General features: G+C 68.7%; 50 protein-coding genes and 6 pseudogenes (1 of these 56 only partly in view). 33 read left to right on the top strand and 23 right to left on the bottom strand.

All coding sequences use genetic code 11. From position 1 onward, the window contains the following. From ACFYWY_RS26980 to ACFYWY_RS26970, 3 genes are all read right to left on the bottom strand, one after another. Positions 1–280, bottom strand: the 5' end (the start) of a protein-coding gene (locus tag ACFYWY_RS26980; protein WP_389190609.1) for a hypothetical protein. The gene continues 1,145 nt to the left of window position 1, outside the view; 280 of the gene's 1,425 nt are visible here — the first part of the coding sequence; the start codon lies at positions 278–280; its stop codon lies beyond the left edge, outside the window. After that, a complete protein-coding gene (locus ACFYWY_RS26975) occupies positions 277–963 on the bottom strand; it encodes a FadR/GntR family transcriptional regulator (protein WP_389190608.1) in 687 nt (228 codons plus the stop codon). The genes ACFYWY_RS26980 and ACFYWY_RS26975 overlap by 4 nt, the downstream gene beginning before the upstream one ends. Before the next feature lie 448 nt (positions 964–1,411). After that, a complete protein-coding gene (locus tag ACFYWY_RS26970) occupies positions 1,412–3,817 on the bottom strand; it encodes a SpoIIE family protein phosphatase (RefSeq protein WP_389190607.1) in 2,406 nt (801 codons plus the stop codon). A gap of 312 nt (positions 3,818–4,129) precedes the next feature. On the opposite strand from ACFYWY_RS26970, the gene ACFYWY_RS26965 reads away from it, so the two are divergent. The 6 genes from ACFYWY_RS26965 (at position 4,130) to ACFYWY_RS26940 (ending at position 7,235) form a co-directional block, all read left to right on the top strand. Continuing rightward, positions 4,130–4,426, top strand: a complete 297-nt coding sequence (locus ACFYWY_RS26965) for a hypothetical protein (protein WP_389190606.1) — start codon at positions 4,130–4,132, stop codon at positions 4,424–4,426. A 376-nt stretch (positions 4,427–4,802) separates the two neighbouring features. Next, entirely contained in the window at positions 4,803–5,036 is a 234-nt protein-coding gene (locus tag ACFYWY_RS26960; RefSeq protein ID WP_389190605.1) for a DUF5133 domain-containing protein, read from the top strand. 59 nt (positions 5,037–5,095) lie between these two features. After that, on the top strand, positions 5,096–5,740 hold the full coding sequence (locus tag ACFYWY_RS26955) for a nucleotidyltransferase family protein (RefSeq protein ID WP_389190604.1): 645 nt from the start codon (positions 5,096–5,098) through the stop codon (positions 5,738–5,740). After that, positions 5,737–5,991, top strand: a complete 255-nt coding sequence (locus tag ACFYWY_RS26950; RefSeq protein ID WP_389190603.1) for a hypothetical protein — start codon at positions 5,737–5,739, stop codon at positions 5,989–5,991. Before ACFYWY_RS26955 ends, ACFYWY_RS26950 begins: the two co-directional genes overlap by 4 nt. Continuing rightward, complete coding sequence (locus tag ACFYWY_RS26945; RefSeq protein WP_389190602.1) at positions 5,988–6,767, top strand: metallophosphoesterase; 780 nt, start codon at positions 5,988–5,990, stop codon at positions 6,765–6,767. The genes ACFYWY_RS26950 and ACFYWY_RS26945 overlap by 4 nt, the downstream gene beginning before the upstream one ends. A gap of 144 nt (positions 6,768–6,911) precedes the next feature. Continuing rightward, complete coding sequence (locus tag ACFYWY_RS26940; protein ID WP_389190601.1) at positions 6,912–7,235, top strand: plasmid stabilization protein; 324 nt, start codon at positions 6,912–6,914, stop codon at positions 7,233–7,235. A gap of 66 nt (positions 7,236–7,301) precedes the next feature. On the opposite strand, the gene ACFYWY_RS26935 is transcribed toward ACFYWY_RS26940, so the two are convergent. Then, positions 7,302–8,948: a cytochrome bc complex cytochrome b subunit gene (locus tag ACFYWY_RS26935; protein ID WP_389190600.1), complete on the bottom strand. Its 1,647-nt coding sequence runs from the start codon at positions 8,946–8,948 to the stop codon at positions 7,302–7,304. A 345-nt stretch (positions 8,949–9,293) separates the two neighbouring features. Between ACFYWY_RS26935 and ctaD the strand changes: the two genes are divergently transcribed. Then, positions 9,294–11,003 (top strand): cytochrome c oxidase subunit I, encoded by a 1,710-nt coding sequence (gene ctaD / locus ACFYWY_RS26930; RefSeq protein ID WP_389190599.1) that lies wholly within the window; start codon positions 9,294–9,296, stop codon positions 11,001–11,003. Next, entirely contained in the window at positions 11,000–11,392 is a 393-nt protein-coding gene (locus ACFYWY_RS26925) for a cytochrome c oxidase subunit 4 (RefSeq protein WP_389190598.1), read from the top strand. Before ctaD ends, ACFYWY_RS26925 begins: the two co-directional genes overlap by 4 nt. A 31-nt stretch (positions 11,393–11,423) precedes the next feature. On the opposite strand, the gene ACFYWY_RS26920 is transcribed toward ACFYWY_RS26925, so the two are convergent. Further along, positions 11,424–11,909 carry a hypothetical protein gene (locus ACFYWY_RS26920; protein WP_389190597.1) on the bottom strand — a complete coding sequence of 162 codons (486 nt, stop codon included), beginning with the start codon at positions 11,907–11,909 and terminating at the stop codon, positions 11,424–11,426. 258 nt (positions 11,910–12,167) lie between these two features. Between ACFYWY_RS26920 and ACFYWY_RS26915 the strand changes: the two genes are divergently transcribed. The 4 genes from ACFYWY_RS26915 (at position 12,168) to ACFYWY_RS26900 (ending at position 16,191) form a co-directional block, all read left to right on the top strand. Then, the gene (locus ACFYWY_RS26915; protein ID WP_389190596.1) at positions 12,168–12,731 is read left to right on the top strand and encodes a hypothetical protein; all 564 of its coding nucleotides are present in this window, start codon (positions 12,168–12,170) and stop codon (positions 12,729–12,731) included. A 19-nt stretch (positions 12,732–12,750) separates the two neighbouring features. After that, positions 12,751–13,287 (top strand): hypothetical protein, encoded by a 537-nt coding sequence (locus ACFYWY_RS26910; RefSeq protein ID WP_389190595.1) that lies wholly within the window; start codon positions 12,751–12,753, stop codon positions 13,285–13,287. 211 nt (positions 13,288–13,498) lie between these two features. Next, complete coding sequence (locus tag ACFYWY_RS26905; RefSeq protein WP_389190594.1) at positions 13,499–13,834, top strand: hypothetical protein; 336 nt, start codon at positions 13,499–13,501, stop codon at positions 13,832–13,834. 149 nt (positions 13,835–13,983) lie between these two features. Beyond that, entirely contained in the window at positions 13,984–16,191 is a 2,208-nt protein-coding gene (locus tag ACFYWY_RS26900; RefSeq protein ID WP_389190593.1) for an endonuclease, read from the top strand. A gap of 63 nt (positions 16,192–16,254) precedes the next feature. Here ACFYWY_RS26900 and ACFYWY_RS26895 read toward each other — a convergent pair whose 3' ends face one another. Genes ACFYWY_RS26895 through ACFYWY_RS26885 form a run of 3 tightly spaced genes read right to left on the bottom strand, consistent with a single transcriptional unit; the run spans position 16,255 to position 19,860 of the window. Further along, positions 16,255–17,022 (bottom strand): hypothetical protein, encoded by a 768-nt coding sequence (locus ACFYWY_RS26895; RefSeq protein WP_389190592.1) that lies wholly within the window; start codon positions 17,020–17,022, stop codon positions 16,255–16,257. Beyond that, entirely contained in the window at positions 17,012–18,562 is a 1,551-nt protein-coding gene (locus ACFYWY_RS26890) for a substrate-binding domain-containing protein (RefSeq protein WP_389190591.1), read from the bottom strand. Before ACFYWY_RS26890 ends, ACFYWY_RS26895 begins: the two co-directional genes overlap by 11 nt. Before the next feature lie 38 nt (positions 18,563–18,600). Further along, a complete protein-coding gene (locus ACFYWY_RS26885) occupies positions 18,601–19,860 on the bottom strand; it encodes a hypothetical protein (protein ID WP_389190590.1) in 1,260 nt (419 codons plus the stop codon). Positions 19,861–20,109: 249 nt separating this feature from the next. On the opposite strand from ACFYWY_RS26885, the gene ACFYWY_RS26880 reads away from it, so the two are divergent. From ACFYWY_RS26880 to ACFYWY_RS26870, 3 genes are all read left to right on the top strand, one after another. Further along, complete coding sequence (locus ACFYWY_RS26880) at positions 20,110–20,409, top strand: hypothetical protein (RefSeq protein WP_389190589.1); 300 nt, start codon at positions 20,110–20,112, stop codon at positions 20,407–20,409. A gap of 791 nt (positions 20,410–21,200) precedes the next feature. Beyond that, positions 21,201–21,800, top strand: coding sequence for a sortase (locus ACFYWY_RS26875; RefSeq protein WP_389190588.1), 600 nt, complete (start codon positions 21,201–21,203; stop codon positions 21,798–21,800). Between the two features lie 97 nt (positions 21,801–21,897). Next, positions 21,898–22,569 (top strand): class F sortase, encoded by a 672-nt coding sequence (locus ACFYWY_RS26870; protein ID WP_389190587.1) that lies wholly within the window; start codon positions 21,898–21,900, stop codon positions 22,567–22,569. Positions 22,570–22,588: 19 nt separating this feature from the next. Here ACFYWY_RS26870 and ACFYWY_RS26865 read toward each other — a convergent pair whose 3' ends face one another. After that, a complete protein-coding gene (locus ACFYWY_RS26865; protein ID WP_389190586.1) occupies positions 22,589–24,181 on the bottom strand; it encodes an adenosine deaminase in 1,593 nt (530 codons plus the stop codon). A gap of 242 nt (positions 24,182–24,423) precedes the next feature. Here ACFYWY_RS26865 and ACFYWY_RS26860 point away from each other — a divergent pair, with 242 nt between their 5' ends. The 5 genes from ACFYWY_RS26860 (at position 24,424) to ACFYWY_RS26840 (ending at position 29,641) form a co-directional block, all read left to right on the top strand. Continuing rightward, positions 24,424–25,131 carry a hypothetical protein gene (locus ACFYWY_RS26860; RefSeq protein WP_389190585.1) on the top strand — a complete coding sequence of 236 codons (708 nt, stop codon included), beginning with the start codon at positions 24,424–24,426 and terminating at the stop codon, positions 25,129–25,131. After that, positions 25,128–25,844: a two-component system response regulator CseB gene (gene cseB, locus ACFYWY_RS26855; protein WP_389190584.1), complete on the top strand. Its 717-nt coding sequence runs from the start codon at positions 25,128–25,130 to the stop codon at positions 25,842–25,844. The genes ACFYWY_RS26860 and cseB overlap by 4 nt, the downstream gene beginning before the upstream one ends. 2 nt (positions 25,845–25,846) lie before the next feature. Beyond that, positions 25,847–27,100, top strand: a complete 1,254-nt coding sequence (locus ACFYWY_RS26850) for an ATP-binding protein (protein ID WP_389190583.1) — start codon at positions 25,847–25,849, stop codon at positions 27,098–27,100. A gap of 69 nt (positions 27,101–27,169) precedes the next feature. Then, complete coding sequence (locus ACFYWY_RS26845) at positions 27,170–29,125, top strand: transglycosylase domain-containing protein (protein WP_389190582.1); 1,956 nt, start codon at positions 27,170–27,172, stop codon at positions 29,123–29,125. Positions 29,126–29,206: 81 nt separating this feature from the next. After that, positions 29,207–29,641, top strand: a complete 435-nt coding sequence (locus ACFYWY_RS26840) for a VOC family protein (RefSeq protein ID WP_389190581.1) — start codon at positions 29,207–29,209, stop codon at positions 29,639–29,641. A gap of 107 nt (positions 29,642–29,748) precedes the next feature. On the opposite strand, the gene ACFYWY_RS26835 is transcribed toward ACFYWY_RS26840, so the two are convergent. The 5 genes from ACFYWY_RS26835 to ACFYWY_RS26815 form a co-directional block, all read right to left on the bottom strand. Continuing rightward, positions 29,749–30,516, bottom strand: a complete 768-nt coding sequence (locus ACFYWY_RS26835) for a uracil-DNA glycosylase (RefSeq protein ID WP_389190580.1) — start codon at positions 30,514–30,516, stop codon at positions 29,749–29,751. An 80-nt stretch (positions 30,517–30,596) separates the two neighbouring features. Continuing rightward, complete coding sequence (locus tag ACFYWY_RS26830) at positions 30,597–31,166, bottom strand: transcriptional regulator (RefSeq protein WP_389190579.1); 570 nt, start codon at positions 31,164–31,166, stop codon at positions 30,597–30,599. Continuing rightward, on the bottom strand, positions 31,167–32,705 hold the full coding sequence (locus tag ACFYWY_RS26825; RefSeq protein WP_389190578.1) for a helix-turn-helix domain-containing protein: 1,539 nt from the start codon (positions 32,703–32,705) through the stop codon (positions 31,167–31,169). Beyond that, a complete protein-coding gene (locus tag ACFYWY_RS26820; RefSeq protein WP_389190577.1) occupies positions 32,702–33,001 on the bottom strand; it encodes a helix-turn-helix domain-containing protein in 300 nt (99 codons plus the stop codon). The genes ACFYWY_RS26825 and ACFYWY_RS26820 overlap by 4 nt, the downstream gene beginning before the upstream one ends. Positions 33,002–33,100: 99 nt before the next feature. Beyond that, positions 33,101–34,315 carry an MFS transporter gene (locus ACFYWY_RS26815; RefSeq protein ID WP_389190576.1) on the bottom strand — a complete coding sequence of 405 codons (1,215 nt, stop codon included), beginning with the start codon at positions 34,313–34,315 and terminating at the stop codon, positions 33,101–33,103. 224 nt (positions 34,316–34,539) lie between these two features. Between ACFYWY_RS26815 and ACFYWY_RS26810 the strand changes: the two genes are divergently transcribed. The 7 genes and pseudogenes from ACFYWY_RS26810 to ACFYWY_RS26780 form a co-directional block, all read left to right on the top strand. Beyond that, positions 34,540–35,799 (top strand): ricin-type beta-trefoil lectin domain protein, encoded by a 1,260-nt coding sequence (locus ACFYWY_RS26810; RefSeq protein WP_389190575.1) that lies wholly within the window; start codon positions 34,540–34,542, stop codon positions 35,797–35,799. A 190-nt stretch (positions 35,800–35,989) separates the two neighbouring features. Continuing rightward, positions 35,990–38,236: an RICIN domain-containing protein gene (locus ACFYWY_RS26805; RefSeq protein ID WP_389190660.1), complete on the top strand. Its 2,247-nt coding sequence runs from the start codon at positions 35,990–35,992 to the stop codon at positions 38,234–38,236. 1,122 nt (positions 38,237–39,358) lie between these two features. Then, entirely contained in the window at positions 39,359–40,711 is a 1,353-nt protein-coding gene (locus tag ACFYWY_RS26800; RefSeq protein WP_389190574.1) for a glutamine synthetase, read from the top strand. Then, entirely contained in the window at positions 40,699–41,871 is a 1,173-nt protein-coding gene (locus ACFYWY_RS26795; protein ID WP_389190573.1) for an amidohydrolase family protein, read from the top strand. Before ACFYWY_RS26800 ends, ACFYWY_RS26795 begins: the two co-directional genes overlap by 13 nt. Positions 41,872–42,321: 450 nt before the next feature. Further along, the gene (locus tag ACFYWY_RS26790; RefSeq protein ID WP_389190572.1) at positions 42,322–42,723 is read left to right on the top strand and encodes a DUF485 domain-containing protein; all 402 of its coding nucleotides are present in this window, start codon (positions 42,322–42,324) and stop codon (positions 42,721–42,723) included. Then, positions 42,720–44,336: a cation acetate symporter gene (locus ACFYWY_RS26785; RefSeq protein WP_389190571.1), complete on the top strand. Its 1,617-nt coding sequence runs from the start codon at positions 42,720–42,722 to the stop codon at positions 44,334–44,336. The genes ACFYWY_RS26790 and ACFYWY_RS26785 overlap by 4 nt, the downstream gene beginning before the upstream one ends. Positions 44,337–44,380: 44 nt before the next feature. Next, positions 44,381–44,773: pseudogene (locus ACFYWY_RS26780) on the top strand (SRPBCC family protein); the annotation flags it as partial. 58 nt (positions 44,774–44,831) lie between these two features. Here ACFYWY_RS26780 and ACFYWY_RS26775 read toward each other — a convergent pair. Continuing rightward, on the bottom strand, positions 44,832–46,046 hold the full coding sequence (locus ACFYWY_RS26775; RefSeq protein WP_389190570.1) for an RNA-guided endonuclease InsQ/TnpB family protein: 1,215 nt from the start codon (positions 46,044–46,046) through the stop codon (positions 44,832–44,834). 50 nt (positions 46,047–46,096) lie between these two features. Between ACFYWY_RS26775 and tnpA the strand changes: the two genes are divergently transcribed. Continuing rightward, on the top strand, positions 46,097–46,525 hold the full coding sequence (gene tnpA, locus ACFYWY_RS26770) for an IS200/IS605 family transposase (protein ID WP_389190569.1): 429 nt from the start codon (positions 46,097–46,099) through the stop codon (positions 46,523–46,525). A gap of 74 nt (positions 46,526–46,599) precedes the next feature. After that, positions 46,600–46,704 (top strand): annotated as a pseudogene (locus ACFYWY_RS26765) (SRPBCC family protein); the annotation flags it as partial. Between the two features lie 14 nt (positions 46,705–46,718). On the opposite strand, the gene ACFYWY_RS26760 reads toward ACFYWY_RS26765, so the two are convergent. From ACFYWY_RS26760 to ACFYWY_RS26735, 6 genes are all read right to left on the bottom strand, one after another. Then, complete coding sequence (locus ACFYWY_RS26760; RefSeq protein WP_389190568.1) at positions 46,719–47,633, bottom strand: LysR substrate-binding domain-containing protein; 915 nt, start codon at positions 47,631–47,633, stop codon at positions 46,719–46,721. Then, positions 47,630–48,817: a glycine C-acetyltransferase gene (locus ACFYWY_RS26755; RefSeq protein WP_389190567.1), complete on the bottom strand. Its 1,188-nt coding sequence runs from the start codon at positions 48,815–48,817 to the stop codon at positions 47,630–47,632. Before ACFYWY_RS26755 ends, ACFYWY_RS26760 begins: the two co-directional genes overlap by 4 nt. A gap of 23 nt (positions 48,818–48,840) precedes the next feature. Further along, complete coding sequence (gene tdh / locus ACFYWY_RS26750; RefSeq protein ID WP_389190566.1) at positions 48,841–49,869, bottom strand: L-threonine 3-dehydrogenase; 1,029 nt, start codon at positions 49,867–49,869, stop codon at positions 48,841–48,843. A 313-nt stretch (positions 49,870–50,182) separates the two neighbouring features. Continuing rightward, positions 50,183–51,208 (bottom strand): dipeptidase, encoded by a 1,026-nt coding sequence (locus ACFYWY_RS26745; protein ID WP_389190565.1) that lies wholly within the window; start codon positions 51,206–51,208, stop codon positions 50,183–50,185. A 141-nt stretch (positions 51,209–51,349) separates the two neighbouring features. Beyond that, positions 51,350–51,853 carry a two-component system response regulator gene (locus ACFYWY_RS26740; protein ID WP_389190564.1) on the bottom strand — a complete coding sequence of 168 codons (504 nt, stop codon included), beginning with the start codon at positions 51,851–51,853 and terminating at the stop codon, positions 51,350–51,352. A gap of 296 nt (positions 51,854–52,149) precedes the next feature. Continuing rightward, the gene (locus tag ACFYWY_RS26735; protein WP_389190563.1) at positions 52,150–52,623 is read right to left on the bottom strand and encodes a DUF6397 family protein; all 474 of its coding nucleotides are present in this window, start codon (positions 52,621–52,623) and stop codon (positions 52,150–52,152) included. A 42-nt stretch (positions 52,624–52,665) separates the two neighbouring features. Here ACFYWY_RS26735 and ACFYWY_RS26730 point away from each other — a divergent pair, with 42 nt between their 5' ends. The 3 genes and pseudogenes from ACFYWY_RS26730 to ACFYWY_RS26720 form a co-directional block, all read left to right on the top strand. Further along, on the top strand, positions 52,666–52,971 hold the full coding sequence (locus ACFYWY_RS26730) for a hypothetical protein (protein WP_389190562.1): 306 nt from the start codon (positions 52,666–52,668) through the stop codon (positions 52,969–52,971). 26 nt (positions 52,972–52,997) lie between these two features. Next, positions 52,998–53,333 (top strand): annotated as a pseudogene (locus tag ACFYWY_RS26725) (peptide deformylase); the annotation flags it as partial. After that, positions 53,275–53,400 (top strand): annotated as a pseudogene (locus ACFYWY_RS26720) (hypothetical protein); the annotation flags it as partial. The pseudogenes ACFYWY_RS26725 and ACFYWY_RS26720, both read left to right, overlap by 59 nt. A gap of 147 nt (positions 53,401–53,547) precedes the next feature. Here ACFYWY_RS26720 and ACFYWY_RS26715 read toward each other — a convergent pair. Continuing rightward, positions 53,548–54,536, bottom strand: a pseudogene (locus tag ACFYWY_RS26715) (methyltransferase domain-containing protein); the annotation flags it as partial. Continuing rightward, positions 54,533–55,267 (bottom strand): annotated as a pseudogene (locus ACFYWY_RS26710) (transposase); the annotation flags it as partial. The pseudogenes ACFYWY_RS26715 and ACFYWY_RS26710, both read right to left, overlap by 4 nt. A gap of 139 nt (positions 55,268–55,406) precedes the next feature. Here ACFYWY_RS26710 and ACFYWY_RS26705 point away from each other — a divergent pair. Then, a partial coding sequence (locus tag ACFYWY_RS26705) for an IS701 family transposase (protein ID WP_389190561.1) occupies positions 55,407–56,310 on the top strand: 904 nt, incomplete at its 3' end.

The raw sequence follows: 56,310 nt of genomic DNA, 5'->3' as shown, positions 1-56,310 counted from the left end.
TGAACGAGAGCCGGTAGCGGATACGCCGCCTGGCCAGCGGTGATATCTCCAACTCGCCCTCGGCACAGGGGGCGTCGGCCCATCCGGCGATGCGTATCCGGCCGGTGATCCGCGCGTGGGTCGTGCCGCGCAGGCGCAGCACGCGATCCGCGACGGCGTTCAGGTCGAGGCGGATCGGGCGGGCCCGGTCCTCGCCCTCGAGCCGGACCGTGCCGAACATGGTCTCCCGAAAGGCGGTGCCCCGGCTTCCCGTGGATCCCCCAGGTGTACGTGTGCTCATGCGAGACCCTCCAGCATGATCCGCTCCGTCGCCGTCAGATACGCCTCGGCTGCTTTCCTCGCACCAGCCTGGTCGCCCGCCGCCACGGCTTCGACCACCGGTTCCAGCCTGGCGTGTGCGGCTTCGGGGCTGTTGAACGGGCCCACGAGTGCGGCACGCACGGGCAGGTAGGCGTTGAAGAGGGTGTTGGTCAGCAGTACGTAGACGCGATTCCCGGTGGCACGGGCCAGCGCCCGGTGCACCTCGATGTCGGCCAGCTGCACCGCGTCCCCGCCCTCGGCCACCCCTACCGCTGCCAGCAGTGCACGCAGCTCGGCACGCTGCTCCTCGGTGGCGCGGACCGCTGCCCGCTCGGCGATCAACGCGCCGACGCTGCGCCGCACTTCGAAGATCTCGCCCATCCAGTCCGGACTGTGCCTCACCAGCATGGGCAGCAGATCGGCCCCGCCGAGCCGCGCGTAATCGCGCACCCGGGTTCCCACTCCGTGCCGCGTCTCCAGCAGTCCGGCCTGGACAAGGCGGCCGAAAGCGTGCTTGAGGGTGGTGCGGGTGACGCCGTATCCGTCGGCGAGCCGACGCTCCGGCGGCAGATAGCTGCCGGCCGGATGCCGCCCGGCGAGGATGTCCTCGCGCAGCCGGGTTTCCAGGACATCGACGATGGTCTCGCGGGGCAGCGCCTCCATGCCGTCCCTCCTTCACGATTCGGTGGCTCAGTGGATGAGCCACTGAATCAGGGCCGAAGCGCGAAGTCAATGAGTCGGTCCTCGATCCGGGGGACAACACCGGGCCCCGTGACTGGCATTGGCGCCGTCAGCGTCGACGGGGGGGCAGCCCCGGAGGCACAACCCAGACCGCGGGGGAACGTTTTCCCTCCGGGGGCGCCCGACGGGCCGGCGCATCAGCCGAGCGCAGTTGCGCACACCACATACAGCTGTCGTCTTCGTGCTTCGGAGAGGCGAGCCAGTACGCGCCCGCCAGCCGGGCGTCCGGAAGCGGGATCGGGTCGTTGCCGGAGACGTTCATATCCGGCCCAACGCTGCAAACCAGCCGAGGGGAACGGAGTCCCGCAGCCATGAAACCGAACCGTCACCCAGGGGCCGCGCCACGGTCGCCGACCGGGTCACCATAGGATCATCCCGCCGACGGGAACGCCAGTTCCGTCCAGATGGTCTTCCCGGACTGTGTGTAGCGCGTTCCCCATCTGTGAACGAGTTGCGCGACGATGAACAGTCCGCGCCCGCCTTCGTCGTCGTCCGCGCTGTGCCGGAGGTGTGGTGAGGTGTGGCCCGTGTCCGCGACTTCGCACACGAGCGTGCGATCACGGATGAGGCGCAGGAGCAAGGGTCCGTCGGCGTGCCTGATCGCGTTGGTGACCAGCTCGCTGACGACGAGTTCGGTCGAGAACGACATCTCTTCCAGACCCCATTCGCGAAGCTTGCCAGTAGCCAGCTCTCGGGCATGGCCGACCGCGACCGGTTCGGCGGGCAGCTCCCAGGCCGCGACCTGCGCAGCATCGAGTTCGCGGGTACGCACGAGCAGCAATGCCGTGTCGTCGGCTGTCGTGCCGTCCGGCAGGAGTTCCGACACAGCCCGGTCGCAGATGTCCTCCAGGGACCCGCCGCGCTCGCTGAGCACCCGGCCCAGGATGTCCAGCCCCACGCCGATGTCGTGCTCACGGGCTTCGACCAGGCCGTCGGTGAAGAGGGCCACCAGGCTGCCCACCGGCAGCTCGAGCTCCATGGACTCGAACGGCAGGCCGCCGAGCCCCAGCGGCGGTCCGGCCGGAAGTTCCGGGAAGGACAGGCGGCCGTCGGGGTCCACGATCGCCGGCGGCAGATGCCCCGCCCGGGCCATGGTGCAGCCTCGCGAGACCGGATCGTAGACCGCGTAGAGACACGTGGCCCCGGTGGCGTCGTCCTCGTACGGGTCTGGAGGCGTGCCGGGGACATCCGGCCGATTCTCCGCCGACTGGCCCACCAGATCGTCGAGTCGTTTGAGCAACTCGTCGGGGGCCAAGTCCAGTTGGGCGAGCGCGCGTACGGTCGTGCGGAGCCGTCCCATGGTGGCCGCCGCCTGCAGGCCATGGCCGACCACGTCACCGACGACGAGTCCGACCCGGGTACTGGAGAGCGCGATGACGTCGAACCAGTCGCCGCCGACCCCTGTCACGTCGTCCGTGGGCAGGTAGCGATGGGCCACGTCGACCGCCGACGGCTGCGGCAGATGTCGCGGCATCAGTTGGCGCTGCAGGGCGAGTGAGGCTGTGCGTTCACGGGTGAAGCGTCGGGCGTTGTCGACGCACACAGCCGTACGAGTGGCCAGCTCGTCGGCGAGCGCGACCTCGCCGCTGTCGAAGGTGGCTGACGGGGCGTCGCGACGGAAGGTGATGAGTCCCAGCATGCTGCCCCCGGCCCGCAACGGCACGACCAGGGTGTCGTCCACGACCACGAGCCCGCCCGAGGAGAGACTGCGGTACTGGGGCGAACCCGGCGGGTAGTCGACAGGAGAAGGCTCACGCGACTCCCCCGGATCTCCCGCACCGCCGTTCGCCGTGGCCGACCGGGAGGCGACCCGCACGAGGTCCGTCACTCCCGGGACTCCGGTACCCAACACCTCGCCGCGCAGGACCTCCCTTGCGAGGTCGACCGTGGCGGTGCTCACGAAATCCGGCACCGCCACCTCCGCGGCCTCCTCGGCAGTGACGATCACGTCCAGGACGGTGCCGATACCGCGGCCTGCCTCGACGAGCAGGGCCAGCCGTTTCTGGGCCTCGTAGCGATCGGTGATGTCGAATGCGTCCTCGCACACTCCGAACACATGCCCGTCGGCGTCCTGGAGCCGGTAGTAGGAGCACGACCAGAGGTGGTCCGTTCCGGGATCGCTGGGCGGCTCGCCCCGGAAGTGCAGGTCGAGGATCGGCTCGCCGGTGTCGAGTACGTGGTGCATCACGGCGTCGAGAGTGTCCGGGTACCCCTCGGTCAAAAACCTGCCCTCGGAGTACAGCTCATCGGCCCGCATACCGCGGAACTCTTCGAACGGCTCTCCGATCTCCCGTTCGTACGCGGCGTTGCACCACGTCAGGCGCAGGTGAGTGTCGTAGATGGCCAGCCCGACGGGTGACTCGGTGGCCAGTCCCTGCAGTAGAGCCAGCCGGGATTCCCACATCCGCATACGCTCGAGCTCGGTCGCGACGAGGACGCGAGCCGCCGTGCCGCCGAGGGGCAGGGGGGACACCGCGGTTGCCAGCAGCAGCTCGTGGCCGTCCCGGTGCCGGGCGACGCGGATGTCGCTTCCGCTCAGGCGGGTGCCCAGGGCTGGGTCAGCCGGCCGAGCATCCGTGACGGAGCCCTCCCGGGGCGGCAGGAACGTATCCAGGTGCTTCCCGATGATCTCGTAGGGCGAATAACCGAGGAGCTCCTCGGCCGCAGGCCCCCAGCCGATAACCCTGTCCTGGGCGTCGAGAACCACCGTGGCAGCCCTGGTGACGTCGAGCGGACCACGGAAATCGGCGCTCTTGGCCGCGTTCCACGCGCTCATGGCGCCACACCAGCCCGGTTCATTACCTCCAGAATCGGACCTGACCGGGCGCGGCACAACCGCGATGACGTCTGCAGGGGGCCTCGCACGAGCACCATGACCCTGACAAGCCCTCCCGTTCCCGTCGGGCCGGTGGCAGGCGCCCCAAGGACGACTGGCCGGGCACGCCACGAGCGAAGCGCGCAACCCTCAATGCACCCCCACACGCCCACCGAGTGCGGGGGGACCCGCCGCGGAGGCGGAAGCCGCGCGGGCGACCTACCGTGGTCCCTGGAGCGCCATCTCCGAACCGACGCTCCGCAGGAGGCCGCAATGGAGGACTACTTCGTCTGGGTCACGACGCGCCGCATCAAGCCGGGCACTCTCGAGGAGTTCGAGGGGGCATGGCGACCGGCCTCGGCTCCGCACGGCCTGCGCCGCGCCTACGCGTACTGGTCCGAGGACGGGCAGGAGATCACCGGGGTGTCGTTCTGGGACTCCCGGGAAGCGTGCGACTCCTGGCGGACCTCCGACGGGGAGCGGCAACGGCGTGCTGCCATGGCCCCGTACGTCGTCGAGGAGCGCGAAGGCTTCTACCGCGGCGGCGAACTCACAGTCCCCGGCCGGTGATCAGCACCCGTAGCCGTGAGCGGTGCTGAGCTGCGGCTACTGCTGCTGAGGACGTAGCGGTTTCTGACCGGCAGGCTGTGGCCGGCCCCGGCCCGTAGATCCCAGGCGCGTCCACCGCGCATGCGAATGACCGCCGACGGCACCCGATGCCCACTGCCTGTGGCAGGACGGGCCGGAATGGCTCACTCCACGGGGCCGACCGGCCCCGGCCAACGGGAGCCGCCATCTGTTGCGACGCCGGGACACCCCGCGTCGACGTGTGCGAAGCCGCCTGTACCCCTGCCCTCTGCCCTCTGCCGCCACCTCACGGGACCACTCACGCGCGAGATTCAGAGATCGGTCCGCGCGCGGGCTCTTCACAGATGGAGGATTCGAGATGCTGCTACCGGACAAAGACCGCGTTCGCAGTCTCCTCATCCAGTTCAGGGAACTGGAGCGCCGAATGCTGGCCAACCCGATGCACCACGACACCCGCGCTCGATTCGAAGACGTGGCGTACACCCTGTGCATCCTCATGGGGCAACGAACGGCACGCGATGCCGTCGTTCATGCAGAGCGGTATCTCAAGGCTCCAGCAGCACGGCTTGCCCGTTTCACGCTGCGAAAATAGCCGGGCCTCGGTGCGAGTCGTTCCGCCTCGAGTCGGGTACCCGAAACGCCACCCGGCCCATGACGAGGACGGTACCCGTGAAGAAGTACGCACAAGACACCCCCGGTGGCCGGACAGCCGGGTCGCCGGGGCTGCCACCGGACCGCACCCAGAGCATCCTGGAGGCCACCAAGCAGGTGGCCGGAACGCTCAAGAGCGGCGGGTATCCATTCGCTCTGGCCGGCAGTGTTGCCGCCTACGCGCACGGCGTGCCGGCCAGCCTCCAGCACGACACCGACTTCTGCATTCTGCGCGAGGACGCCAAAGCCGTGACCGAGGCGCTGGAGGCGGACGGTATCGAGGTGCGCATCGCGCCCGAGGACTGGTTGATCAAGGCCCGGAGCCACGGTGAGGAGATCGACCTCATCTTCGAACTGGCGCAGCAGCCCGTGACCAGAGAGCTGCTCGACCGGGCGGTGACCCTGCCCGTGGACTCCGTACACATGCCGGTGCTGTCCCCGACCGACCTGGTGGGCAGCCTGCTGGACGCCTTCTCGGAACACCACTGCGACTTCGGGTCCGCACTGCCCATCGCCAGGATGCTCCGGGAGAAGATCGACTGGGACCGGATGCGCCGCGAACACCAGGCTGCGCCCATGCCCGACGCCTTCCTCTACCTACTCGAGCGGCTGGACGTCATCGATCGACGGGAGGCAATGCCATGACCGGCTCGGACACCGTGGAGTACCGCATTGCCCACCTGCGGGACCGTCTGGCAGGCGGGGCGATCGCCGAGCTGGGCGTGCGGATCGAGGCGCGGGGAAACAGCGTCCTGCTTTCCGGCGCCGTCGCCAGCGCCGCCTCCCGGGACGAGATCCTGCGTATCGCCAAGGAGGAGCTGGCCGGAATCCCGCTCCGTGAAGACCTGTTCGTGGTCTGTTCCGATGCCCCTGACCATCCCGAGGAGCTGTCGTGATCCGAGTAGCGGCGGTCGGAGACATCCACCTGGGGCGGGACAACGCGGGGGTGCTCCGGCCCGCATTCGAGACCCTGAGCGAGTGCGCGGACTTGCTGCTGCTCGCCGGAGACCTGACCCGGCACGGCACGGCGGACGAGGCCGGGGTGGTCGCCGGGGAGGTGGCCGCACTGGATGTGCCGGTCGTGGCGGTCCTGGGTAATCACGACTATCACAGTGACCAGCAAGCCGAGGTGACGGATGTGCTGGCCGGGGCTGGGGTGACCGTTCTCGAGGGCGAGGGAACGATCCTGGACATCGGCGGGGTACTGGTCGGGGTCGCCGGAACCAAGGGCTTCGGCGGCGGATTCGCCGGACGCAGCGGCGACGAGTTCGGCGAACCGGAGATGAAGGAATTCATCCGCTACACCCGGCGCTGCGCGGACGGCCTGCGCGATGCCCTGGACGGGCTGCGGGAGCGCGGCTGTGCCGTGCGGATCGCGTTGACGCACTTCGCACCCGTCCCGGACACCCTGGCGGGCGAGCCACTGGAGATCTTTCCCTTCCTCGGCAGCTACCTGCTGGCCGAGGCAGTGGATGAGGCCGGGGCCGACCTGGCTGTCCACGGCCACGCCCACATGGGCACCGAACACGGCATGACCAGCGGCGGGGTACGGGTGCGCAATGTCGCCCAGCCGGTCATCGGCCGTGCGTTCGCCATCTACCAGCTGCCGGTGGACGGCCAGGGCAACGGGAGTGGCCGGCCGCTCGACTCCGGCCGCGGCGCTTCGCCGTAGAAGTCGCGGCGCCCAGCCGCGGCCCCGGCGCCCCATTTGCGGCGGGAGAATCGGGGAAGCAGTGTGGATGGGGCGACCCGCCGTAAGCGAAGGTCGCACCCGATCCGATACACCTCCATGAGATCTGTGAGAGGAGCAAGAGCGATGCCCCGAGGCTCGAGTTCCAAGCGGGAACGGCAGTACGAACACATCAAGGAGAGCGCCGAGGAGCGAGGCGAGAGCGAGAAGCGGGCCAAGGAAATCGCCGCACGCACGGTGAACAAGGAACGCGCACGTTCCGGTGAGTCCCGTACGGCCAGCAAGAGTTCCACACAGGACATGTCGTCCTCCAAGCGTGGCGGGCAGCGTTCCCACAGCGGGTCCGAAGGTCCCACCTACGACCAGCTGTACGCGGAGGCTCAGCGCCGCAACATCCAGGGGCGCTCGTCCATGAACAAGTCCGAACTCAAGAAGTCCCTCGGCCGCTGACCTCCGGTGCGGCGGCCCGGCGCGGCGCAGAGGGGCCGTTCGCTGCGCGCCTGAGGCGAGGGCTGATCACGGGTGACCGGACTGATGGTCCGGGGGCTCGCCTCGCTCCTCGCCTCCCTTGCCGGTGTCGCGCCCCTCCGCTGCTGACCTGGTGCTGAACCAGTTGCCGAGCGACTCCCGCAACCGCCCGAGCCGCAAGTGGTCAGCACCGGAACCGGGTGGCGGCTCCTTGGCCGCGGGCAGGCTCCTGTGCGCCAGCAGATACCGCTTGTCCACATCGAGGGGCCGGTGCTCCTGCTCGAAGCCGCCCTCGAGCGACTGGCGCACGTTGCCGGTCTCCACGCCGGAGGCCAGCTGCTCGAACTCGGCCTCCTGGAACGCGAGACAGAGCCGCTTGGTCACGAGAAACGCGACGATCGGCAGCACGACCAGACCGGCACGCAATGCCCACGTCAGGCCGTTGAGTGAGATACGGAACGTGAAGGCCACCACGTCGTTGCCGCCGGCCAGCAGAAGCACGCCGTAGAAGGCGATACCCGCGACCCCGAGCCCGGTGCGCACCGGCCGGTCGCGCGGCCGGTCGCACAGGTGGTGCTCGCGCCGGTCGCCCGTCACCCACGCCTCGGCGAACGGATACGCGTACAGAACGGCGAACAGGACGCCGGGCAGGACCAGAGCGGGCAGCAGGACGTTCCACATCAGCGTGTGCCCGGCCACCTCCGTCTCCCATGGCGGCACCAGTCGCAGCGCACCTTCCAGGAAGCCGACGTACCAGTCCGGCTGCGAGCCCGTCGACACCAGGTCGGTCCGGTAAGGCCCGTACGCCCAGACCGGGTTGATCTGTGCCAGCCCGCCGAGGGCCGTGACCACCCCGAAGACGGTGAAGAAAAGTCCGCCCGAAGCGGCCGTGAAGTGGGGGAAGAACGGCTTGCCGACCGCGTTGCGATTGGTGCGGCCCCGGCCCGCCCACTGGGTGTGCTTCAGATAGAAGACCAGCATCAGATGGACCGTGACCAGGGCGAGCAGCAGCCCCGGCAGGAGCAGGATGTGCAGCCCGTACAGCCGGGTGATCATGTCCTCCCCCGGAAACTCCGCACCGAACGCGAACATGCTGATGTAGGTCCCGGCCACCGGAATCGACAGCATGATGCCCTGAGCGATCCGCATCCCGGTGCCGGAGAGCAGGTCGTCCGGGAGCGAGTAACCGGCGAACCCTTCGGCCAGTGCCACCACGAAGAGCGTGACACCGATCATCCAGTTCGCTTCACGGGGCTTACGGAACGCGCCGGTGAAGAACACCCGCAGCAGATGCACACCGATCGCGGCGACGAAGATGACCGACGCCCAGTGGTGCATCTGCCGGATCAACAACCCCCCGCGGACGTCGAAGCTGATGCTCAGCGTGGAATCGAACGCCTGCGACATCCGGACGCCGTCGAGCGGCGCGTACGACCCGTCGTACACCACCTCGCTCATCTCGGGCTTGAAGAACAGCGTGAGGTAGACACCGGTCAGCAGCAGCACGATCAGGCTGTACAGCGCCAACTCGCCCAGCAGAAAGGACCAGTGGTTGGGGAACGCCTTGCGCAGCAGACCGCCGCCCTCGCTGAACGGCAGCCGTGCGTCCAGCCCTTCGGCAGTCCGTCCCGCGGCCTGCCGTGTACGGCTTTTCACGGCGCTTGCCGCCAGTCTTGCCCGCCGGAAGAAGATCATGAGCTGCTCCTGCCCCCTGACGTGCTCCAGCGGATTCGGCGCGTTCGATGTGACGGGACGTCACAAGAGGCCGCGCAAGGAGCGTAAGGGCGTCGCCGTCAGGGGTGTCGGAGGCCGGTATCGGTGTGTTCAAGCAGTGGCCACCGGCGGGCAGGGCCGGACGGGATTCCGTGGACCGGCCTGCCCCCTCACCCATACGAGGGCAGTCTCCGACACGGGTCGGAACAGTGGGTGGCGGCGCTCCGTAATGCGGGAGAAACGGTCATAGCATGCAGCGCCCGTCGCGAACCCCTGGGACGGGTCGCCTGTCCCCCTTCTCACCGCCGGCGAACGGAGGACCCACGGATGGTCCACGGCCCCCTAGTGACGCCAACGGCTGTGGCCGGAAAAGAAAGGACCGTGGTCGGGAATCGGATCAGAGGCTGGTTGACGACCACGGACCACAAGGTCATCGGCAATCTCTACATGGTCACGGCGTTCGGGTTCTTCCTGCTGGCCGGTTTGATGGCCATGGTGATCCGGGCCGAACTGGCCCGCCCCGGGCTGCAGATCGTCAGCAGTGAGCAGTACAACCAGATGTTCACCATCCACGGCACGATCATGATGCTGCTCTTCGCGACTCCGATGTTCGCCGGATTGGCCAACGCGGTGATGCCCTTGCAGATCGGGGCACCCGACGTCGCCTTTCCCCGGCTCAATGCGCTCACTTACTGGCTGTACCTCTTCGGCGGACTGATCGTCCTCTCCGGTTTCCTCACCCCGGAGGGGGCAGCGGATTTCGGATGGTTCGCCTACGCCCCGCTGAACGGGCCGGTGTACTCCCCCGGCGAGGGAGGTGACCTGTGGGCGATGGGTCTGGTACTGGCCGGAGTCAGCACCACCCTCGGATCTGTCAATTTCGTCGCCACCATCGTGTGCCTGCGCGCTCCGGGAATGACTATGTTCCGCATGCCCATTTTCACATGGAATGTGCTGTTCACTTCCATTCTCGTGCTGGTGTCTTTTCCGGTACTGACGGCCGCATTGCTGGCGCTCGAGGCGGATCGCAAGTTCGGGGCCCATATCTTCGACGCAGCCAACGGCGGCGCACTCCTCTGGCAGCATCTGTTCTGGTTCTTCGGCCATCCCGAGGTCTACATCGTCGCATTGCCCTTCTTCGGCGTAGTGACCGAGATCATTCCTGTCTTCAGCCGTAAGCCGATCTTCGGATACGTTGGAATGGTCGGGGCCACCATCGCCATCACGATGCTTTCCGCGGTGGTCTGGGCACATCACATGTTTACGACGGGCGCCGTGCTACTGCCCTTCTTCTCGATGATGTCATTCATCATCGCGGTGCCGACAGGGGTCAAATTCTTCAACTGGATCGGCACGATGTGGCACGGGAGCATCTCATTCGAGACACCGATGCTGTGGGCGTTGGGCTTCCTCGTCACCTTCCTGCTCGGTGGCCTCAGCGGAGTGATGATCGCTTCTCCACCTCTGGACTTCCACGTCACGGACAGCTACTTCATCGTGGCCCACCTGCATTACGTACTCTTCGGCACCGTCGTCTTCGCCATGTTCGGCGGATTTTACTTCTGGTGGCCCAAATGGACGGGACGCCTGCTCGACGAGCGACTGGGCAGGATTCACTTCTGGACCCTGTTCATTGGATTTCAGACCACGTTCCTGGTCCACCACTGGCTCGGAGAAATGGGGATGCCCCGCCGTTACGCGGACTACCTCGCCACGGATGGCTTCACACTCCTGAACACGATTTCGACCATTGGCTCGTTCCTGCTCGGCCTTTCCACTCTGCCATTTCTCTACAACGTGTGGCGCACCACTCAGTACGGACCCAAAATCGAGGTCGCCGATCCATGGGGTTTCGGCCGGTCCCTCGAATGGGCGACATCCTGCCCAGCGCCCCGGCATAATTTCCATGCGATGCCCCGCGTGCGTTCCGACTCGCCGGCCTTCGACATGAACCATCCGGAGGCGATGGCGAGGCCCGATGCCCAACGCAGACGAGTCGAGCCGCCACCGGATCCGCACGGGGAGGGAAGCGTATGAAGATCGAGGCCTACCTCTTCGCCTGGGTCGCCCTGTTCTTCCTTGTGACTGACGTGATTTATGCCGTGTGGTCCAAGGAGCCTGCCGGCATCGCGGCGCTCACCGTGGCGTTCGCCATGGCGTCCCTGATCGCGTTCTTCTTCGGCACGACGTACCGCAGGAAGGGCATCCGCCCGGAGGACCGCAAGGAGGCCGAGATCCGCGACAGAGCGGGCCCCCTGGGGTTCTTCCCGCCCCAGAGCGCCTATCCGGTGCTGACAGCCGCCGGCAGCGCGGCACTGGCTGTCGGCGTCGTGTACGGCCTATGGCTGGTGCTGATCGGGCTCGGCGTACTGGTGGCGGGAGTCTTCGGACTTGTCTTCCAGTTCGCCGGGGGCAGCGAGGACTGAGCGGCTTTCGGCGTCACGCCGCCGCGGATCGCTATGAAGTCCATTCCTTCGTGATCTCGAAGGAATGGACTTCATGACCCAGCTCTTTTCCGTCGGCGTCAGTGAACGTCCCGGTCACTTGGTAGGTGTCGCGGGCCAGGCGACCGCTCGGCAGCCGCTCCGGCGGAAGCACCAGCTCGTACGGACCGCCCGGCCGGTAACTTCCGAGCATCACCTCGGCCGTCCCGATCACCGCTCCATGCCGTTTCCTCACCACAGTGAACTTGAGGCCTTCGACGGCCTGCCGGAGACGGAAGCCCAGTGTGATGCGGATTTCCGCGCCTTCTTTGAGCGCGAATGGAGCCTCCAGCAGTGTGGTCTCTGCCTTCCCGGGTTCGGGCAGTGCGACGTCGAGCCCTTCGCGCCCCTCAGCTTGCAGAGTGACGCTCAGCAACTCGAGCTGATCGGAACCGTGGATCGGTTCTTCAAGGGGCGCTTTCATCGGACAATCCAGCCTTCGCAGCCACGGTGTCAGCATACTGACACCACACCCCCGCCGGTTGATTCTCGACTGCCCGCAATAAAACGGGACAAACTGCCATGCCTGATTCTCCGCATCCTGGGCACCCGCGTGCCTGAAGGCGGAACGTTCGCAACAGCGCGCACTGTGACGGCGCGGAGGTGATCGACATGGTCCCGATCCTGTGTCCCGCTGGTACCGGTGGTAGGTGATGGGGGGCCGCAACCCGGCAAGGTCAGGTTCTGACCAACACTGACCACGCCCTTGGAGGAACAGATGTCTGCCAGCACTCTTGTCGCCATCATCGTCCCCATCGCGGTGGTGTTGATCATCATCGCCGTAGCGCTGTGGACTCTGTCGCGCCGACGGCGCCTGCGGGAGCGCTTCGGTCCGGAGTACGACCGCACTGTGGCGGAGCAGAACAGCCGACCGGCTGCAGAGCGCGAGCTGCGTGCCCGCGAAGAACGCCACGACAGGCTCGACATCAAGGAACTGCCGGCCGAGGTCCGACACCAGTACGCGGACGACTGGAGCAGCGTCCAGGAACGCTTCGTGGATCGCCCCGGCGAGGCGGTCGCCGATGCGGACCGGCTCGTGGCGCGGCTCATGACCGAGCGCGGATATCCGACCGACGATGGATACGAGCAGCGGCTGGCAGATCTCTCTGTGGAGCACGGCCGCACCCTGGAGCACTACCGCACCGCCCACGAGATCAATGTGCGCAGCGGTGGCGGGCAGGCCACCACCGAAGAGCTGAGAGGAGCGATGGTGCACTACCGCGCACTGTTCGAGGAACTGCTCAGCGACCGGGGCAATGCCCGGCGAAACGACGGCTCCTGAGCCGGATGAGGTGAAAGACATGCAACGAGACGGCATACGGGATGGGGACGATAGGACTCGCCCGCCCGGCGAGGAAGGCCTCACGACCGAGAGCATCGCCAATCCCCAGGGTCCCCGTGCGGAGTCTCAGGACCGGCTGCCCCCCGCCTTCCCAGGAGAGGCCACCGGTGCCACCGGGCAGCAGGAAGAGCCGGTGAACGGCCCGGATGCTGTCGGTGAGGAGCCTGCCGGCATCCCCGAGGAGGCACCGCTGGAATCCGGAAGGGCGCAGGAGGCAGATGAAGAGGACCGGGCACTGCTCGGACCCGAGGAGACGGATGAGTACCGCGGCAAGTGGCGGGACATCCAGAGCACCTTCGTCGACGACCCACGGGACGCTGTGCGCGCCGCCGATGCGCTGGTCGCTGACGTGATGCAGACGCTGGCCAGGTCGTTCTCCGCCCACAAGCAGGGCCTGGAGGCCCAGTGGGACCGGGGCGAGGAAGTTGCGACGGAGGAACTGCGCGTCGCGCTCCAGCACTACCGCTCGTTCTTCAACCGCCTGCTCAGTACCTAGCGGCGTCAACCAGAAGAGGCAGGCCTTCGTCCCGGCGAAAGCGAGGGCTGGGCCGGAGGATGGTGCCGTGCCATGCCATGCCGGAAGGTGGCGCCGTGCCGTTGTGAAGAGATGCTATAGGGGACGTTCGGGTGGTGTGTTGCAGCACCTGCAACTGAACGCGGCCCAGCGGGGCTCTTGTTGGTCAGTGACGACGACCCAGGAGGCCTTGATGAACGCCTGGCAGTTTTCCGAACCTCCGCTGACGACGCCGCAGTCGGCGATCGATTCGTACCGCTTCCCCGGTGTGCGGGACTTCGACCAACCCGAAATCGTGGGAGCTGTCGATGAGCTCGGCGACTACTTCCTGCCCGCGCCGGATCCACGGCAGCGACTGCCGTTCACACTGGCGGCCGAGGACAGCCACCGCCTGGAGCTGCACGCCGTGCTGACCACCGCGGGTATCGCCCCGCTCCCCGGTGACATGGACGCCATCAACGTCCTCAGCACACTGGACGACACAACGGTCGCGGCCGTCCTGCGCTGGGTGAGCAATGCGTCCAGGTAGCTAGCAATTATGCAGCGGTCGAGTATTGAACGGAGAACAACTGATCCATTCAGGTGAGCGGTGCCGGGCATTCCATGCACATACTGGAAGAGGGGCGAAAAGACAGCGAAATCCTGGCGTGGACGAGGGCCACGAGGAGGCGTGCCGACATGACAGTGGAGCAGTTGTCCCAGGCCGACGCGGACTACCTTTCGCAAGTTGAGGGAGCGCGCGACCGCTACGCGAAACGCGCCGGGGAGCGGACTCGCAACCTGCGGGTGCTGGACCGCAGCGGCATCCTCTACGCCGACGCTCCGGAACGGGTGAGCAAGAGACTGGCACGCCTGGGCGCCGACTGGGCGATGGCCACCGCGATCGAGCAGACGCCGGCGGCAGCCACCACGGGCAGCAGCCTGGATCTGGACCCGGACACCGTCGGTGCCGACGTACTGGGGCTGGAACGCCTCATGGGGCGCAATGACCTCATCGGAGTCGGTTTCCTCGAAGCAGGCTTTCTGGCGTCCCGCTCGATCGGGCGGTTGACCGTCCGGGGAGGAGCCGGGATCCACCACGGCACCGGATTCCTCGTGTCCCCCTCGCTCCTGATGACCAACAACCATGTGCTGCGCACCGCGGACGAGGCAGGCCGTGGCGTTGTCGAATTCAACTTCCAGGCAGGCCTGGACGGACAGATGCTCGCTCCGGTGGTGTTCGAGCTCGAGCCGCAGACCCTCTTCGTCACCGACCGCGCCCTCGACTTCAGCGTGGTCGCCGTGGCCCAGACCTCCCAGGACGGCCGGCCGCTCTCGCCCTTCGGCCGACTGCCCCTCAGGGAGACCGAGGGCAAGGTCATCCTCGGCGAGATCGTCAACATCATCCAGCACCCCAACGGCGAGCCCAAGCAGCTGGCACTGCGCGAGAACAAGGTCGTGGACCTGCTGGAAAAGTTTGTGCACTACGAGACCGACACGGCGCCCGGCTCATCGGGGTCTCCGGTCTTCAACGACCAGTGGGAGGTCGTGGCACTGCATCACGCGGGCGTTCCGCGCACCGACGAGAACGGCAAACCCCTTGCCCTCGACGGGTCCCTCTGGCACCCGGGCATGGGTGAGCACCGGCTGGACTGGAAGGCCAACGAGGGGGTGCGGATCAGCCGCGTCCTGGGCGCGCTGAGGCAGTTCCCGCTGTCCGGTGCAGCCGCCGCCCTCCGCGAGGAGCTCTTCGCAGCGGGCGCGGCCCTGCACCCGGTGGAGGCGTCACCGCCGCCGAGCGGGGCGAACCACGTCGGACTTCAGAGTCTCGCGCCGGACGGAGCCACGCATCAGCAGGCGGCGCCCGCAGGAGCCGTACGGTGGACCGTACCGCTGCACATCAGTGTCACCCTCGACCCGGCGACCCTCCTGGCCCAGGCCCAACCTCCGGCCACAGCTGGGGCTGCGGCGCCGACGCCCCTTCCCGTCACTGCCCTCCCCGGCCCCGCGCTTTCCGGGGTCGGACACATCGACGGCCAGTCGCCCGCCGAGAACGACCTGGCCGCCGCAATGGTCAACCTCGCCGCCGCCAGAGCCCGTCCGTACTACGACGCGGACGCGGACCGGATCGCGCGCGACTCCTACTACGCGGACATCCGCTCCGACAGTCCCGCCGGTCTGCGCCACGCGCTCGCCGAGCTGCTGGAGTCCACCCATGAGCGCCGACCCGCGTACAAGCCGATGCGCCTGCTCTACCCCTGGGTCGACCTCCACCCGGACGAGCAGTTGCGCAGCATCTACTCGGGCAAGGATTTCACTCCCGAGGAGCTCATACAGGCCGACGCCGCGGTGGAGGCCGCCCGGATCGGGCGCTGGCAGGAGTTTCTGCTCCACGAGAGCGCGCCCGGACCCGAGGCGCTCGAGGCCGAGTTCGAGGCCCTGGAGGCGGCACTGCCGTTCAACTGCGAGCACGTTGTGCCCCAGTCCTGGTTCGCCAAAAAGGAGCCCATGCGCGGGGATCTGCATCATCTCTTCGCCTGCGAGTCGGCGTGCAACAGCTTCCGCGGGAACATCCCGTACTTCGACTTCCTGGACAGTGAGGAAGTCGTCCGGCACTCCTGCGGACGCCGGGAGCCGCTGAAGTTCGAGCCGTCGGCCGGCAAGGGGCCGGTCGCCAGGGCGACGCTGTACTTCCTGCTGCGCTACCCCGGCTTCATCGGCGACGAGGCACGGGAGCTCCAGCGGGAGCGCCTGAACCTTCTGTTGTCCTGGCACGCCGACGATGCGGTGAGCGAGTACGAGCGGCACCGCAATGCGGCGATAGCCGAGATGCAGGGCAATCGCAATCCGCTCATAGACCACCCGGAGTGGGCAGAGGAAATCGACTTCGCGGGTGCCTGGTCCTGACAACACCGCAGCCCGGCGCACTCGTCCGACCGCCGTCCGGGACGCGGTAGGCGCTTGATCCGGCTACCGGAAGATCGCCATGGCCTGCACCTCCAGGACCGCGTCCTCGGCGTTCCAGTCCTGGACCTTGCCCAGACAGCGTGCCGAGAAGGTGCCTTGCGGGACCTCGTTGCGCAGGCCCTCCGTCGCACAGGTGACACGGACGCGAGGACCTCGTGCGGGATCGTCCGGGTCTCCGTACGGCGCCAGGAAGACCGTGAACTCCGCCGATTCGCTGATCTTCCGGAACCGGCCTCTGATCAGCACGAAATCCTCGATGTCTCGGAGTCGGACGGTGTGCTGGGAACTCCCGGAACCCTGGAGTGCTGCCACCCCTCTGATCAGTGCCTCGTTGCGTCTGACGGTCTGATTGACCAGGTCGACGTGGACGATGACGTCCTTCCTCTCGAGAACGTCCATGATGATGCCGATCACCGAGATGGGCTCCGCCACTTGGAGATACTTGCTGACGATCTCGCTGTTGTCGCGCCTGCCACCGCCCGCGCTCATCCCGAAGACCGTGGCGCGGATGTTCCCGTCCCTGCTGTCGCTGGTCCGCTGCTCGACCTCTTTGCGCAGGGCTGCCGCATAACCGCGCATCTGGTAGTGATCCATGACCGATCTGTCATGGAGGTAGAAGCAGATGCTGTAGGTGAGGTTCTGGCCGCCGGTACGCCTGCCACGGGTGAGCCAGTGGAGCGTCACGGCGAGCAGCCCCACGGCGCCGATCACGGTCATCAGCCACAGGAGCATCCAGGGCCACCAGACGCCCCACCACACGTCACTGAGCACACCCACGTATCTCCTTGAAAGCACTGAGGAGGGACTGGGCTGTGGCGTCGACCATCCGTCCGCCGGTCGCCCGTGCCGCTCGATCGAGTTCCTTGGTGTCGGCCTCGCCATAGCGAATGGTGTAGGTGCGCACGGCGCGGGCCGCCTGCGGCCGTGCCTCGTAACGGCTTATGAAGGCGTCCAGGTTCATCCCGGCGTTGTTCTCACCGTCCGTCATAAGGACGATGGAGACGGGCCGGCCGGGCTGGTCCCGTACGATGCCGGCCACCTTCGTATAGGCACGGTCGAGAGTGGACCAGATGGCCGTGCTCGCGTCGAAGTCGTCGGCCGCGACGAATCCGCGGAGGCGGTCGAGATCCCGCTGCCCGTCGTAGGTCAGGCTCCTGTCGTCGAGTACGCGGCCGCCGAATCGCATCACGGTGAGCGATTCGCCCCGGTAGAACCTGACGAACTTTCCGGAGCGCGAATCGTCGGCGCCGCTGAGGCCGTCGAAGGTGGCACGCACTTTCGCGATGCGCTCGCCCCGCATGGACCCGGAGAAGTCGAGCAGAAAGATCACCTGGGCCGGCTTGTCGCGTTGCGGATCGCCGTAGTCGGCGAGGAGCCGGTCGACGACCTCCTGCTGGTCCGGGAAGTACAGGGCATTGCCGACGGGCTCGCGGAGTACGGGGATCCGGGGCACCGCCGGATCGATCGGCCGGCGCAGCGTACGTTCCATGATCTTCTTCTGGACCGGTTCGCTCTTCAGCCAGTCCACCATCCTGTCGTACGCGGCGCGCTTGGCGGGGTCGAGCAGCAGCAGGGGGTAGTCGGACAGCACCATGCCGTCCTTCGGATAGACGATCTCCAGTGACTTGCGGAGCTTCCGGCCGCTGTTGAGGGAGAGCAGTTCGGACTCGTAAGTGATGAGGGCGTCCACGTCGTCCTGGCGGCGCACGAATCCGTCCGCCAAGCGGCGGGAGGAGCCCTCGGTCAGTGCGTGACCGGTGAAGAAGCCGCGAAGCCGGTCGCAGGAGACGTCCTTGGGACGCAGTGCTCCGCCCGTACCCGCGGCGGCTGTTGCCACTCCGACGAGCGCGGCAAGGCCGCTGTTGCTGTGCCGCGGATCGGCCATTGCGAACTTCAGGGACCCGTCCGCCGCGGCGTCTGCCACATCGGCCCAGGAGATCTGCCCGCCGGGCGCCGCGCGGCGGAGCCGGTCCGCCGTGGCGGGCTTCATGCCGATGACGACCGGAGAGCGCATGATGCTGGTGGTCAGGGGCTTCTCGGCGTGGTGCCCGGCGGCCTTCAGCTTGAGCTGGAAATAGCGGTCGGAGGAGAGCCAGGCGAGGTCGTGGCGGTAGCGACCCGGGACGAGTGCGTTGCTGGCGTCGACGGTGCCCCGGTAGTCCATCTCCAGCTCTATCCCGGTGTCGCGGCGGAGATCTTCGAGTAGGGGCCGCATATCGGCGAGCTCCGAACTGGCCAGCACGCGCAGCGTGACCGGGTCGGGGTCACCCGACGAACAGCCCGAGGCAGCGCCGAGCCATAGCCATGCCATGCACACGGCGATGAAGCCCGTCAGGCGGCCGCGCGCCCTCATTCGGGCAGCCCGGGCGTGGATCCGGCCGGGGACCCGGCCGCCGGACAGTCGCCCACAATGGAGATCATCCTTTCCAGAAACCGCAGCCTCGGCATGGACGTCCTGGTGTTGTCGCCCTCCATCGAGGGGACCGGGATGTCGCGCCCGCGCAGGAATTGGGAAAGCTTGTCGCCCGAGACCTCCCCCGACGGGTCGAGGATCCGGAATCCCAACTCCATTGCCCTTTGCCGCAATTCAGGGTCGTGGGTGATGAGTTCACCGAGCCGGTCGCCCTTCATGTTGAGTGCGATGAACTGGGGCTGGGTCACGAATTTATTGTCCGGGTAGAGAAGCACCCGCTCGGAGTCGAGCTCCTTGGACTCGGCCTGGTATTGCACCTGGTACGCCAGATACTGGTGCTCGTACGCCACCACGACAGGGGCGATTCCCTTTCCCTCCGGGGAGAGGTAGGTCCGGAACACGTCCGCGGCCGGCAGGCCCTGCTCCAGGAGGTGTTTGACCGCTACGGCACGGTCGTCGGCTTCCTTGTCGGTGTCCGGCACCTCGTCCTTCTCGCCGTGCCAGGTGAAGGCGACCAGCGCCAGATAGGTTCCCGCCGAGTTGGACCCACAGACGTCCGGACTCTGGGCGAGGATCCTGTTCGCGTTGGTGATCCCGTGGTTCTGAATCCCGATTTCGTTCCACCGCTTCTCGTCGTCGATGCTCTCCAGAAGCTTCTGCATGTCCACGACGTAATAGAGCGGCTGGCCCTTCCCGGAGGCGCGTTGCGGCGTGACGATCTTCGCGGCCTCCAAGGTCTCGGCGTACTCGCGGTACGTGGCGAGCACGAGGGGGCTGACGAACGGCCGGTGCACCTTGACGTACTGGTTCTTCGCCGCACGCTGGCTGGTGATCAGATCCCCGGCCGGCTGTCCGGAGGGAAACACGAAGTCGTACGAGGAGATATCCCGGATGGCCACCTCACGCGATCCTGAGTGGGTGATGTGGACCCGTATGTGATGCTTCAACAGGAGACGCTGAACCTCTTTATCCTCGAAGAAGTCCCGCTTGGACGCCATCTTGCCCTCGAGCGTGACGACTCGCTCGAAGGGCAGCAGGACGTTCCCCGAAACCGCCAGCACGGCCACACTCGTCAGGACGGCGGCGAGTACGGGCAGGAAGGCGACCAGAAGACGACGGCGCGACCATAAGGACGAGGACTGGCGCCGGACGTCCAGGCGCGGCTCCTCGATGACAGGCCTCTCCCCGATGACCACAGACCTCTCCCCCGCTTCCCCACGGTCCCCCGGCTCGTTCAAGGAACAGCATTTCGCAGCCGGAGGACTCACGTGCGGGCTTCGGCGAATCCGGCGTCGACAACTCCGCCGATCCATCGGCGGGCCGAGGGCGCCACTCCGGTGCCATCACCGCGCGAACCGGTCCTGCAGGTGTCAGACTCGAAGAACGGCAGATCGGGGGGCAAGCCGGCATTTCAGCTTCCGCCACCGTCAGTAAGGGCATGCGCCATGACCTGGGCATCGTGGACGACCACCGGAATCTACGCGGGAGCCGGTGGCGTCCTCACCGAAGAGGTCGGTGTGATCAGCGGTGACCTGACCGTCCATACCACCTGGTCCGAGGACCAGGCCCAGATCGCCGTTCAGTTCAGCGGCGCCTCGGACTGGTACACCATGGCCGGCAGCCCCGTCCCGTGCGCCTCCGAAGAGGCCAGCCGCACCCTCCACCAATCCATCGTGGAGGCGGTGCGGGAAGCAGCGGGAGCCGCCCCCGTCTCCGTCGACCAGGGCATGGCTCCGCCGGCCTGAGCCGCCAGGACTGCGCCGCGTCCTGGACCGTCACTGTGCGCTACGTACTCAGGTCGCTGTGTTCACAGCGACGTCATCGCCGCCATGCGGTGCCTACCAGCCCGACCGAGGGCAGGCGCACCCGTTCCCGCGCGCGCTCCCCGAGGTCACGCCCGCCCTGCTGGACGTGCTCCTGGTCCACCTGCTCCGCGCATGGCTGGACGAAGAGGCCTCTCGCGGGTCCGGCTCCGGCTGGTGCGCCGGGCTCACCGGTCCGGCCGTCGCGCCGCGCTCGACCACATCCACCGGCAGCCCGCGCGGCCGCGGGATGTCCAGAACGGCTCTCGCCAAAGCGTTCACCTCGTTCGTCGGGCAGTCGCCCGATGGCCCAACAGGTCGGTTGCAGCTAGGAATTCGCCTTCGCCCAACGCCTTCAAGCGCACGTCCAAACTCGCCCCGCCGCCCGCTTCCGGCGGGAGCACCGTGCGGTCCCCGATCCACGTCCTGACGGTGCGACAGCTTCTAACGGTGCATCAACCACCTGAACCCCGGGACGCGACATCGACACGTTCCTGCCCGAACGGACGCTCCTCGCCCGTTCGCCGTCCTTCTGTCGCTTTATTCACCGTGACAGTCTCCGCTCCGGTGACCTGCATAAATGATCAAGCGAGAGCAGCCGCTACACCTGCCCGGGTGACACATATGTCGATGCGTCATGTTGCGGAGCTGACGGACTGTCGGTTGCCTCATGAGCGGAGCACAGCAGAGGCGCCGCGCAGACAGGCCGGACACTGCTCCGTTGGAGGATCGTCATGCGTAACACACGTGTCGGTGTAGGTATTGGCCTGGCTCTCGGTGCCCTTGGTCTGTCGGCCTCGGCCGCTGTCGCCGCCGGTGCCTCGGACATCGACATCCAGCCGGGGAAGGCCTCCCCGGGCACCAAGGTCATCGTCAGTACCAAGGCCTGCGGCCCGGACGTGACCTACGGCAAGGGCGAGTCGAAGGCCGGAGGGGCGTTCCACCTCTTCGAAGGTGAGAGTAAAGGCGAACTCACCGGCGAGTTCGAGCTCCCGGAAGGGACCAAACCCGGGAGCGACACCGTCACCTTGAAGTGCCCGCCGCGGATCAAGGTCACTGATACATATCAGATCACCGACCACGAGGGCGAGGGCTCCGACCACGAGGGCACCGACCACGAGGGCGAGAGCGCCGACCACGAGGGCACCGACCACGAGGGCGAGAGCGCCGACCACGAGGGCACCGACAACCACCCGAACGGCTCAGTCGACGCCGGCTTCGGGCCGCCCCAGGACAGAGGTACGCAGTTCGCCCTGGGCGGTGTGCTGCTCGCCGGAGCCGTCGCGGGGGGTGTGGTCAGAAGGCGCCGCCGTCTGAGCGGCATCCGAACCTGACCGTCCGACGCCCGCGCACCGGCCCCCGGACACGGCAACGGTCCGGGGGCCGCGAGGGCCTACCACCACCCGCTGCGAAAGCAGAGGCTCAACCGCGATGGAAAAAGGGCACAGGACCAGGGCTTCCGCACACTCGTCCACCCCTTCAGTCAGGTTTCTGGCCAGCGCACTGGTGGCCGGTACCGTACTGGTGATCAGCGCGGCACGCGACGAGCAGCCACCGCAGCCTTCGGCTGCCCAGGCCTTCTCCACTGCTGTACGCCCCGCCCCCAGCGGCACCGCCTCAGCCGCGCGACCCATCGTCCAGCCGCTGCCGCCGTCGGATCCGGTTCGCATTCGGGTCCCCGCCATCGGCGTGGACGCCCCCATGACAAGACTCGGCCTCGACGCCTCGGGGGCACTACGGCCTCCGCCCGCCGACAAACCCACCCTTGCCGGCTGGTACGGCGACGGCACGGCTCCGGGCTCGAGGGGGACAGCCGTCACCGCCGGGCACGTGGACACGCCTGCGGGCCCCGCCGTCTTCCAGAACCTCGGTGCCCTGACCAAGGGCGACACCATCGAGATCAGCCGGGCAGACCGGCGCACGGCCGTGTTCGCCGTCGACGCCGTGGAGGTCTACGACAAGAAGAAGTTCCCGGACGAGAAGGTCTACGGCAGCTCCGGCCTACCCGAACTGCGGGTGATCACCTGCGGCGGCAGATACACCAAGCACACCGGCTACCAGGGCAACGTCGTGGTCTACGCGACGCTGAAGGCGGTGAGATAGCCCACCGCCCGCGGTGTCCTCAACTGGAAGGTCCCAGGCCGCCCTGCGCGAGAACCCGTCGCTCGAAAGCCGCGAAGGCGGCCTCCTGCCGCCATTCCACCGCCGCCTTCGGGCTGGCCGCGATGAACGCCGCGCACCTGGGCCCCGGTACGCGCTCCCCGGGGCGTACGGCGAGGCACTCGCGCACCGGCCGGTAGCCGTCCAGGGTGCGCCACAGGCTGTGGCCCGGCAGGAACGCGTGCTCGAGGGAGGCCCGGGCCAGGTCTTTCAGTTCCCGATAGGACAGGTTGTACGTCTGGGCCGCACGCCGGTACTCGTCGCTGATGGTGATCCGGGAGACCCCCGCGTCATCGGTGGCGAGCACGACGGGAACGCGGTGCTCCCGGTACAGCGGGAAGGGGTGCTCGGGGCCGGAGATGCCGAGGATCTGGTCGTTGCTGCTGAGCGGGACCTCTACGGCGATACGGCGCTCGGCCATGGTCCCCATGAGTTCCTCCGCCGCGTCCTCGTGCCGGATGTCGACGCCGTGGCCGATGCGCTCGGCGTGAGCGACGTTCACCGCCTCGCGGATGTGGAAGCGCAGGTCCTCGGGCTTGACCAGGCCGGGGGCCAGTTCGCCGGCGTGCAGGGTGATGTGCGCCCGCGGGTAGACGCGGTGCAGATGGGCGAGCATCCGCATGTGGAGGCTGTAGTCCCGCAGGGAGACGGCTCCGTCCTCGGGCTGGACCAGGTTCACCGCGGCGAACCGCGGGTCGCGTTCGGCCAGTTCCATGGCCAGCACCATCTGGGTGAAGACCCTTTCGGGGGTGCTGTTCCGCGAGACCTGCGAGATGAACCGGAAGGGCACCGCGCAGCCCGGGTCCGGCGTCGCGCTGTCGCAGTGGGCGGTGGCGCGGAATGCCGCGAGGCCCTGGTCGGCTTCCGTCTGTGCCTGGCGCACGACCTGGTCCATGGCGCCGTCGGCGAGCAGCTTCTGGTGCATCCGGGGCAGGCTCGCGTCGTAGCCGACCCGGTCGGCAAGCGCGGTGGCCCCGCGTGCGTTGGGGGTGACCATCAGCTCTTGGTAGAACTGCTTCTGCCGCGCAGCCGTGTTCGACACCTCGGCCATCAACTCCCCGGGATGGCGCTGGGCCACCTCGGAGAACTTGCCGAAGGTGGCGAAGAAGTGGTCGTGTCCCGACTCCTCGCCCGGCGTGAAGTCCTGCATCGACCAGGCCCGCAGTACCTGCTGGCGGAACGCTGCGTCGGTACGCATCTCGACAGCCGGCCGACTGTTCGCCGGGCACGGCGGCGGGAGGTCCCGCTGGGTGCCGTTCTCGATGCACAGACCATCCGCCATCGCCAGGTCCATCAGCAGTTCGGTCGATACCGCACCGGAGAGATGGCTGTGCAGGTCGGCGCCCTTGGGCAGCTCGCGGAAGAAGGAGGCCAACGCTTCTGGCTGGTTGCGGATGCCGTCCAGATACGCCGATACGCGGCGCTCGACGGCGGGGGGCGGGGCCACCTCGGCGCCGGTGTCGGCGGCGGCCGACTGCGTGGCGAGCAGGGTCAGCGCCAGGGCGAGCAGCATCGTCGGACGGCTCCGCGCGGTGCGGCGATTCTTGGTGATCATGCTGGCATCGTGGCCAGCCCCGTCGACGACTGACGAAGTGACAGGCCGTGATCACCTGAAGGGGCGAGTAGCCAGGCGCCCATGAGCAAGGCGGCAAGCTCCGCCGGGTTCGCCGCTCGGTTCCGTCCGCATGGCCGCCAGGCTACGGAACCGCTCCACCGACGCCCAGCCGTGTTCTCCAGGCCGCAGCTCTCAGACCGTCTCTGACGCCGCCTCATCGACGCCGGTAGGCTGATACGACTATGTCCCGCCTCCCCCACCCCCACCGGCGGCCTCACCGAGTCGTCGTCGCCGCACTCGCCGTCGGCGCCGCCGTCGTGAGTCTCGTCGGGTGTGCCGCCGACACCGGGGCGCGGGACGGGGGCGTCGCGCCGCGGGTGGCGCCGCCCGTCAGTTCTTCGCCGCTGTGGCCGCAGCACGCCACGCCCACACCGCCCGCGAGCGAGCCCACCGCCTCCGGCCGTCAGTATCTGAGCATCAAAGGCATCCAGGTGGGCGCGGGCGGGCTGAAGCAGATACCGGTGAAAGAGCTGCTGGAGGGGGACCCGAACGTGCCCCAGCTCGTACGGGATGCCATGCAGAACTGTCCCGGCTCGGCGTGCGGTCTGCGTGCGCCCGTACACCGGGATCTCACCGGGGACGGGCGGGACGAGCTGATCGTCGCGCTGGATGAGCCGAAGGCCGGGCTGACGCTGATTCAGGTGTACCGGGCCTTCGGTACGGCCGTGCGGCCGGTGTTGATCAGTTGGGGTCCCCTCGGGCTCACCGGTGAGACCTTCGGGCACGATCTGGTCCTCACGTCGACCGGGAACGACGGCCGCTTCACCACCCGTTACCGGTGGGACGGCAACGTACTCACCGCGGCCGTCCCACAGGACCAGACCGGTGACCGGGCTCAGTCCGCCGGGTCGAGTCCGTCGCCGAGCCCCCGGACCAGGACGGACCGATGACCAGTTCCCCCGCCATGCCCGGCAGCGCCATCGAGGCGCATCTGTTGCTCGTCGAGGACGACGAGGTCATCCGTAACACCGTCCGTATGCTCCTCGACCGCTACGGCTTCACCGTCTCCACCGCCGCCGACGGGCTGACCGGTCTGGAGCTCTTCCGCGAGCGGCGCCCGGACCTGCTGCTCCTCGACGTCATGCTCCCCGAGCTCGACGGCATCGGACTGTGCCGCCGTATCCGCGAACTGAGCCTGGCGCCGATCCTGATGATGTCCGCACGGGGCGACGCCCTCGACGTCGTATCAGGGCTGGAGGCGGGCGCCGACGACTACGTCATCAAACCCTGCGAGAGCGCGGTACTCGTCGCCCGCATCCGCTCCCTGCTGCGTCGCGCCTCCTTCACCCCCTCGCCCGCGGGCGGCGCTGCCGACACGGCCACCCTGACCTTCGGGGACCTCACCATCGACACCCGCGGCATGGAGGTACACCGCGCCGGACAGCCGCTCGCCCTCACCCCGACCGAACTTCGGATGCTGCTCGAATTCGCCGCGTCGCCCGGCGTCGTACTGGAGCGCCGGACCCTGCTCAGCCGGGTGTGGGACCACGCCTGGCACGGCGACACCCGTGTCGTCGATCTGCATGTGCAACGCCTGCGGACGAAGATCGGCGCCGAGCGGATCGAAACGGTCCGCGGCTTCGGCTACAAGCTGCGGCGCTGACCATGCCACTGAGATGGCGCATCGCCGCCCTCGTCGCCGTGGCCATCTGCGCCGTCGTCGCCGCCGTGGGCCTGCTCGTCCACCACGCCTCACGCGACCGCGAACTGACGCAGGCCCGTGAGGCGGCCCGTACGACGCTCGACCGTGCCGCCGTCACCTATGCCCGCTCCGGCACCGTCCAGGGCACCGGCGCCGGCCTCGACGCCCCCGGACTGCCCGCGGGGCTGCGCGATCTGGCGGCCCGCGGGCATCAGGGAACGGAGTACGCCACCGATCCCGCCGGGCCTGCGATGTGGGCCGCCCGTCCCGCGGGCGGGCAAGTGCTGTCCGTACGCATCGACATGACCACCACGCTGCGCGACATCAGCGCTCTCGACACGAGCATCGCCTGGGCCGGAGCGCTCACCACCGCGGCCATGCTGCCGCTCGGCGTGCTCAGCGCCGGGCAGATGAGCCGCCGGCTGCGCCGTGCCGCGGGAACCGCACGGCGCATCGCCGACGGGGACCTCGATGCCCGGATCGAGGCCGCACCGCGTCCCCGTGACGAGATCGCCGAGATCTCCACGGCTGTCGACACCATGGCCGCCGCACTGCAACAACGCCTGCGCGGCGAGCAGCGGTTCACCGCCGACGTTGCGCATGAGCTGCGCACCCCCCTCATGGGCCTGGTCACCGCCGCCGAACTGCTACCCGAGGGGGAGGCCGCCGGATATGTGCGCGACCGGGTACGCGTCCTGGCCGCCCTCGTCGAAGACCTCCTCGAAATCTCACGGCTCGACGCCGGGGCGGAGGAGGCCGACCTCTCCCCCAGCCGCCTCGGCTCCCTGGTCGAAGACATCACCGCCCGCACCGGCCTGTCCGTACAACTCGTCGTCAGGACCGGCGAGTACGGACAGGACGGGGCGAAGGGCGAGGTGTGGACCGATTCCCGTCGGCTGGAACGCATCCTCACCAACCTGATCGTCAACGCGCACCGGCACGGCCTCGGGCCCGTCACAGTCACGGTGGCGCCCGACGGCAGGACCGTGACCGTACGCGACCACGGCACCGGCTACCCGGACAGCGTGCTGCAGGACGGTCCGCAGCGCTTCCGCACCGGCGCACGGGAACGCGGCACAGGCCACGGGCTCGGGCTGACCATCGCCATCGGCCAGGCCCAAGTCATCGGCGCGGCACTGGAGTTCGCCAACGCGCCCGATGGGGGCGCACAGGCCACCCTCCGACTCCCGGACGCGGAGCCGCCGATACACGGCTGATACATCTCCGAGGCACAGCCGATGTCTGCCTTTGCGTTTACAAAGATCTTCGGCGCTGAGGATGGCGCCATGCGTACCAGGTGGAGTCCGGACCGGACAGCGGAGCGGCAGAAGGCGAGCGGCGTCAGCAGCGAGGCAGGTGCGCACAGAGAGGCGAGAGGGGCACACCGCGACGCCCGTGTCCCGCGACGACGGCGGAAGGCCGGGCGGCGGACCGGGACAGGCCGCTTCCGCCGTTTCCTCACCTGGAAGAAGGCACTCGTCTGCGTCGTCACCCTGGTCGTTCTGCTCGCCGGAGGCTTCACCGTCCTCTACGTCTCCATCGACATCCCCCAGGCCAATGAACTGGCCAAGGCGCAGAGCAACGTCTATCTGTACAGCGACGGCACCCGCCTCGCCCGCACCGGGGAGATCAACCGGGAGACGGTCCCGCTGAGCAGGGTGCCCGAGGACGTCCGGTATGCCTTCGTGGCGGCGGAGAACAAGGACTTCTACAGCGACTCCGGCGTGTCGCTGTCCGGCACCGCCCGCGGCATCCTGAGCACACTCACCGGCAAGGGCAAGCAGGGTGGCTCGACCATCACCCAGCAGTACGTCAAGAACTACTACCTCAGCCAGGAACAGACCGTCACCCGCAAGGTCAAGGAACTGGTCATCTCCCTCAAGGTCGACCGGCAGAACTCCAAGGACGACATCCTCGCCGGGTACCTGAACAGCAGTTACTACGGGCGTCTCGCCTACGGAGTCCAGGCCGCGGCCCGCGCGTACTACCACCGGGAGGTCGAGGACCTGAGCGTCGAGCAGGGCGCGTATCTTGCCGCGTTGCTGCAGGCGCCCAGCCAGTACGACTGGGCCATCGCCGGCCCCGAGGGCAAGCGGCTGGTCACGGAGCGCTGGAACTACGTACTCGACAACATGGTCGGTGAGGGCTGGCTGGACAAGGGCGCGCGGCAGCGGATGAAGTTCCCCGAGCCGGTGGCGCCCACACCGGGCGCCGGACTGTCCGGCCAGTCGGGTTATCTCGTGGACGCCGCCCGGCGCGAGCTGATGGCCTCCGGGGTCAGCGAGCAGGAACTGGCGGGCGGTGGCTGGCGTATCACCCTCAACATCGACCCGGACAAACAACGGGCCCTGGAGCAGGCCGTCACAGCGGGGCTCGGCGAAGGTGCGGATGCGAATGCCGAGGCGGCGGACGAGGGGGCACCCGGTGAAGCCGCCGACAGCAATCGTCAGGCCGGAGCCGTTTCTGTGGACCCGACGTCCGGACGTATCGTCGCGCTGTACGGCGGCCGCGACTACACCCGCCACTACCTCAGCAACGCGACCCGCTCGGACTACCAGGCAGGTCCCACCTTCGAACCCGTCGCAGTGGCCGCATCCATGGAGGCCAAGACCGAGGACAAGGATCAGTACGGTCAGTACGGCACCGAGCACATCAAGGAGACCGCGAATGCGCTCGGACTGGACGTGGACACAAGCGACTTCGCCTCACCAGAGGCGACGTCGCTGGGGCTGATGGGGGCCAGTCCGCTGGAACTGGCCGGCGTCTACGCCTCGTTCCACCATGAGGGCAGGAAGGTCACCCCCTCCATCCTGAAGTCCGCGGAGCGCGACGGTGAGAGTACGCATCTGCGCGGCGCGGTCGGCGGTCAGGCGATCGACCCCGAGACCGCCGAGCTGGTCAGTTCGTATCTGAGCGGCGGCGTCGGCCGGGGCGGGACCGACGGCCATTTCACGCCCGGCGTCAACGACCTGACCGTCACCACGACCTCGGGTCGCACCGACGACAGGAAGGCCGAGTGGTTCATCGGCTCGACGAACGACCTCGTCACCGCGATCGGCCTTTTCGGCGAGGACGCCACCACGCAAAAGCAGGTCACCCTCAAGAACATCGGCGACGGCCATCCCGCCAAGATCTGGTCCGCGTACACCAAGCGGGGCCTGCCCCATGAGCAAGCCGTGCCCACTCCCGATGCCACGGGCCCGGGCACGCCCGGCGGCACGGCGGACGGCGACGCCGCATGAACGCAGTTAGACGGGCCGATGCCGGGGAACCCGCTCACCGTAGGCATATCCGCCCCAACAGCCCTGCGGAAGAAGGCCCTTATGGCAGTCGCCAAGACGACCGTGCTGATCCTGGACTGCGGGGAGCCCGCGGCTCTCGCGGAGTTCTACGCCACCCTGCTCGATGCCCGGACCCAGGTGGGAGCGGACCCCGACTACGTCGAGATCGTCGGTAACGACGGGGTGCACCTGGCCGTGCACAGGGATCGCGGGTACGCACCACCCAGCTGGCCGCGGCCGGACGACTCACAACAGGCGCACCTGCGGATCCTCGTCTCGCACGACGACATGGACGAGGCCGAACGAGAGGCGATCAGCCTCGGCGCCCGCCCGCTGGACACCAAGGACAACGGCGGACCGCGCGATGTGCGCCTCTACTCCGATCCCGCCGGGCACTCCTTCTCGCTGGCGGCCTCGGCCCCGCGCTCCGACGCACCACGGGCGCCGGAGCCCCAGGACGGCCTGCGCCTGGCCTGAGGCCGTCGGCGGGTGGTCGGGCACGTCACGTGCTCCGCGACCGACGACGTCCTCGGCCGTGGCGCAGGCTGCTGCCGAACCCGACCAGGCAGCCGCGATGAACGGCATCATTGATCCAGGCCGGTGATGTCGGCGGCGTGTCGGAACACGTCGACGAGCATGGGGAGGGTCAGCAGCCCGGTGAATGTGTTGCGCTGGCTCGGGTGGTAGCAGCCGAGCAGATGCAGCTCCCGGCGCTCCCCGCGGCCGGGAAGTGTCACCTGCGCGCCGTGCGCGAACACAGGCCGGGGTCGCGGCAGTTGCCACCCCGCCTCGCTGAGGACGGGTAGCAGCGCCTGCCAGCCGAAAGCGCCGAGGACGACCACCGCGCGCAGGGTGGGGCTGAGCAGTTCCAGCTCCCTCGCCAGCCATGGCCGGCAGGCGTCCCGCTCGGCCGGGGTCGGCTTGTTCTGCGGTGGAGCGCAGTGAACCGGCGCCGTGACCCGTACTCCGCGCAGCTTCAGCCCGTCGCCGCGGTGCGTGGAGTCCGGCCGGGAAGCAAGGCCGGCGGCGTGCAGCGCGGCGAAGAGGATGTCGCCCGACGCGTCCCCGGTGAACATCCGGCCGGTCCGGTTGCCCCCGTGTGCCGCGGGCGCGAGCCCGACCACGGCCAGCGCCGCGTCCGGCGGACCGAATCCGGGGACCGGCCTTCCCCAGTACTCCCAGTCCCGGAAGGCGGCGCGCTTCGTTTCTGCGACCTCCTCCCGCCAGGCCACCAGCCTCGGGCAGGCCCGGCACCGGGCCACCTCGGCGTCCAGCTCGCCGAGCTCCCGGCAGTGCGGTGCGCTGCGCGCGGGAAAGTCCCCGTCTGCAGGAGTCGGCGGTGGCTGTGCCACTTCGCCTCCCTCACTGTGTCGACACGTTTTTCCGAGGAGCGCGGACCCGCATCCGGGAGCATCGCAACATGGCGGGGTCGTCAGGCGGCGAAGCCGAGGTTCGTCACGTACTCGTACTTCCCCCAGTCTGAGCCGAGGTCGGCGATCTGGTCGATCCACGCGTCGTCCAGAGCCTGGAAGTCGCCCGCCGACCATGCACGGACGATGGCGTCCCAGTGACGGATGTTGAGGGTGCGGAAGCCCAGCACCCGCTGGTGCGGGCGGGCCACCTGAGACTGGTTGAGCGGGTGGATCTCCACCCTTGTGCCGCCGCGCGCGTTGAGGCGCCCGAGGAGATGACGGGCGACGTTCCTGCGCCGCACTGCCCAATAGGCCGTGTCGATACGCTCCAGGTTCGCCCTGGACGGACTGCGCCTGCCGGACAGCCAGGCCTTGACGGTGCGGTCGGTCGCGGTCAGGCCTGCCTCGCGCGCCGCGCTGAGGGCATGGCCGGTCTTCGTCAGATAGTGCAGGCGCGCCAGCAGGCCTCGCTTCGACGTCACGGGCGAGGCGATGCCCTCGACGAGGCGGTCGAGCTGACGCGCGGCGGCTTCCGAGCCCTTGATGCCGCGGGCGCCGTAGTGCCCGAAATTGTGTGTGCGCTCAGGCATTTACCGCTCCTCCCCCGCATCCTCGTCCACGGCGGCACCGGCCTCGTAGACGTCCTTGACCTTCACCTCGGCAACGCCGCGGCCCTCCGGGAAGACACTCCGCCAGTCCCCGAGCACATGCAACTCGTCGGTGCCCATGGCGCGGACCACCGCAAGACCTTCGTCGTGCGCCTTGTACGCCTTCATCCAGAGGTTGGCGAAAGCCTGGGAGCGGATGATGTGCATCCAGTCCGGCCGGTACAACTCCCGGTTGTAGTTGGACTCCCCCATCGTGGACACGAACTTCGAGTACATCGCCTTTACGTATTCCAGCGTTACGTCGTCGTTTTCCTCGATTGCCTTCTCACGGGCGTCACGCAACACGCCGCGGAATTTCTCGAGCAGGTTCTCCGTCGCCCCGGACGTGAACGACTCGTGGATGACGGGTGGTTCACACAGTCCGTACCTCGCCGTGGAAAGCCGCAGCAGAAGGCGGAGTGTCGGCTCGCTCACCCACAGCGGGCCCGGCTCGTCGCGGGCGCCGATGGGATTCGGGAGCACGTCCTCGTACTCCCAGTCGGGTGGGGTGACCAGGTGCACTCCGGCGCGGCGCCGGTCGTGACGATTTCCGGAGGAATGCTCGAGCTCGCCGAGCGGCAGATGTGTCTTCAACGCGGACAGATAGGCGCCGTTGACGTCCAGAGCGGTGATCTCGTGCTGTCCGGGCGGGAGCTCGGACCGCGTCCACTTGGGGCGGGCCTCCCAGATCTCGTCGGCGCCCTTCGCGGACTTCTTTCGGAGGATGTCGGGGATCCAGGGGTGGCCGATGATGTCGTAGCGCGCGCCCTTGCGGCATGTGTCCAGCAGGATCATCGCGTCCGGGATGGCACGGCGCACCAGGGCTGCCGTGGCCGCCTCCAGATCGCCGCCGTGCTTCTCGAGCGCCGCGCGGACGGCGTCGCCGATCACATCGGGCACGTCGGAGGTGCTCTGGAATGCCCGCCGTGTGGAAGGTTTTCCGGGCCGGGCGGCGACGGGGACCGTCGCTCGCGAAGCCGCGGTCTGCGGGGGCATGGCTTGCGGGGGCGTGGCCTGCGGGGGCACGGTCTGTGGCAGCGCGGTCGCGCATTCGGCCGGATCGAGATGCTGCGGGAAGCCCGCGACCTGATGCATCGCGGGCCCGCCGCACAGCACACACGCCGCCGGCTGGGCCAGAAGCTCGACGTCGTCGCCTTCGGGCTCCGCGGCGGGAGTCATGGCCGCCGGCTCAGGCTCCGTCACGGTGACCTCAAGTGCGTCCGGCTCCGGCTCCGGCTCCGGCTCGAGTTTCGCCAGTAGTCCTTCGAGGAGGTACGCGTACTTGGCCCGCACCTCCCCGGTCGGCTCACGACCGGACTCCCAGCCGCCGACCGTCTTCGGATTGACCCCGACAGCCCGCGCCACGTCCGCCTGGGAGAGTTTCAGGGCCAGGCGCAACGCTCGGCGTTCGTCCGCGGACGGCAGTTCGGCCTCGACGCGCACGGATGCGAGCAGCGCATCGACCGACTCGAAATCCGTCACCGCCCCACCGCCCTCGGAGCCCGTGCCGTTTCCGAACGCGTGCTGCGCAGGCGGGCGGCCGGCAGCAACTCGCAGGCGCGGGTGGGGCCGGCCAGCAGTTCCAGGGCGGGCAGGCCGAAGTGCGCGGCCAGCAGGTCGCAGTCGTCCAGGGTCCATGCCGTACGGCCGGACTGGCGGCGGGAGATCTGCGTCTGCGTCAGGCCGAGGGGGCCTGCCAGGTCGTTCTGGGAGTCCCCGGTCGCCTGCATCAGGGCCGCGACGGTTAGGCGCAGCGTCTCCCTCAGCGTCATTGGCATATGCGGACTCTATCAATCTCAGGCCCTGAAGGGCCAGATCATGCATAGTCCGCATGGAGTTGCGTCGGCCGCGGTGGATCGTGACTGGCCGCAGGCGGATCAGCGGTTGACCGCGGGAGCGGCGGCCGTGCCAGCGGTGGAGGCGGTGACGACCAGGCTGCGAGTGGTCGCCGCGCGGCGCTCCAGCAGGTGGGAGACGACGGCGAGGCCGAGGGCGGAAGCGGCGAGGGCTGCGCCGACCCAGTTGGGTGCGGTGTAGCCGAGTCCGGCCGCGATGACCATGCCGCCGAGCCAGGCGGCGAGGGCGTTGCCCAGGTTGAAGGCGCCGATGTTGACGGCGGAGGCCAGGGTGGGAGCGCCCGCTGCCTGGTCCAGGACCCGCTTCTGCAGCGGCGGTACGGTCGCGAAGCCCAGCGCGCCGATCAGGACGATGGTGATCGCCGCGGTGACCGTGTTGTGCGCGGTGAGGGTGAACAGCGCCAGCACGAGGGAGAGGGCGCCCAGCGACACGTACAGCAGCGGCATCAGAGCACGGTCGGCGAACTTTCCACCGATCAGGTTCCCGCCGACCATGCCGAGGCCGAACAGGACCAGCAGCCACGTGACGGAGGAGTCGGCGAACCCGGCGACCTCGGTCATCATCGGCGTGATGTAGGTGATCGCGGCGAAGACTCCGCCGAAGCCGAGGACCGTCATGGCCATGGCGAGCAGGACCTGCACATTGCGGAAGGCCGCCAGTTCGTGGCGCAGCCGTACGCCTTCGGGCCCCGGCTGCTCCGGCACCAGCTTCGCCACGCCGAGGAGTCCGACGACGCCGAGGGCGGCGACGATGAAGAAGGTGGCGCGCCAGCCGGCGCTCTGGCCGACGTAAGTGCCGAGCGGGACGCCGACGACGTTGGCGACGGTCAGACCGGTGAACATCATCGCGATCGCGCCGGCCTTCTTCTCGGGGGCGACGAGGCCGGCCGCGACGACCGAGCCGATGCCGAAGAAGGCGCCGTGGGCGAGCGAGGCGACGACCCGGCCGGCCAGCATCACGCCGAAGACGGGTGCGACGGCGGAGAGGACGTTGCCGGCGATGAACAGGCCCATCAGCAGCATCAGCATGCGCTTCCGGGACACCTTCGTACCGAGGATGGTCATCAGCGGGGCGCCGAGCACGACACCGAGCGCATAGCCGGTGACCAGGAAGCCGGCCATCGGGATCGACACGCCGAAGTCCGCGGCGACATCGGGCAGCAGCCCCATGATGACGAACTCGGTGGTGCCGATGCCGAATGCCCCGATGGCGAGGGCGAGGAGCGCGAGTGGCATGGGGGACCTTTCAGAAAGACTGCGTCTGCGCCTTACAAGCGTCCACAATAATTGCAGACGCCATTAATTGCAAGCGCGCCCTATTCGGGAAACTGGCACAGTCGTGGTCCATACCAAACCCTTGACAGGTGCTTAGTTCACTTCTTAAATCACGTAGTGAACTAAGTCTCATGTCATATGCACGACACATCCCCTTCCTCCTTCATGTCCCGGAAGGGAGAGTCATGGACTCCCCCCGTTTGTCGCGGCGCTTACTGCTGTCCGTTCTGTCAGTCCTGACCCTCGCGACTCTCACCAGCGGTCTCGCACAGGGCGAACCCGCACCGCCTGTCGCCGCGGCGGCCCCGGCCGCCCTCACGTTCACCGACGGCCCCGCCGGCCCCGCCGGCTCCGCCGTCGACGCCGGCAAATGGCAGATCGAGACGGGCGACAACGTCAACAACCATGAGCGGCAGTACTACACGGCGGACAACCGCAACGCCGCTCTCGACGGCCAGGGTCATCTGGTCATCACCGCCCGCCGCGAGAATCCTGCCAACTACCAGTGCTGGTACGGCAGATGTGAGTACACTTCCGCCCGGCTGAACACTGCGGGCAAGTTCACCCAGACCTACGGACATGTCGAGGCCAGGCTCAAAGTGCCGCGCGGCCAGGGCATGTGGCCCGCCTTCTGGATGCTCGGCAACGACATCGGCCAGGTCGGCTGGCCGGGCTCGGGCGAGATCGACGTCATGGAGAACGTCGGCTTCGAGCCCTCCACCGTCCACGGCACGCTCCACGGCCCGGGCTACTCCGGCTCCGGAGGCATCGGCGCGGCGTACACCCTCCCCGGTGGTCAGGCCTTCGCCGACGCCTTCCACACCTTCGCCGTCGACTGGGCTCCCGATTCGGTGACCTGGTCGGTCGACGGCAACGTCTACCAGCGGCGTACGCCTGCCGATCTCGGCGGCCGTACCTGGGTGTTCAACAAGCCGTTCTTCCTGATCCTCAACCTCGCGGTCGGCGGCTACTGGCCCGGCGACCCCGACGGCAGCACCGTCTTCCCCCAGCAGCTCGTCGTCGACCATGTCCGGGTCAGCACCAGCGACAGTCCCGGCGTCGGCGGCACCATCACGGGTCTGGGCGGCAAATGCGTCGACGTGGCGGGAGCCAACAGCGCCAACGGCACACCCGTACAGCTCTACGACTGCAACGGCACCGGCGCCCAGCAGTGGAACGTCGGCACGGACGGCACCATCCGGGCGCTGGGCAAGTGTCTCGACGTCACCTCCGGCGGGACGGCAAATGGCACGACCGTCCAGCTCTGGGACTGCAACGGATCAGCCGCGCAGCAATGGACCGTCACCGCCGCCCGCGACATCGTCAACCCCCGGGCGGACAAATGCCTGGACGCCACCGCCAACAGCTCAGCCAACGGCACCCGCCTGCAGATCTGGACCTGCACCGGAGCCGCCAACCAGAAGTGGACGGTGACCGGCCGATGAACGGGCAACTCCTTCGCGGGCGGCGGTGAACGGCCCGACAACAACAAGACCGTCACGGTCGCCGACTTCCGCACCATCCTCGGCTACGCGCAGCAGCGGCACCTCGCGCGACAGTCCCGTCCATCAATCCAATCCGCCGAACCCCCCACCGAGCCGGCCCGCCGGCACAGGAGAAACCGTGCTCCAATCCCTGCGAACACCCAGAGCGGGCCGTCACGCCTTCACAACCGCCCGCCGCTCAAGGCCCCTTGTCGCCGCCCTCGTCGTGGTGGCCTCGGCCGTTTCGGTCCTCGTCGCCATCCCGTCCACCCAGGCTGCCACCCCTAGAGGAGCCGCTCAGGCCGCCGACCTGCCGACCGGCTGGGCCACCGTGGTGAACAGCGGCAGCGGCAAGTGCCTTGACGCGCGCTCGGCCGCGACCGTGAACGGCACCGCCGTCCAGCAGTACGCCTGCAACAACTCCACCGCCCAGCAGTGGAGCTTCACGGCCACCAGCGACGGCTTCGTGCGGATCAACAACCGCAATGACGCGAGCCAGGTCGTGGACGTGAGCAACACGTCCACCGCCGACAACGCCGCGGTGCACCTGTGGACTTACGGCGGCGGCAACAACCAGCAGTGGCAGGCCGTGGACGAGGGCGGCGGCGCGTACCACTTCGTCAACCGCAACAGCGGCAAGTGCCTGGACGTGCCCTCCGCGTCCACCGCCGACAGCGTCCAGCTGGTCCAGTACACCTGCAACGGCACGGCGGCGCAGCGCTTCCAGGTAGCGCCCGTGAACACCGCGCCCGGTGATGTGGACCTCGGTCCGAACGTGGTCGTCTTCGACCCGTCGATGCCCTCCTCGACCATCCAGAGCCGGCTGAACTCGATCTTCCAGCAGCAGGAGCAGAACCAGTTCGGCTCCCAGCGCTACGCGGTGATGTTCAAGCCCGGCACCTACAGCAACGACGTCAACGTCGGCTTCTACACCCAGGTCCTGGGCCTCGGCCAGTCGCCCGACTCGGTGACGATCAACGGCGCGGTGCATGTCGAGGCCGACTGGTTCCCGCCACAGAACGCCACTCAGAACTTCTGGCGCGGCGCAGAGAACCTGTCGGTGAACCCGACCGGCGGCAGCGACCGCTGGGCGGTCTCGCAGGCGTCCGCGTACCGCCGTATGCACGTACGCGGCAACCTGGCGCTGGACGACGGCGGCTGGGCGAGCGGCGGCTTCACCGCCGACAGCAAGATCGACGGGCAGGTGCGGTCCGGTACCCAGCAGCAGTGGATCACGCGTAACTCCACGCTCGGCAGCTGGACCGGTTCCAACTGGAACATGGTCTTCGTCGGCAGTCAGGGCGTCCCCGCCACCAGCTTCCCCAGCCCGCCCTACACCACTGTGAACCAGACGCCCACGGTGCGTGAGAAGCCGTTCCTCCACGTCGACAGCGCCGGCGCCTACCGGGTGTTCGTGCCGTCGCTGCGGGCCGACTCCGCCGGTACGACGTGGGCCAACGGCGCTGCGGCCGGCACCTCGCTCGGCATGGACTCGTTCTTCATCGTGCGGGCCGGCAGCACCGCCGGGCAGATCAACGCCGCGCTGGCCCAGGGCAAGAACCTGCTGGTCACGCCCGGTGTCCACCACCTGAACCAGACCCTGCAGGTGACCCGTCCCGACACCGTCATCCTCGGTCTGGGCCTCGCCACCTTCGTCCCTGACAACGGCATCACGGCGATGCGCGTCGCGGACGTCGACGGCGTCAAGGTCGCCGGCCTCCTCTTCGACGCCGGTCCGGTCAACTCGCCGACCCTGGTGGAGATCGGCCCGTCCGGCGCCTCCGCCGGCCACGCGGCCAACCCGACCTCGCTGCACGACGTCTACTTCCGGGTCGGCGGCCAGACGGTCGGCAAGGCCACCACGAGCCTGGTGGTCAACAGCCACAACGTCATCGGCGATCACATGTGGATCTGGCGCGGTGACCACGGCAATCCGGGCACGATCGGCTGGACCGTCAACACCGGCGACACCGGCCTGATCGTCAACGGCAACGACGTGACGACGTACGGTCTGTTCGTCGAGCACTACCAGAAGCATCAGACGATCTGGAACGGCAACGGCGGCAAGACGTACTTCTACCAGAACGAGATGCCGTACGACCCGCCCAACCAGGCGGCCTGGATGAACGGCTCGACCCAGGGCTACGCCGCGTACAAGGTGGCCAACTCGGTCACCAGTCATCAGGCGTTCGGGCTCGGCAGCTACTGCTACTTCAACGTGAATCCGAGCGTTACCGCCGAGCGCGCCATCGAGGCCCCCGACAACCCGAATGTGCGCTTCCAGAGCATGGTGACGGTCTCGCTCGGCGGCACCGGAACGATCCGCCATGTCATCAACGGCAGAGGCGGGCCTTCCAACTCCTCGACGAACGTGGCCAATCTCATCAGCCATCCCTGATCTCGCGTTCCCCTGCACCGGCCGGGTCGGCCCCGAGACTCCCATCGGATCCGGCCCGGCCGCCCCCGTCGGCACGGAAAAGGGATGGTTCCTGATGCACAGACTCAGAGAGGCTCGGCACGGTTCGGCTTACGGGGCCGACATCGGCGGTGCCGGCGGCGCGGGCGGCACCGGAACGTGCTGAGGGGACGGAGTGACCCGGCCGGCGGCGACGGCTTCCCCGGGGCGTCCGATAGCGGCCTCGCCGGCCGTGCCGGCGGCACACCCGCCGACCGCATCGTCGACCCGCCGGGCACCAGCGCCTCAGGCGGTCCAGGGGGGAACGCCGGAGGCGGTGTCCAGGGCGATCCAGGTGGACCGGGCGGCGACACCTACGCCGTCATCTGGTGGTGACACCCGGCCCAGAGTTCGACCGGTTCACAGCGGCCCGGGCCACCGGACGGAACAGCCCCAGCCGACCCGCATGCTGCTCAGTCGGCACGAACCAGGGGTCGGACCCATGCGGTGATAACTCGGGCGAAGCCTGAGGAGGGGCCGAGTCCGCCGCCGAAAGCCCTTTCGGTATCGCTCGGTGGCGACGCGCCACACACATCAAGTACGCCTACCCGTCGCTGTGCCGTCCAAGAGCAGGACCGCACAAGCATCACGGCACCATGTCACCCACCCAGCGATCAAGGGTTCGAACACAGGTACTCACCCGCGCAGCGTGGCCATCATGGAACCGCCGGGCGTCGCCGGTGCCGGGCAGCGCCACTGTGCCGGCGCCGCCGGGACCCCCCGGGGATGTCATCAGCTGGTCGTCGCCGCCCTCGACGGCAGGGCGGTCAACGCACCTGCGAGGCGGCCTCGGTAGGCGTCGAATGCACAAATGCGTGCACGTGCATGTCGTGCCAGCCGTCCTCATGCAAGTGCGCGCTGAGTCGGGTGGTGCCCTCGGGTCAGCGTTTCTTCCGTCCGGAGCTGAGCCCCGTGGCTCATTCCGCGCGGCGACCGGCCTTACGTGGAGCGCCGGCGCCTGCAACGCGCCGCTCGAGCACGAGACCGGACTGGGGAGCGCGAATCGGCAACCATGGACGCAGGAGCCCACAGCAATGGAGACCGGGCGGTGGGAGGAGGCGTTAGGTGGAGGCGGCAGAACGGGACGAGCGGCGGTTGTCGGCCCGCCATGAAGCGGCGCGGCTTGCCGCCGAAGGCGTACGGGCCGTCGCGATCAGCTGGGTCGACAACGCGGGCGTCAGCCGGGTCAAGACAGTGCCCATCAGCAGACTTCCGCAGGCCGCGCACCGCGGCGTCGGTATGTCCCCGGTGTTCGACGTCTACACCTCCAACGACGCAATCACCACCTCCCCGCACATCGGCGGCCCCGACGGCGACCTACGGCTCCTGCCCGACCTGGACCGGCTCACGATCCTGGCGGCGCAGCCGGGCTGGGCCTGGGCCCCGGCCGACCGCTATGACCAGAACGGCCTCCCGTATCCGGCGTGCCAGCGGCAGTTCGCCCGCCGCGTGGTACGGCTGGCCGAAGCGCAAGGCCTGGAAATGCGGATGGGCTTCGAGACCGAATGGGTGGTCCTCAAGGACGACGGCGCCGAAGGCCATGCCTGCCGGGGTCCCGCCTACGGGCTGACCCGGATTGTCGAGCTGTCGGACTATCTGCTGACGGTTCACGACACGCTCGCCGCGCAAGGCGTCGAGGTCCTGCAGCTCCATCCCGAGTACTCACCCGGCCAGTTCGAGGTCTCCACGGTGCCGGCCGATCCCGTCCGCGCCGCCGACGAGCTCGTCCTCGTCCGCGAGACCGTACGGGCGGTCAGCGTGGCGCACGGCCTGCGTGCCTCCTTCGCGCCGGTGGTCGTCGCCGGACAGGTCGGCAATGGCTGCCACCTGCATCTCAGCCTGCGGGAGAACGGGCGGAACCTGCACCGTGACCCCACCGCCGCCCACGGCCTCGCAGCCACGGCGAACACTTTCCTCGGCGCCGTCCTGGACGCCATGCCCGCCCTCTGCGCGATCGGCGCCCCTTCCCCGGCCAGTTATATGCGCCTGATCCCCTCCCATTGGGCGGGTGTCCACCGCTGCTGGGGCATCGAGAACCGCGAGGCCGCGCTGCGTCTGGTGCTCGGCGAGCCCGACGACCCCGATGGCGGGCACGCCGAGCTCAAGCCCTTCGACGCCGCGGCGAACCCGTATCTCCTGGTCGGGTCCGTCATCGCGGTGGGTCTTCGAGGCCTCGGCGACGGCGGCCCCGCGCTGCCCGCCCCCGTAAGCGGCGACCCCGCCGGCCGCGACGACCAGGAGCGGCTGCCGACCTCGCTCGGCGAGGCGCTTACCCACTTCGAACGGAGTGGAACGCTGCGCGAGGCACTCGGGGAGGCGTTGTACGGGGCAGTGCTGGCCGTACGGCGCGCCGAGGCGGAGGCGCTGGCCGAGCACAGTCCACAAGCGCTCGCCGAGGCCACGCGATGGCGCTGGTGACGGGGGCGCCGATCGAGCTGCCGCCCTTGGTGGACCACCACTGCCACGGGGTGGTCCGCCGTGACCTCGACCTCCGCTCCTTCGAGGCTTTCCTGTCGGAGTCCGCCGCCCCCGCAGCCCCCGGGACAACCTTCTTCGACACCCAGACTGGTTTTGCTGTACGCCGCTGGTGCCCGCCGCTGCTCGGCCTGGAGCCGCACTGTCCGCCGGAGCGCTACCTTGCGCGACGCCGCGAACTGGGAGCGGCCGAGGCAGGGCGGCGATTGCTGCGCGCCGCGCGCATCGGCGTGTACGTCGTCGACACCGGGCTGCCCGGGGACCTCAGCACGCCCGCCGAACTGGCCGCGGCGGGCAACGCGGTGGCCCACGAGATCGTCCGTCTGGAGCGGCTCGGCGAACTGACCGCCGACACCTGCGGCACTACAGACGCCGACAGCACCGCCGAAGCGACCGGCACGGCAGGCGCCGCCGAAGCCTTCGTCCGCGACCTGGCCAAGGCCGTCCGCCGCGCCGCGCGCACCGCCGTCGGCTTCAAGTCCGTCGCCGCCTACCGGCACGGACTCGCCCTCGCCCCCGAACCGCCCGCCGCAGGCGAGGTCGCCCGCGCAGCCGCCCATTGGCTCGCCGGGCGACGCACCGGTGCCCGGTTGACCGACCCCGTACTGCTACGGCACCTGCTGTGGACCGCCGTAGGCACGGGGCTGCCGCTGCAACTGCACACCGGCTTCGGCGATCCCGACCTGCGGCTCGACCAAGCGGATCCGGTACTGCTCACGGATTTCGTACGGGCGACAGCCGACACGGGCACCAGTCTGGTGCTGCTGCACGGCTATCCGTACCACCGGCAGGCGGCCTATCTCGCGAATGTCTTTCCCCATGTCCACGCGGACGTGGGGCTCGCCCTCACGCATTCGGGGGTGCGGGCGGGTGCGGTGCTTGCGGAGTTCCTGGAACTGGCGCCGTTCGGGAAACTGCTGTTCTCGACGGACGCCTACGGGCTGCCCGAGCTCTATGCGGTCGGCGCCGAGGTCTTCCGGGACGCCGTGCGACGCGTAGTCGGAGGGTGGGTCGCGGACGGGGCCTGGTCACAGGCCGATGCCCAGCGGGTCGGCGCGATGATCGCGGCGGACAACGCACGGCGCGTGTACGCGCTGGAGTGAGTCGCGGCAGGTCGGCCAGCGCTCGTTGTGTCGGCCATGGGGCGGGAGACGACGCGGGCGGATGCCCGGGAGTGGTCGGCGGGGCTGGGCGAGCTGCACGAGCGGTTCATGCACCGGTTCGCCAGGTCGCCCCGCCCCCGCGCGCAGCACGGGCACTCCGCCCCGCCCCCGGGCGCCGGGGGCGGGGCGCGGCCCCGAAACAACCAGCCGCCCCGAAGCGGCGACCACCCGGTCCGGTGCTCCGACGGGACGGGCCACAGCGAAGCGGCGGCGGCGAGGGCCGATTTCTCAGGCCGGAGCAGGGCTCCGATCGGTAAGTGAACACTCAACTGACCGACCGGACGGTTCATGCAACAATGCACCGGCTACCGCTACCCGCGAGTAACGTAGCCGCTCCGTCAGCATGCCCTGCCCCTGCCCGCCGCACAGGCATACGAGGAACCAAACGCGATGTCGTACTTCCCACCACCGCCCTCATATCCCGAGCAGCCGGGCCACCCCCACCATGCCCACCAGTTCTGGCAGGCGCCGCCGCCGGCCGAGCCACCGGTCGATCCGCGCCGCGACATACGGGCGCTGAGTGCCGCCTACCGCCGACTGCGCCGCGTCGCCACTCTCACCGCCCTCGGGTACTTCGTCCTGTTCCTCATACTCTCTGCCTACGCGCCGGAGCTGATGACGGGCAAGATCACAGGCGGCCTCAACGTCGCCCTGCTGCTCGGCCTGATCCAACTCCCCGTGACCCTGATCGCTGTTTCCGCATACGAGAAGTCCGCGCGCCGCCGGGTCGACCCGCTCGCCGCAGCCGTCCGCATCCAGGCCGCCCCGACCACCCAGGGAGCACGCCGATGAGCGGGTTCAGCTCCGAAGCCCAGACCATGTCGTTCGTCGCCTTCATCGCCGTGACCACAGTGACCCTGCTGTTGTGTGTGATGACCGGGCCCGACCGGGACGACCTGGACGAGTTCTACACCGGCTTCCGCTCCCTGTCCCCCATGCAGAGCGGCCTCGCCATCGCCGGCGACTACATCTCCGCCGCGAGTGTGCTGGGCACCATCGGAGTCATCTCACTGCTCGGCCAGGACGGTCTCGTACTCTCCCTCAGCACCGTGCTCTCGCTGGTGCTGCTGATGTTCCTGCTGGCCGAACCCCTGCGCAACGCGGGCCGGTTCACCATGGGCGACGTGCTCACCCGGCGCGCCCCCAGTTCCGCCGTCCGCATCACCACATGCCTGGTCACCCTCATCGCCCTCTTCCCCCTGCTGATCTTCCAGCTGGCGGGCGCCGGCGATCTGCTGGCCTTCGTCCTCGGTATCAACGCCGCGGGCTTCAAGACCGGCTCCATCGTGCTGCTCGGCCTGCTGATGATCATCTACGCGGCCATCGGCGGCATGAAGGGCACCGCCTTCATCCAGATCGTGAAGACCGTGGTCCTGCTCGCCGCGGCCGCCGCGATCGCCTCGCTCATCCTGAACCGATTCGACTTCAGCATTCCCTCGCTGCTGGACGCGGCGGCCCGCGGGAGTGGTGCGGGCGACGCGTATCTCGCGCCGGGGCTCCAGTTCGGCGGCGACGGGCTCGACATGATCAGCGCGCAGCTGACCGTCGTGCTCGGCGCGGCGTGCCTCCCGCACATCACGATGCGTATGTTCAGCTCCCGCAGCGCACCCGCCGTGCGGCGCTCCATGTCCTGGGCCGTCTCGACCGTCGTCGTCGTATGCCTGCTCTGCGCCGTGATCGGCTTCGGCGCCGCCGCTGTCGTCGGCCACGAGCAGATCACTGGCGCCGATCCACAGGGCAAGACCTCGATCCTGCTGGTCAGCCAGGCGATCATGGGCTCCGACGTCTCCACCTTCGAGACGCTGCTGTTCACCGCCATGACCACGGCGATCTTCCTGACGCTGCTGTCGTCCGTCGCCGGCATCACGCTCGCCTGCGCCAACACCCTTGCCCACGACCTGATCACGCACGGGCTGCGCCGCAAGCAGGCTCTGCGCGACAGCACCGAGATGACCATCGCCCGGGCGACGGCCGCGGCGGTCGGTCTTACGGCGATCTTCCTCGCGGCGGCATCCCGGCATGTGAACCTGCAGGCGATGGTCACCCTGTCCTTCTGTCTGGGCGCCTCCGCCGTCGCGCCCGCGCTCATCTACAGCCTCTTCTGGCGCCGGTACAACCGCACCGGGCTGCTGAGCACACTCATCGGCGGTACGGCGAGCGTCCTGATCCTCATCACGGGAACCACCCTCGTCTCTGGTTCCGACCAGGCGATCTTCCCCGACAGCGACTTCACCTGGTTCCCGTACACCACTACGGGCCTCGTCTCCGTCCCCGTCGGATTCCTCGCCGGCTGGGTCGGCACTGTCTTCGCCCGACACAACCCGGGGGCGCGCCGCCAGGAGGAGTACGAGTACGACGCGGTCGAGGCTTCCATCCTGGCCGACGCCGCACGACCGAACGGATGATCACCGGCACTCGTCCACCCGTAGCCATGAACGGAGTCGTACCCATGGCACGTACCTTCTCGGTCTCGGACAGCATCGTCATCGACGCCGCACCCTCGACGATCTACGCGCCGGTCAGCAACCCCTCACTGATGGGCCGCTGGAGCCCGGAGAACCGGGGCGCGACGGTACTCGACGGCGCCGAGAGGGCGTACGTGGGCATGGTCTTCGACGGCTACAACAAGCACGGGCCGATGCGCTGGACCACGCGGTGCACGGTGACCGCGGCGGATCCCGGTGAGCGGTTCGCCTTCCGGGTGCGGGCCATCGGGCGGCGCCGGCCTGTGCTGCCCGGTCCCCTCGCCACCTGGGAATACCGCTTCGAGGCCGTCGACGGCGGCACCCGGGTGACCAAGATCTGGACCGACGACCGGCATGCCTGGCCCGATACGCTGGCCCGCTGGCCCATGCCTTCGACAGGGTGACTCCTCCCCGCCTGGAGGACGGGGCTTCTCGCTATGCCGGTTGGGCTTTGCGACGGACCAGCCCGGCCCGTAGAACGTTGAGAGCGCCCACTGTGTCGGCGTGCGCGGTGTGGCCGCAGGCGACGCAGTGGAACTTCTCCTGTGTGGGCCGGTTCTCCTTCGCTGTGTGCCCGCATTCGGGGCACCTGCGGGAGGTGTTGCGGGGGTCCACGGCCATCACTTCCCGCCCGGCGCTTTCAGCCTTGGCGTTCAGGATCGCGAGGAACACCCCCCAACCGGCATCGTTGATCGAGCGGTTCAGCCCGGCCTTGGCGGCGGCCCCGTTGGGCAGGAAGGTGCCCGGCTGGTCGGGGTCCGGCTTGGGGGCTGGGGCCTTGCTCATGGTGCGGATCTTGAGGTCTTCGTGCGCGATGAAGTCGTGTGCGCGGACCAGACCGAGGGCGGTTTTATGCGCGTGGTCCAGGCGCCGGCGGCGCACCTTGCCGTGCAGCTTGGCGACCTGCTCCACGGCCCGCTGGTGGTTGGCGGTGCGGTCCTTCGCCCTGCGTCGCGGGAACCGGGACAGTGCCTGCTGCGCGGCTTCGAGCCTCGCAGCAGCGTGGCGGCCGTGACGCGGATTGTCCACGAACCCGCCATGGGAGTCGGCGATGAAGTTCGCTATGCCCAGGTCGATGCCAACCACACTGCCGGTCGCCGGTAGCGGCTCGGGCTGCTCCTGCTCGGCGGTCAGCACGACGAACCACTTGCGCTGCTCGCGCTTGACGCTGATCGTCTTGACCTTGCCGACTACGGGCCGGTGCCGGTTGACCTTGACATGTCCGACGCCTTGCAGGCGCACGCGGGTGACAGGGTCGTGCGAGGTGGAGTCCCACCGGCAGCCGTCGCCGTCCTTGGGGAACTCCACCGTGTCGAACCAGTTCACCCCACGAAAACGCGGATACCCGGCCCTCTGGCCGGACTTCACCCGACGGAAGAACGCCGCGAACGCCTTGTCCAACCGGCGCAAGGTGGCCTGCTGCGAGGAGAAGGACCAACGCCCCTGACGCTCGGGGTCGAAAGCCCGGATCTCCTTCAACTGCGCCGACTGCATCCCGTACCGGACGGTGGTCTTCGAGGTGTGCCGGTAGGCGTCACGGCGTTCCTGCAACGCCCCGTTGTAGAGGGAGCAGTGATCCCGCAGCATCTCGCCGAGCGCCTGGCCCTGCCGGACGGTGGGCCGCATGAGGAACTTGTACGCACGGATCATCCAGCCCACCCCCTCCGGTCGAGTTCGCTTGATCATACTACCCTTGGCGTATGTCACCACGCTGGGAACCGGATCCCGACATCCGTCGCGGAAACCACGTCATCCACAACCTGCATGTGCATTTGGTGTTCGTAACGAAATACCGGCGCGGCGTCTTCAACGACGAGATGCTGACCCGCTGCGAAGAGATCATGCGGAACGTCTGCCAGGACTTCGAGGCGGAACTCAAGGAGTTCAACGGCGAAGAGGATCACGTGCACCTGCTGGTGCACTATCCGCCGAAGATTGCCCTGTCCAAGCTGGTCAACAGCTTGAAGGGTGTCTCTTCCCGTTACTTGCGGCAGGAGTTCACCAACCGCACCAACCGCACCACTATGCACGGCCGGTTCTGGTCGCCGTCCTACTTCGTGGGGTCCTGCGGCGGCGCACCGCTCTCCACCGTCCGCCAGTACATCGAGCAGCAGAAACACCCGCTCTGACGTGCAGGTCAGAGCAGCCCAAAGATCGCATTCCCTCCCGGCCTGAAAGCCGGGATTCCCTGCGAAGATCAGGGATGGCGACCCGGGGGCATACGTTCGCCGACTTCCAGCGGCGCAACATCCGCACCACCCTGGACAACCTGAAGCAGGCGATGGAGGCGGCGCCCGCCGAGGACTGACCGGGCGGCTGTGCTCAGTCGGTGGACAGTCCGGCCGCGGCCCCGGCGAGTGCGTCGAGGACCGGCCGGAACAGCGGGTGCGCTTCCGCGCCGCGGCGTACGGCGGCGAAGACCCGGCGGGTCGCCGCCGGGCCCGCCACCGGCCGTACGACGGTGTCCTTCAACTCCATCCCGCGCAGGGCCGAGCGGGGCACCAGCGCCACCCCGGCACCCGCTCCGGCCAGTGCCACGACGGCGCGGAAGTCGTCAGAGGAGTGCGTGAGGCGGGGCTGGAAACCCGCGAGTTCGCAGGCGAGCAGCACCATGTCGTGGCAGGGGTTGCCGGGGTACGGACCGATCCAGTCGCTGTCCGCGAGCTCGGCCAGCGCGACGCGTTCGGCCGCGCCGAGAGGGTGTCCGGCGGGCAGCACGGCGTCGAAGGGCTCCGCGTACAGCGGCACGCGGGCCAGGCGCCGGTCGTCCTCGCGGGGAGCTCCCCGGTACTCGACCGCGACGGCCAGATCCGCCTCGCCGTCGAGCACCAGCGGCAGGCTCTCGTCGCCCTCGGCGTCCCGTACGCGTACCCGGATGTCCGGGTGCTCCGCGGCGAGACGCACTATGGCCGGGGCGACGACCTCGGCGATGCCGGTGGCGAACGCGGCGACGGTGACCTCGCCGGCCGCACCGCCCGCGTAGGCCGACAGCTCCGCCTCGGCTCGCTCCAGCTGGGCGAGCACGGCATGGGTGTGGGCCAGCAGGATCTCTCCCGCGGCCGTCAGCCGGACCCCCTTGCCGCTGCGGATCAGGAGGGCGTGGCCGGTCTCCTGCTCAAGTGCGTTGAGCTGCTGGGAGACGGCCGAGGGGGTGAGGTAGAGCGCGGAGGCCGCGGCGGTCACCGTTCGGTGGTCCGCCACGGCCCGCAGGATGCGCAGCCGCCGAGGGTCGATCACCCAGTCATTGTCGCCCGCGCGTCGACGAAGGCCGCCACCGCCCGTTCGACGTCCTCGGTGGAGTGCGCCGCGGAGAGCTGGACCCGGATCCGGGCCTGGCCCATCGGGACGACGGGGTACGAGAAGCCGATGACGTACACGCCGCGCTCCAGCAGGAGTTCGGCCATCCGGCCGGCCTCGGCGGCGTCGCCGATCATGACGGGGGCGATGGCGTGGTCGCCGGGCAGGATCTTGAAGCCGGCCTCGGTCATCTTCGTACGGAAGAGCGCGGTGTTCGCGTTCAGCCGCTCGCGCAGGTCACCGGCCGACTCCAGCAGGTCGAGGACCTTGAGGGAGGCGGCGGCGATCACCGGGGCGAGGGAGTTGGAGAAGAGGTACGGACGGGAGCGCTGGCGCAGCAGGGCGACGATCTCGGCGCGGGCCGCGACATAGCCGCCGGAGGCGCCGCCGAGCGCCTTGCCGAGGGTGCCGGTGATGATGTCGACGCGGTCCATCACGCCGTGCAGCTCGGGGGTGCCGCGGCCGCCGGGGCCGACGAAGCCGACCGCGTGCGAGTCGTCGACCATGACCATCGCGTCGTAGCGGTCGGCGAGGTCACAGATCTCGGCGAGGGGGGCGACATAGCCGTCCATGGAGAACACGCCGTCGGTGACGATGAGGCGGCGGCGGGCGCCGCCCTCGACGGCCTCCTTGAGCTGCTGCTCGAGGTCGGCGAGGTCGCGGTTGGCGTAGCGGTGGCGGCGGGCCTTGGACAGGCGGATGCCGTCGATGATGCTGGCGTGGTTCAGCGCGTCGGAGATGACCGCGTCTTCGGGGCCGAGGAGAGTCTCGAAGACGCCGCCGTTGGCGTCGAAGCAGGAGGAGTAGAGGATCGTGTCCTCCTGGCCGAGGAACGCCGACAGGCGTGCCTCGAGCTCCTTGTGCACGTCCTGGGTGCCGCAGATGAAGCGGACGGAGGCCATGCCGTAGCCCCAGCGGTCCAGCGCTTCTTTGGCGGCGGCGACGACCTCGGGGTGGTCGGCGAGCCCGAGGTAGTTGTTGGCGCAGAAATTGAGCACGTCGCCAGAGGCGACGGAGACGGAGGCGCTCTGCGGGGTGCCGATGACCCGCTCCGGCTTGTAGAGACCGGCGGCGCGGATCTCGTCGAGGGTGGTACGGAGGTCGTCGCGGACGGACGCGTACATGGTGGGACTCCTTAGCGAAAGGCTCAGACGGTCCAGTCGAGGATGATCTTGCCGCTGCGGGCGGTGGCGGCCTCGTCGAAGGCGGCGTCGAAGTCCTGGTAGCCGTAGCTGCCAGTGATCACCGGGGTGAGGTCGAGGCCGCCTTCGAGCAGGACCGTCATCGCGTACCAGGTCTCGAACATCTCGCGGCCGTAGATGCCCTTGATGGTGATCATCGAGGTGACGATCTTCGACCAGTCGACGGCGAACTCGTCCGCGGGCAGGCCCAGCATGGCGATGCGGCCGCCGTGCGTCATATTGGCGACCATGTCGCGCATGGCCTCGGGGCGGCCGGACATCTCCAGGCCGATGTCGAAGCCCTCCTTGAGACCGAGCTGCCGCTGCGCCTCTGCGATGTCGCTCTGGGCGACGTTCAGCGCGAGGGTGGCGCCGGCTTTGCGGGCCAGCTCCAGGCGGGGCTCGCTGACATCGGTGATGACGACACTGCGCGCGCCGGCGTGCCGGGCGACGGCCGCGGCCATGATGCCGATCGGGCCCGCGCCGGTGATCAATACGTCCTCGCCGACCAGCGGGAAGGAGAGCGCGGTGTGCACGGCGTTCCCGAACGGGTCGAAGATCGCGGCAATGTCCAGGTCGACCTGGGTGCGGTGCACCCAGACATTGGAGGCGGGCAGCGCGACGTATTCGGCGAACGCGCCGTCGCGTCCGACGCCGAGGCCAATCGTGCTGCGGCACAGATGGCGGCGGCCGGCGAGACAGTTGCGGCACTTGCCGCAGACCAGATGGCCCTCGCCGCTCACCACGTCGCCCACCGCGATGTCCTGGACGTCAGCGCCGACCGCGGCGACTTCGCCGACGAATTCGTGGCCGAGGACGCGGGGCGTGCTGACGGCCTGCTGGGCCCAGCCGTCCCACGACCTGATGTGCAGATCGGTGCCGCAGATCCCGGTGCGCAGCACCTTGATCAGCACGTCAGCGGGGCCGGTCTCCGGCTCCGGCACGTCCATGAGCCAGAGGCCTGGCTCGGCGTGCTGCTTGACAAGTGCCTTCATCGGGGCGGCTCCAGCATCGTGGTGGGGGTGACCGAGGACAGGTGTGAAGACTGTGGCGGGTGCGGCGGCAGATGCCCCGGTTGCGGAAGCTTCGGCAGTGCCTGCCGGTAGACCTGCACCAATCTGCCGATCGGTGACTTCAGAGTCCATCGAGGATTTCTTAAGCGGGCCAACAGCGCAGCTTCATGCGACACGGACAACACGTTGCACGGGAACGGGGTCCGTGCCCCGCAAGGCCTCACCGAACCCCGGGTCGGACCACTCGATCAGCTGCGGGTCCCGGTCCCACCGCTGTCGGGAGCCCCTTCGTTCCTCAGGTCGAGCGGCCCAGTTCCCTGCGGAAGAGGTCCATGACGTTGCCGCCGAGGATCCCCCGGATGGTGTCCTCGGGCAGTCCGCGCCGGTGGAGCGTCTCGGTGACCAGAGGCAGGCCGCGGGGGCCCTCGAGGCCGGGCAGCGCCCACTCGAAGTCGTAACGGTCCTCGCAGCAGGGCGGGGTGATGTCCTCGTTGACCTCTTGGATGAAGTCGGGCCCGAGGCCCACGTGGTCGGCTCCCGCGATCTCGGTGATGTGCAGGATGTGATCGGCCAGCCGGTCGAGGGTGCAGTCGGCGGGGTCGGCTGCGAGGAATTCGGGCAGGAAGTTCACGCACACCGTGCCGCCGGTCGCGGCGATGCCGCGGATCTGGCTGTCCGTGAGGTTGCGGTGGTGGTCGCGCAGGGCGCGGGCCGAGGAGTGGGTGGCTATGACCGGGCGGGTGGCCAGCTCCAGGACATGGGCGACACCGGACGCGCCCAGGTGCGAGACGTCGAAAAGGATCCCGAGGCGCTCCATCTCGCCGAGCGCTTCGACGCCGGCCGCAGTGAGGCGACTGCCGGTGGCGTCTTCACCGCTGCCGTCGGCCAGTGGCGTACGGCCCCAGTGGGCGATGGATGCGACCCGCACGCCGAGCCGGTGCAGCGTGGCGAAGAGCTCCACGTCGGCGTCGACACCCGGTGCGCTCTCCAGCGCGAGTACGAGTGCGATCTTGTCCTCGGCCAGTGCCGCGTCGACATCGGCCCCGTCCAGGCAGAGCCGAACCGTATCCGCGTTGCCTTCGGCGATGGTGTGGGCGCATTCGATCATGCGTAGTGTCTCGCGCAGTGCCCCGTCGGGGCGGAACTGGTCGCTGATGAAGACCGGCAGCACTTGCACATCGACGCCGCCGTCGCGCAGTTGGGGCAGCCAGCGCTCGCGGAAGAACTCTGCCCAGCGGTGCGGCGGACGGGCCGTGACCGCCATCAGCAGGTCGTTGTGGGCGTCCGCTACGACGGAGCGATGGTGCAGTGCGAGAGGCACACTCCGGCCTTCCTGATCGGGGGTGGCGCGGGCGCCGAGAACAGGTCGTTCAACGGGCGGCGGGCGACCGGTTTTACGTGCCGCGTCGGCGCCGTCGCGGGCGTACGGCTTGCACGGCTCCGGCAGCCGTCACAACTCCGGTCAGTCGACGCCGCGGATGATGCGGGCGCGGCCCGTCGTACCACCGCTCTGGCGCGACACCCGCGCGTCCAACAGGTTGGCGAGGTCGGCGGCCGCGTCGGCCCGTCGGTCGGTCAGCGCGCTGACCTGGGCGCGCAGGCTCTGGTTCTCGGTGTACAGATCGGCGAGCGCCCTTACTTTCGTACGCACCACCCAGGGGTCGACGGGTTTGACCAGGAAGTCGGAGACGCCGAGGTCGTACGCCCGGGCGGCCAGGTCGTCGTCTCTGCCGAGGCCGGTCATCAGCACGACAGGCAGGTTGCGGGTGTGGTCGAGGCGTTTGAGATAGGCGAGCACCTCCAGGCCGTCCATCTGCGGCATCACGACGTCGAGAATCACCACACCTATGCCGCCGCGCAGGACGGTCTTCAGCGCTTCGTCCCCGCTGTGTGCCCGTACCACCGGTCGCCCCACGGGGCGTAACAAGCTCTCTATCGCGAAGAGGTTGTCCTCGCGATCGTCCACCACAAGGATCTTCAAGGCACAACCCGCGTCCCCATTTGTGCCTCCCTGGACAGTCGGCCACATCAGCGTACGCCGCGCGCCCCGACGAGGGGGCCCCGTCAGTGTCATTCCTCTCCCGCGCGGCTTCGGGCGTAGGGGCAGTATGAAGCTTCCGACGGCGTGAAGCACCAAGCGTGAACGCGCCCCTTTGTCCGGTTTCCGAGTCGGCCGGTCAGCAGTGTCCCCTACGGACCACCGGGGCCCGTCCGCCCCGGTGGACCCGCACCATCCACCAGCATCCCGCGGCACCGTACGGGTCAGCCCACCGGCGCCGGCTTTCTGAAACGCAGTCGCCCGAGCAGGCCGCGTCCGTGGGGACTTCGGCGCACCGGCATCAGCCGGGGTCGCCTGGAGACCGCCTCACCCCTGAACTCGGGGTCGGTCTTCGTGGCGGGCCGCGGCGCCGGGCGCAACTCGCGCGCCTCCCGCAGGGCCTGGGCCAGGCTCACTCGGTGCCAGAGGATCTCGTCCGGGTGGTCCGCCAGGAGCAGCCGCTCGACCAGCTCCCTCCCCGCCTGCGATTCCGGGCGGCCGGGGACGAGTTCGGGCCGAAGCACCCGCAGACGCGAGCGTTCGTAGGGATCGGGCACCACCTCCCCCACGGCAACCGGGTCGAGTACCGAGGCGATCGCCGCGGCCCGCTCCCAGGGGTCCTCGGTCCTGCGCAGCAGCAGTCCGAGCCGTCGGCCCCGCCAGTTCCGTGCGCGCCGGTCCTCACCGGCGTCCAGCATCGTCCGCAGCGCGGGTGGGGTCCTGCCACTGAGGAGGGCGGGATGGGCGAGGGCGAATTCGCTCCGCTGATTTCTTCGGCCAGATGGATCACACTCACGCCCGCGCTGCACGCTCGATACCGTCTGGAGTGGCGGTTCCCCCTCGTTCACCGCGAGATCGACCACCTCGACGGCCTCCTCTACACCGACCGCATGAAGCCCGGCGTCGAGCCCATCCCGGTCGAGGAGTACCGCCAGACCGGCCTTATCTACAGCTGTCAAGCATCTGCGCAGGCAGACACGTTGTGGCGGCATCAGGTACATGAGGCACGTGGCCTTTCTGGAGCTGAGGGAGGAGCACGCCAGTGACCCCGCCGTCCACCGCCAGCGACACCATGAAGTCGATCGGCATCGTGCAGGAGGGGACCTCCGTCCTCACCGATCCGACCCGCCCCTTCGAACTCCCACGAGAAGTCGCGGAGGCTCGGGAGATCGTGGCGGCGCTCCATGCGGCAGCCGACCGTGCGGCGACAGTGCACACATTCAGCAAGGTGATGGGCGTAGCCACTCCGCAAATCGGGGTCGGTCGGCGTGTGGCCATCGTCGGTCCGGCGAAGGGCGATGCCATCACTCTCTTGAACCCCGTGGTGGTCGAGGAGTCGTCAGACACCGATGAGCAGTTCGAGGGTTTCCTGTCGTTCTTCGATGTCCGCGGCAAGGTTCCCCGCCCGCGCACGCTGCGGGGTACGGCATCAGGACTTCGATGGGCAGTGTCAGACGACGATCTTCACCGATGGGCTCGCCCGGCTGGTCGCACACGAAGTCGATCACCTGGACGGGGGCTGTATGTCGCGCGGATGGCTCCCGGCAGCAGCACGATCTCGGTGGCCGAGTACAAGGGCACTGGACAGACCTGGCGGTACAGCCCGCGCTCCGGGGCATAGGTCAAAACAGCCTTGGCAGCGGCAGGCAGGGCATCTGCGGGTGCCGCAGGTGCTGTCCGCCGTCGTAGACGTGCAGGGTGAATGTCTCCGGTCCCGGCCGGTCGGCCTCGTCTAGGCATCCAGGACGCGCTCGATGCGCTCCCACAGCCGCACCGGGCCGGCTTCGCGCACCCGCCAACCGCCGTCGTACGGGGTGAGGGTGGCGGCTGAGCCGGTCACCACGTCGACTAGGTTCACCACGTCGCCGACTGTTGTCATCTGCGCGTCCGGCACCGCGCTTTGGGCGAGGAACCGTAGGTGGAACGCTTCCTCGGTGGCGACGGTGATCCGCTGGGGGTTGTGCCGACCCGTCCGCGGTTTCTCCGGCAGGCCGGCCGCCCAGTAGGCGGGGTTGCCGAACGTCGGCGCCGCGTGGGCACGCGCGGACATGAACGACACTGTGCCGCCCAGCAACTGGCCCTCGGCCGTGCCGTCCTCGGCGACGGTCAGCAGGACGCGGGCGTATCCGTAGAGCCAGCCGCTGAGGGTGAGCAGGATCTTCCCTCCCGGCCGGGTCTGGGCCAGTAGCGCGGGCGGCACGGCGCGGAACGAGCAGGCGGCCACGATCCGGTCGAAGTGGGCCTCGGGCCAGTAGCCGTACAGCCCGTCCGCCGCGGCGAGCGTGGGGGTGTAGCCGCAGCCGTACAGTGCGCTCGCTGCCGTCTCCAGTCGGTGCGGGTCGACCTCGATGCTGGTGACGTTGGCGGAGCCGAGACGCTCGCATGCGAGCGCCGTCGAGTAGCCGGTCCCCGTACCGATCTCCAGCACCGTTTGTCCCTCCTGGAGGTCGGCGTCGGCCCACATCCGCAGTACGAGCGAGGGCAGCGTGGAGGACGACGTCGGGGCTCCGCCATGCCGTTCCGCCGGATTCTTCCAGTCGGGTTCGTCGCCATCGAACTGCGTGATGAGCGTGGTGTCCGAGTACGCGGCGGCCAGCCACCGGCCATGTTCACGGCACCCTTTTTGCGGCGGTTGACGCCCCACATGCGGTCGTCGCCGATCGAGTAGCAGCCGTGGAAGTACCGGACGCCGTGGGTACGGTGGTAGGTGGCGGGCAGCCGGTCGGGTCGCCCCTGCTCAGCCCAGCACGAGCCTGTGGTGGGCCTGATCCCGAGCGGGCCGAACTCGTCGAATGCGAAGACGCGGTCCGGGAAGCGGTCCACTACTTCCTCGATGCGGTCCAGTTTGGCGTCGCGTTCGGGGTCCGGGGATTCCTTCCAGTTCTTGGTGCGCTGGAAGGTGATGCCGCGGCGGGCGAGCAGGCAGCGTAATGCTTCGCGGCCGATGCGGATGATCCGACCGTGGACTTTGTGCAGGTAGGCGACGAGTTTGCGCAGCGACCAGCGGGTGAAGGGCTGGCCGAGCTTGGCAGGTCGGGTGGTGGCCGTCGCCACGACGAAGTCCTCGTCGTCAGGGCTGAGCAGGCGGGGACGGCCTCTCGCCCACTGAGGGTCCAGACAGGCCAGGTCGATCTCATTGAACCGGTGGATGACATCCCGGACGGTGTCCTCATCGGCCTGCACCAGCTGCGCGATCACTGGCACGCGGTTCCCGCCGGCCGAGGCCAACAGCATCATCGCGCGCCGGTATCGCACCGAACTCGTACTGCCCCGGCGCACGATCTGCTGCAGCCGCTGCCCCTCCTGGTCGGTCAGTCTGCGCACACGGACAGGCTCAGCCACCGCGCCTCCAGCGGTCGGGGCGAATGTCACCGCACATCCAACTGCCACGACCGCCAACCCGGCGAAACTACGCGGTCACATCACTAGTAGGACTCCGTTAGGTCTTCCTCTTGGTCGTGTTTGGGGGCATGTTGGGGGTGTGGACGCACACGAAGTGAACCGTGCTCGGGCGAAGTTGGCGTTATTCGTAGCTGATGTGTTCGCGTCGGTGCCGCGCAAGGATCAGCGGGCGAAGGGTGACTGCTATCTGCGGGGGCTGATGCTGGACGGGCGGCGGAAGTCGATCCAGCCGATGGCGGAGCGGCTGCCGGATGGCAACGAGCAGAACCTGCAGCAGTTCGTGAACCAGTCGACCTGGGATCCGGTGCCGGTGCGGCGGCGGATCGCGGAGCGGATGGTGCCGCTGATCGGCCCGGCTGCCTGGGCGGTCGATGATGTGTCGTTCCCGAAGGACGGCCGGATGTCGGTGGCGGTCGCGCCCCAGTACTGCGGGGCGCTGGGCAAGCGGGCCAACTGTCAGGTCGCGGTGAGCGTGCACGCGGTCTCCGACTCCGCGTCCTGTCCGCTGCAGTGGCGGTTGTTCGTGCCGCAGGAGTGGGCGGACGATCCCGGACGGCGGCGCAAGACCGGGATTCCGCAGGAGGTCGGGCACCGGGAGAAGTGGCGTCTGGCGTTGGACAGCATCGATGAGCTGGCCGGATGGGGTCTGGTCCCGCCGGTGCTGGTGGCCGATGCCGGCTACGGACAGAACGCCGACTTCCGCGACGGCCTGGACGGCCGGGGCATCAGCTATGTCGTGGCGGTCCGTGCGGATGTGACCGCCCACCCGCACGACGCGGTACCCCTCATGCCGCCGTGGTCGGGCAATGGCCGTAAGCCGCAGCCCCGCTACCGGGACAAGCCGTTGGCGGTGGCCGCGCTGGCGGCCGGCCAGGGGCGGCAGACCTTCACCGAGGTGACCTGGCGGGAAGGCTCCCGCGGACCGATGCGCTCGCGCTTTTTGGCGCTGCGGGTGCGGCCGGCCGGGGTCCGAGCCCGCCGCC

Source organism: Streptomyces sp. NPDC002870, assembly GCF_042888505.1.
Taxonomy (GTDB): Bacteria; Actinomycetota; Actinomycetes; order Streptomycetales; family Streptomycetaceae; genus Streptomyces.
This window is presented reverse-complemented; position numbering and strand designations above follow the sequence as displayed.

Bases quoted from the DNA above. Each gene is read 5' to 3' on its own strand.
- ACFYWY_RS26815 (WP_389190576.1), bottom strand. From the start codon at position 34,315: ATGCCACTCGCGCTCCTCGCCCTCGCCATCGGGGCATTCGGCATCGGC.
- ACFYWY_RS26785 (WP_389190571.1), top strand. From the start codon at position 42,720: ATGAGCGGGTTCAGCTCCGAAGCCCAGACCATGTCGTTCGTCGCCTTC.
- ACFYWY_RS26960 (WP_389190605.1), top strand. From the start codon at position 4,803: ATGCTGCTACCGGACAAAGACCGCGTTCGCAGTCTCCTCATCCAGTTC.
- ACFYWY_RS26880 (WP_389190589.1), top strand. From the start codon at position 20,110: ATGACCTGGGCATCGTGGACGACCACCGGAATCTACGCGGGAGCCGGT.
- ACFYWY_RS26925 (WP_389190598.1), top strand. From the start codon at position 11,000: ATGAAGATCGAGGCCTACCTCTTCGCCTGGGTCGCCCTGTTCTTCCTT.
- ACFYWY_RS26860 (WP_389190585.1), top strand. From the start codon at position 24,424: ATGTCCCGCCTCCCCCACCCCCACCGGCGGCCTCACCGAGTCGTCGTC.
- ACFYWY_RS26955 (WP_389190604.1), top strand. From the start codon at position 5,096: ATGACGAGGACGGTACCCGTGAAGAAGTACGCACAAGACACCCCCGGT.
- ACFYWY_RS26915 (WP_389190596.1), top strand. From the start codon at position 12,168: ATGTCTGCCAGCACTCTTGTCGCCATCATCGTCCCCATCGCGGTGGTG.
- ACFYWY_RS26890 (WP_389190591.1), bottom strand. From the start codon at position 18,562: ATGGCATGGCTATGGCTCGGCGCTGCCTCGGGCTGTTCGTCGGGTGAC.
- ACFYWY_RS26775 (WP_389190570.1), bottom strand. From the start codon at position 46,046: ATGATCCGTGCGTACAAGTTCCTCATGCGGCCCACCGTCCGGCAGGGC.
- ACFYWY_RS26830 (WP_389190579.1), bottom strand. From the start codon at position 31,166: ATGCCTGAGCGCACACACAATTTCGGGCACTACGGCGCCCGCGGCATC.
- ACFYWY_RS26790 (WP_389190572.1), top strand. From the start codon at position 42,322: ATGTCGTACTTCCCACCACCGCCCTCATATCCCGAGCAGCCGGGCCAC.
- ACFYWY_RS26865 (WP_389190586.1), bottom strand. From the start codon at position 24,181: ATGATCACCAAGAATCGCCGCACCGCGCGGAGCCGTCCGACGATGCTG.
- ACFYWY_RS26920 (WP_389190597.1), bottom strand. From the start codon at position 11,909: ATGCTGACACCGTGGCTGCGAAGGCTGGATTGTCCGATGAAAGCGCCC.
- ACFYWY_RS26870 (WP_389190587.1), top strand. From the start codon at position 21,898: ATGGAAAAAGGGCACAGGACCAGGGCTTCCGCACACTCGTCCACCCCT.
- ACFYWY_RS26905 (WP_389190594.1), top strand. From the start codon at position 13,499: ATGAACGCCTGGCAGTTTTCCGAACCTCCGCTGACGACGCCGCAGTCG.
- ACFYWY_RS26795 (WP_389190573.1), top strand. From the start codon at position 40,699: ATGGCGCTGGTGACGGGGGCGCCGATCGAGCTGCCGCCCTTGGTGGAC.
- ACFYWY_RS26845 (WP_389190582.1), top strand. From the start codon at position 27,170: ATGCGTACCAGGTGGAGTCCGGACCGGACAGCGGAGCGGCAGAAGGCG.
- ACFYWY_RS26735 (WP_389190563.1), bottom strand. From the start codon at position 52,623: ATGCTGGACGCCGGTGAGGACCGGCGCGCACGGAACTGGCGGGGCCGA.
- ACFYWY_RS26935 (WP_389190600.1), bottom strand. From the start codon at position 8,948: ATGATCTTCTTCCGGCGGGCAAGACTGGCGGCAAGCGCCGTGAAAAGC.
- ACFYWY_RS26810 (WP_389190575.1), top strand. From the start codon at position 34,540: ATGGACTCCCCCCGTTTGTCGCGGCGCTTACTGCTGTCCGTTCTGTCA.
- ACFYWY_RS26850 (WP_389190583.1), top strand. From the start codon at position 25,847: ATGCCACTGAGATGGCGCATCGCCGCCCTCGTCGCCGTGGCCATCTGC.
- cseB (WP_389190584.1), top strand. From the start codon at position 25,128: ATGACCAGTTCCCCCGCCATGCCCGGCAGCGCCATCGAGGCGCATCTG.
- tnpA (WP_389190569.1), top strand. From the start codon at position 46,097: ATGTCACCACGCTGGGAACCGGATCCCGACATCCGTCGCGGAAACCAC.
- ACFYWY_RS26975 (WP_389190608.1), bottom strand. From the start codon at position 963: ATGGAGGCGCTGCCCCGCGAGACCATCGTCGATGTCCTGGAAACCCGG.
- tdh (WP_389190566.1), bottom strand. From the start codon at position 49,869: ATGAAGGCACTTGTCAAGCAGCACGCCGAGCCAGGCCTCTGGCTCATG.
- ACFYWY_RS26970 (WP_389190607.1), bottom strand. From the start codon at position 3,817: ATGAGCGCGTGGAACGCGGCCAAGAGCGCCGATTTCCGTGGTCCGCTC.
- ACFYWY_RS26820 (WP_389190577.1), bottom strand. From the start codon at position 33,001: ATGCCAATGACGCTGAGGGAGACGCTGCGCCTAACCGTCGCGGCCCTG.
- ACFYWY_RS26840 (WP_389190581.1), top strand. From the start codon at position 29,207: ATGGCAGTCGCCAAGACGACCGTGCTGATCCTGGACTGCGGGGAGCCC.
- ACFYWY_RS26875 (WP_389190588.1), top strand. From the start codon at position 21,201: ATGCGTAACACACGTGTCGGTGTAGGTATTGGCCTGGCTCTCGGTGCC.
- ACFYWY_RS26900 (WP_389190593.1), top strand. From the start codon at position 13,984: ATGACAGTGGAGCAGTTGTCCCAGGCCGACGCGGACTACCTTTCGCAA.
- ACFYWY_RS26965 (WP_389190606.1), top strand. From the start codon at position 4,130: ATGGAGGACTACTTCGTCTGGGTCACGACGCGCCGCATCAAGCCGGGC.
- ctaD (WP_389190599.1), top strand. From the start codon at position 9,294: ATGGTCCACGGCCCCCTAGTGACGCCAACGGCTGTGGCCGGAAAAGAA.
- ACFYWY_RS26940 (WP_389190601.1), top strand. From the start codon at position 6,912: ATGCCCCGAGGCTCGAGTTCCAAGCGGGAACGGCAGTACGAACACATC.
- ACFYWY_RS26950 (WP_389190603.1), top strand. From the start codon at position 5,737: ATGACCGGCTCGGACACCGTGGAGTACCGCATTGCCCACCTGCGGGAC.
- ACFYWY_RS26910 (WP_389190595.1), top strand. From the start codon at position 12,751: ATGCAACGAGACGGCATACGGGATGGGGACGATAGGACTCGCCCGCCC.
- ACFYWY_RS26755 (WP_389190567.1), bottom strand. From the start codon at position 48,817: ATGTACGCGTCCGTCCGCGACGACCTCCGTACCACCCTCGACGAGATC.
- ACFYWY_RS26730 (WP_389190562.1), top strand. From the start codon at position 52,666: ATGGGCGAGGGCGAATTCGCTCCGCTGATTTCTTCGGCCAGATGGATC.